The 57,209-nt window shown below is 68.3% G+C and carries 47 protein-coding genes (2 of these 47 running past the window's edge); 19 read left to right on the forward strand and 28 right to left on the reverse strand.

The features are described from left to right. The 4 genes in view from HFK18_RS04455 to HFK18_RS04470 are tightly spaced (each overlapping or abutting the next) and all read left to right on the forward strand, a layout consistent with a single transcriptional unit that may run on beyond the window. On the forward strand, positions 1-85 hold the 3' end of the coding sequence (locus HFK18_RS04455; protein ID WP_180164650.1) for a DUF58 domain-containing protein. It extends 812 nt beyond the left edge of the window; only the last 85 of its 897 coding nucleotides appear in the window; the start codon falls outside the window, past its left edge; it ends in the stop codon at positions 83-85. Then, the gene (locus tag HFK18_RS04460; protein ID WP_180164652.1) at positions 82-1,203 is read left to right on the forward strand and encodes a BatA domain-containing protein; all 1,122 of its coding nucleotides are present in this window, start codon (positions 82-84) and stop codon (positions 1,201-1,203) included. The genes HFK18_RS04455 and HFK18_RS04460 overlap by 4 nt, the downstream gene beginning before the upstream one ends. After that, positions 1,200-3,365: a hypothetical protein gene (locus HFK18_RS04465; RefSeq protein ID WP_180164654.1), complete on the forward strand. Its 2,166-nt coding sequence runs from the start codon at positions 1,200-1,202 to the stop codon at positions 3,363-3,365. Before HFK18_RS04460 ends, HFK18_RS04465 begins: the two co-directional genes overlap by 4 nt. Beyond that, on the forward strand, positions 3,362-5,167 hold the full coding sequence (locus tag HFK18_RS04470; protein WP_180164655.1) for a hypothetical protein: 1,806 nt from the start codon (positions 3,362-3,364) through the stop codon (positions 5,165-5,167). The genes HFK18_RS04465 and HFK18_RS04470 overlap by 4 nt, the downstream gene beginning before the upstream one ends. A 57-nt stretch (positions 5,168-5,224) precedes the next feature. Here HFK18_RS04470 and HFK18_RS04475 read toward each other — a convergent pair whose 3' ends face one another. Next, positions 5,225-5,899 carry a hypothetical protein gene (locus HFK18_RS04475; RefSeq protein WP_180164657.1) on the reverse strand — a complete coding sequence of 225 codons (675 nt, stop codon included), beginning with the start codon at positions 5,897-5,899 and terminating at the stop codon, positions 5,225-5,227. 37 nt (positions 5,900-5,936) lie between these two features. Continuing rightward, positions 5,937-6,458, reverse strand: coding sequence for a hypothetical protein (locus tag HFK18_RS04480; RefSeq protein ID WP_089241765.1), 522 nt, complete (start codon positions 6,456-6,458; stop codon positions 5,937-5,939). 182 nt (positions 6,459-6,640) lie between these two features. On the opposite strand from HFK18_RS04480, the gene HFK18_RS04485 reads away from it, so the two are divergent. Both HFK18_RS04485 and HFK18_RS04490 read left to right on the forward strand, forming a co-directional pair. Next, complete coding sequence (locus tag HFK18_RS04485) at positions 6,641-9,130, forward strand: DEAD/DEAH box helicase (protein WP_180164659.1); 2,490 nt, start codon at positions 6,641-6,643, stop codon at positions 9,128-9,130. Beyond that, the gene (locus tag HFK18_RS04490; RefSeq protein WP_180164662.1) at positions 9,127-10,146 is read left to right on the forward strand and encodes a ribonuclease H-like domain-containing protein; all 1,020 of its coding nucleotides are present in this window, start codon (positions 9,127-9,129) and stop codon (positions 10,144-10,146) included. The genes HFK18_RS04485 and HFK18_RS04490 overlap by 4 nt, the downstream gene beginning before the upstream one ends. 52 nt (positions 10,147-10,198) lie before the next feature. Here the strand turns inward: HFK18_RS04490 and HFK18_RS04495 are convergent, their stop codons facing one another. Beyond that, positions 10,199-10,753 (reverse strand): hypothetical protein, encoded by a 555-nt coding sequence (locus tag HFK18_RS04495; protein WP_180164664.1) that lies wholly within the window; start codon positions 10,751-10,753, stop codon positions 10,199-10,201. 190 nt (positions 10,754-10,943) lie between these two features. Between HFK18_RS04495 and HFK18_RS04500 the strand changes: the two genes are divergently transcribed. Continuing rightward, complete coding sequence (locus HFK18_RS04500) at positions 10,944-11,267, forward strand: I78 family peptidase inhibitor (protein WP_180164665.1); 324 nt, start codon at positions 10,944-10,946, stop codon at positions 11,265-11,267. Between the two features lie 40 nt (positions 11,268-11,307). Here the strand turns inward: HFK18_RS04500 and HFK18_RS04505 are convergent, their stop codons facing one another. The 3 genes from HFK18_RS04505 to HFK18_RS04515 all read right to left on the reverse strand — a co-directional run bounded on the left by HFK18_RS04505 (position 11,308) and on the right by HFK18_RS04515 (position 14,956). Further along, positions 11,308-13,248, reverse strand: coding sequence for a M56 family metallopeptidase (locus tag HFK18_RS04505; protein ID WP_180164667.1), 1,941 nt, complete (start codon positions 13,246-13,248; stop codon positions 11,308-11,310). A gap of 3 nt (positions 13,249-13,251) precedes the next feature. Then, the gene (locus HFK18_RS04510; protein ID WP_025876036.1) at positions 13,252-13,638 is read right to left on the reverse strand and encodes a BlaI/MecI/CopY family transcriptional regulator; all 387 of its coding nucleotides are present in this window, start codon (positions 13,636-13,638) and stop codon (positions 13,252-13,254) included. 190 nt (positions 13,639-13,828) lie between these two features. Beyond that, entirely contained in the window at positions 13,829-14,956 is a 1,128-nt protein-coding gene (locus HFK18_RS04515; RefSeq protein WP_180164669.1) for an SDR family oxidoreductase, read from the reverse strand. Between the two features lie 215 nt (positions 14,957-15,171). Between HFK18_RS04515 and HFK18_RS04520 the strand changes: the two genes are divergently transcribed. Next, positions 15,172-15,480 (forward strand): hypothetical protein, encoded by a 309-nt coding sequence (locus HFK18_RS04520; RefSeq protein ID WP_100461762.1) that lies wholly within the window; start codon positions 15,172-15,174, stop codon positions 15,478-15,480. A gap of 3 nt (positions 15,481-15,483) precedes the next feature. Here HFK18_RS04520 and HFK18_RS04525 read toward each other — a convergent pair whose 3' ends face one another. Next, positions 15,484-16,542 (reverse strand): DNA topoisomerase IB, encoded by a 1,059-nt coding sequence (locus HFK18_RS04525; RefSeq protein ID WP_180164671.1) that lies wholly within the window; start codon positions 16,540-16,542, stop codon positions 15,484-15,486. A 116-nt stretch (positions 16,543-16,658) separates the two neighbouring features. Between HFK18_RS04525 and HFK18_RS04530 the strand changes: the two genes are divergently transcribed. The 3 genes from HFK18_RS04530 to HFK18_RS04540 all read left to right on the forward strand — a co-directional run bounded on the left by HFK18_RS04530 (position 16,659) and on the right by HFK18_RS04540 (position 23,149). Further along, entirely contained in the window at positions 16,659-17,048 is a 390-nt protein-coding gene (locus HFK18_RS04530; RefSeq protein ID WP_100554325.1) for an I78 family peptidase inhibitor, read from the forward strand. 172 nt (positions 17,049-17,220) lie between these two features. Then, entirely contained in the window at positions 17,221-21,675 is a 4,455-nt protein-coding gene (gltB, locus tag HFK18_RS04535) for a glutamate synthase large subunit (RefSeq protein WP_180164673.1), read from the forward strand. A 28-nt stretch (positions 21,676-21,703) separates the two neighbouring features. Next, the gene (locus HFK18_RS04540; RefSeq protein WP_180164675.1) at positions 21,704-23,149 is read left to right on the forward strand and encodes an FAD-dependent oxidoreductase; all 1,446 of its coding nucleotides are present in this window, start codon (positions 21,704-21,706) and stop codon (positions 23,147-23,149) included. Here the strand turns inward: HFK18_RS04540 and HFK18_RS04545 are convergent. Next, positions 23,135-25,567, reverse strand: a complete 2,433-nt coding sequence (locus HFK18_RS04545) for a response regulator (protein WP_257216072.1) — start codon at positions 25,565-25,567, stop codon at positions 23,135-23,137. The two genes, HFK18_RS04540 and HFK18_RS04545, sit on opposite strands and share 15 nt — an antisense overlap. Before the next feature lie 154 nt (positions 25,568-25,721). On the opposite strand from HFK18_RS04545, the gene HFK18_RS04550 reads away from it, so the two are divergent. Continuing rightward, a complete protein-coding gene (locus tag HFK18_RS04550) occupies positions 25,722-26,591 on the forward strand; it encodes a methylglyoxal synthase (RefSeq protein WP_180164679.1) in 870 nt (289 codons plus the stop codon). A 416-nt stretch (positions 26,592-27,007) separates the two neighbouring features. On the opposite strand, the gene HFK18_RS04555 is transcribed toward HFK18_RS04550, so the two are convergent. The 3 genes from HFK18_RS04555 to ttcA are packed head-to-tail and all read right to left on the reverse strand — an operon-like array spanning position 27,008 to position 29,685. Next, positions 27,008-27,787: a SprT family zinc-dependent metalloprotease gene (locus HFK18_RS04555; RefSeq protein WP_180164681.1), complete on the reverse strand. Its 780-nt coding sequence runs from the start codon at positions 27,785-27,787 to the stop codon at positions 27,008-27,010. A gap of 59 nt (positions 27,788-27,846) precedes the next feature. Continuing rightward, complete coding sequence (locus HFK18_RS04560) at positions 27,847-28,752, reverse strand: recombination-associated protein RdgC (protein WP_089241793.1); 906 nt, start codon at positions 28,750-28,752, stop codon at positions 27,847-27,849. 36 nt (positions 28,753-28,788) lie between these two features. Continuing rightward, positions 28,789-29,685 carry a tRNA 2-thiocytidine(32) synthetase TtcA gene (ttcA, locus tag HFK18_RS04565; RefSeq protein ID WP_099819473.1) on the reverse strand — a complete coding sequence of 299 codons (897 nt, stop codon included), beginning with the start codon at positions 29,683-29,685 and terminating at the stop codon, positions 28,789-28,791. A gap of 90 nt (positions 29,686-29,775) precedes the next feature. Between ttcA and HFK18_RS21765 the strand changes: the two genes are divergently transcribed. Continuing rightward, positions 29,776-29,979 (forward strand): DUF465 domain-containing protein, encoded by a 204-nt coding sequence (locus tag HFK18_RS21765; RefSeq protein ID WP_093820272.1) that lies wholly within the window; start codon positions 29,776-29,778, stop codon positions 29,977-29,979. A 140-nt stretch (positions 29,980-30,119) separates the two neighbouring features. Here HFK18_RS21765 and HFK18_RS04575 read toward each other — a convergent pair whose 3' ends face one another. From HFK18_RS04575 to HFK18_RS04600, 6 genes are all read right to left on the reverse strand, one after another. Further along, entirely contained in the window at positions 30,120-30,476 is a 357-nt protein-coding gene (locus HFK18_RS04575; protein WP_180164683.1) for a hypothetical protein, read from the reverse strand. Next, entirely contained in the window at positions 30,473-33,109 is a 2,637-nt protein-coding gene (gene plsB / locus HFK18_RS04580; RefSeq protein ID WP_099819471.1) for a glycerol-3-phosphate 1-O-acyltransferase PlsB, read from the reverse strand. The genes HFK18_RS04575 and plsB overlap by 4 nt, the downstream gene beginning before the upstream one ends. Beyond that, positions 33,109-34,062, reverse strand: coding sequence for a hypothetical protein (locus tag HFK18_RS04585; RefSeq protein WP_180164686.1), 954 nt, complete (start codon positions 34,060-34,062; stop codon positions 33,109-33,111). The genes plsB and HFK18_RS04585 overlap by 1 nt, the downstream gene beginning before the upstream one ends. Before the next feature lie 317 nt (positions 34,063-34,379). After that, positions 34,380-35,204, reverse strand: coding sequence for a serine protease (locus HFK18_RS04590; protein WP_180164688.1), 825 nt, complete (start codon positions 35,202-35,204; stop codon positions 34,380-34,382). A 219-nt stretch (positions 35,205-35,423) separates the two neighbouring features. Beyond that, positions 35,424-36,149 (reverse strand): orotidine-5'-phosphate decarboxylase, encoded by a 726-nt coding sequence (pyrF, locus tag HFK18_RS04595; protein WP_100461750.1) that lies wholly within the window; start codon positions 36,147-36,149, stop codon positions 35,424-35,426. Further along, a complete protein-coding gene (locus tag HFK18_RS04600) occupies positions 36,146-37,066 on the reverse strand; it encodes a 5'-nucleotidase, lipoprotein e(P4) family (RefSeq protein WP_100461749.1) in 921 nt (306 codons plus the stop codon). Before HFK18_RS04600 ends, pyrF begins: the two co-directional genes overlap by 4 nt. Before the next feature lie 100 nt (positions 37,067-37,166). Here HFK18_RS04600 and HFK18_RS04605 point away from each other — a divergent pair, with 100 nt between their 5' ends. After that, complete coding sequence (locus HFK18_RS04605) at positions 37,167-37,820, forward strand: DUF480 domain-containing protein (RefSeq protein WP_100554314.1); 654 nt, start codon at positions 37,167-37,169, stop codon at positions 37,818-37,820. A gap of 73 nt (positions 37,821-37,893) precedes the next feature. Here HFK18_RS04605 and HFK18_RS04610 read toward each other — a convergent pair whose 3' ends face one another. Together HFK18_RS04610 and HFK18_RS04615 are read right to left on the reverse strand one after the other, a co-directional pair. Continuing rightward, positions 37,894-38,418, reverse strand: a complete 525-nt coding sequence (locus tag HFK18_RS04610) for a GNAT family N-acetyltransferase (RefSeq protein WP_180164690.1) — start codon at positions 38,416-38,418, stop codon at positions 37,894-37,896. 262 nt (positions 38,419-38,680) lie between these two features. Further along, on the reverse strand, positions 38,681-40,657 hold the full coding sequence (locus HFK18_RS04615) for a UvrD-helicase domain-containing protein (RefSeq protein ID WP_033832666.1): 1,977 nt from the start codon (positions 40,655-40,657) through the stop codon (positions 38,681-38,683). A 102-nt stretch (positions 40,658-40,759) separates the two neighbouring features. Between HFK18_RS04615 and HFK18_RS04620 the strand changes: the two genes are divergently transcribed. Beyond that, complete coding sequence (locus HFK18_RS04620) at positions 40,760-41,380, forward strand: thymidine kinase (RefSeq protein WP_099819678.1); 621 nt, start codon at positions 40,760-40,762, stop codon at positions 41,378-41,380. 580 nt (positions 41,381-41,960) lie between these two features. Here the strand turns inward: HFK18_RS04620 and HFK18_RS04625 are convergent. The 6 genes from HFK18_RS04625 to HFK18_RS04650 form a co-directional block, all read right to left on the reverse strand. Then, positions 41,961-43,565 carry a glucan biosynthesis protein D gene (locus tag HFK18_RS04625; RefSeq protein WP_100461745.1) on the reverse strand — a complete coding sequence of 535 codons (1,605 nt, stop codon included), beginning with the start codon at positions 43,563-43,565 and terminating at the stop codon, positions 41,961-41,963. 48 nt (positions 43,566-43,613) lie between these two features. Beyond that, a complete protein-coding gene (locus tag HFK18_RS22000) occupies positions 43,614-46,079 on the reverse strand; it encodes a serine/threonine-protein kinase (protein ID WP_180164692.1) in 2,466 nt (821 codons plus the stop codon). A gap of 18 nt (positions 46,080-46,097) precedes the next feature. Then, the gene (locus HFK18_RS04635; RefSeq protein ID WP_025875449.1) at positions 46,098-46,664 is read right to left on the reverse strand and encodes an ECF-type sigma factor; all 567 of its coding nucleotides are present in this window, start codon (positions 46,662-46,664) and stop codon (positions 46,098-46,100) included. Positions 46,665-46,731: 67 nt separating this feature from the next. Then, positions 46,732-47,544 carry a bifunctional DNA-formamidopyrimidine glycosylase/DNA-(apurinic or apyrimidinic site) lyase gene (gene mutM, locus HFK18_RS04640; RefSeq protein ID WP_180164694.1) on the reverse strand — a complete coding sequence of 271 codons (813 nt, stop codon included), beginning with the start codon at positions 47,542-47,544 and terminating at the stop codon, positions 46,732-46,734. A gap of 19 nt (positions 47,545-47,563) precedes the next feature. Beyond that, a complete protein-coding gene (locus HFK18_RS04645; RefSeq protein ID WP_180164696.1) occupies positions 47,564-47,899 on the reverse strand; it encodes an EF-hand domain-containing protein in 336 nt (111 codons plus the stop codon). Continuing rightward, a complete protein-coding gene (locus HFK18_RS04650; RefSeq protein WP_180164698.1) occupies positions 47,896-49,092 on the reverse strand; it encodes a fatty acid desaturase in 1,197 nt (398 codons plus the stop codon). The genes HFK18_RS04645 and HFK18_RS04650 overlap by 4 nt, the downstream gene beginning before the upstream one ends. A gap of 215 nt (positions 49,093-49,307) precedes the next feature. Here HFK18_RS04650 and HFK18_RS04655 point away from each other — a divergent pair, with 215 nt between their 5' ends. Then, positions 49,308-50,066, forward strand: a complete 759-nt coding sequence (locus tag HFK18_RS04655; RefSeq protein ID WP_257216076.1) for an ATP-binding cassette domain-containing protein — start codon at positions 49,308-49,310, stop codon at positions 50,064-50,066. Positions 50,067-50,194: 128 nt separating this feature from the next. Here the strand turns inward: HFK18_RS04655 and HFK18_RS04660 are convergent, their stop codons facing one another. Both HFK18_RS04660 and HFK18_RS04665 read right to left on the reverse strand, forming a co-directional pair. Next, on the reverse strand, positions 50,195-51,394 hold the full coding sequence (locus HFK18_RS04660) for a DUF4785 domain-containing protein (protein ID WP_180164702.1): 1,200 nt from the start codon (positions 51,392-51,394) through the stop codon (positions 50,195-50,197). Positions 51,395-51,405: 11 nt separating this feature from the next. Continuing rightward, positions 51,406-52,284, reverse strand: a complete 879-nt coding sequence (locus HFK18_RS04665) for a hypothetical protein (RefSeq protein WP_180164704.1) — start codon at positions 52,282-52,284, stop codon at positions 51,406-51,408. 233 nt (positions 52,285-52,517) lie between these two features. Here HFK18_RS04665 and HFK18_RS04670 point away from each other — a divergent pair, with 233 nt between their 5' ends. Next, positions 52,518-53,357: a phosphatase PAP2 family protein gene (locus tag HFK18_RS04670; protein ID WP_180164706.1), complete on the forward strand. Its 840-nt coding sequence runs from the start codon at positions 52,518-52,520 to the stop codon at positions 53,355-53,357. A gap of 132 nt (positions 53,358-53,489) precedes the next feature. Here the strand turns inward: HFK18_RS04670 and HFK18_RS04675 are convergent, their stop codons facing one another. After that, positions 53,490-55,760 carry a TonB-dependent receptor gene (locus HFK18_RS04675; RefSeq protein ID WP_180164708.1) on the reverse strand — a complete coding sequence of 757 codons (2,271 nt, stop codon included), beginning with the start codon at positions 55,758-55,760 and terminating at the stop codon, positions 53,490-53,492. A gap of 159 nt (positions 55,761-55,919) precedes the next feature. Between HFK18_RS04675 and HFK18_RS04680 the strand changes: the two genes are divergently transcribed. Next, the gene (locus tag HFK18_RS04680; RefSeq protein WP_180164709.1) at positions 55,920-56,912 is read left to right on the forward strand and encodes a TIGR00266 family protein; all 993 of its coding nucleotides are present in this window, start codon (positions 55,920-55,922) and stop codon (positions 56,910-56,912) included. Positions 56,913-57,123: 211 nt separating this feature from the next. Beyond that, a protein-coding gene (locus tag HFK18_RS04685; protein WP_180164711.1) for a patatin-like phospholipase family protein crosses the window boundary here: on the forward strand, positions 57,124-57,209 show its 5' portion. Its footprint extends 907 nt past the window's final position; 86 of the gene's 993 nt are visible here — the first part of the coding sequence; its start codon is at positions 57,124-57,126; its stop codon lies beyond the right edge, outside the window.

Genomic DNA, 57,209 nt, shown 5'->3' on the forward strand with positions numbered 1-57,209 from the left:
TGGCATCGCCACCGCCACCGGTTGGCTCGACCAGCTGCTGGACCAACCGCTGCAGGCGCTGTTCGGCCGCAGGGGCGGCGCATGAGCCTGCTGTTTCCGCTGGGCCTGGCCGCGCTGGCCGCATGGCTGTTGCCACTGCTGATCCACCTCGCCCGTCGTCATCCCTATACGCCGCTGGATTTCGCCGCGCTGCGCTGGCTGCGCGCCCAGGTACGGCCACGCCAGCGCATCCGCTTCGATGATTGGCCGCTGTTGCTGGTGCGCCTGCTGTTGCTGGCCGCATTGGCCCTGCTGCTGGCGCGTCCGGCGCTGACCGGTCCTGCACCGGTGCCAGCGGCGTGGACGGTGGTGGCACCGGGCCTGGACGCGAACGCACTGCGCGGCAACGCCGATGCACGCAACTGGCATTGGCTGGCGCCGGGCTTTCCGCCCATCGACCAGCCCACACCGGTGGACGCGGCTTCGCTGCCCAGCCTGCTGCGCGAGCTGGATGCGCAGCTGCCGGCCGGCACCGCGCTGACCGTACACGTACCCGATCCCTTGCCAGGCCTTGATGGTGCCCGCCTGCAGTTGTCGCGCGAGGTGCAGTGGCAGCCGCACACGCTGGCCGTCACTGCAGTGCCGCACGCCGCCGTGGCGCCACGCCTGCGTACGCGTAGTGATGCCCCAGCGGCTGCGCAGCACTGGCTGGGCGCGTTGCAGCGCGCATGGAGTACGCAACCACTGGCGGCGCCCTTGGCCGACGATGCGTTGCCGGGTCGCGGCGAGATTGGCGTGTGGACCGGCGCCGATGTACTGCCTGGCACCTGGCAGCGCTGGCTGCAGCGGGGCGGCACGGTGCTGACCGCTGCCAAGCCGCCCGCGGGCGCAGCCGTCCTGCTGCGTGATGCAGACAATGCACCGCTGCTGTGGCAGCAGCGCATCGGCACGGGCCGCCTGCTGCATCTTCCCGGCGAATGGAACGTGGCCCGCAACCGTGCACTGCGCGATGACCGCCTGCCGCGAGACCTGCTGCAGGCCCTGCAACCGCCATCAACGCCACGGCTGGGTGATGCGCAGGACCAGGCACCACGTCGCGCGATGATGCCCGCGGCAGCGCCGCCCCTGCGTGAACCGACCTCCTGGCTGCTGCTGATGATCGTGCTGCTGTTCGCGCTTGAGCGCTGGATGGCGAGCAGCGCGCGACGCAGGGCCGCACCATGAAGACGCTGCAACAGGCATGGCAACACGCACGCCGGCGCCGCGCCGCGATCACCGTGCTGCTGGGCCTGCCATGGGCGTTGGCGGCGGCGGCACTGGCGCTGCGCCTGTCGGGTTTTGATATCGCCTGCGTCGTGGCGACCGTGGCCCTGCTCCTCATTGCGGCCGTGGCAAAGACCCGCGCCCGGCAGCTGGACCGGCGCTGGCTGCAGCGCAGGCTGGATGCCAGTGGTGCCAGCGAGGACAGCGCCGACCTGCTGTTCGCCAACGCCGCCACACTCAATCCACTGCAGCAACGCCAGCGCACGCACGTGCTGGCGGCGCTTGAACGCAACCTCCCCGAGCTGCGACCACGTTGGCCGCGCAGGGCAGTGGCGCTGTGCTGGATCGGCGGCATCGCCGTCGCTGTGCTGGCACTGGGCTGGCCGCACAACGCCGCACCGGGCACCGCCGCCCTTGCGACGCCACAAGGCAGCAGCCAGGCCGGTCCACTGCGCCTGCAGTCCACCCGCCTGCACATCGATGCACCGGCCTACACCGGCCAACCCACGCGTACGCAGAACGCACTCGACGCGAAGGTCGCCGCCGACAGTCGCCTGTCCTGGTCGCTGCGCTTCGACCGTGCACCCAGCAAGGCCTGGCTGCAGTTCCACGATGGCCGTCGCCTGCCATTGCGCGAGCACGACGGCGAGTGGCAGGCGCAGGACGTGGCGCGCACCCCGGTGCTGTATCGCGTGGTCAGCGAACCGGCGCTGGCCGACACCCGCCTGCATCGGCTCGACGTGGTGGCCGACCGTGCGCCCACGGTGCGCGTGATCGACCCTGCTGCCAGCCTGGTGTTGGGCAGCCCCGGGCAGCGGAAATGGACGCTGCGCTTCGAGGCCAGCGACGATCATGGCGTCCTCCCGCAGGCGACGCTGTCGATCACCACCACCCAAGGCAGCGGTGAGAACATCACTTTCGTCCGGCGCAGCGTGACCCTCAACGGCAGCGGCGAGGCGACAGCACGGCGCTTTGCCCACACCCTCGACCTGGCCGCTCTGGGCGCACAGCCCGGCAACGATGTGATCGCCCAACTGGAAGTGCGCGACAACCACGCACCGACAGCACAGGTCGGCCGCAGCAGCAGCGTGATCCTGCGCCTGCCCAGCACCGAAGCGGTGCTCGGTGCCGAACTGGAAGGCCGCATCAAGAAGACCCTGCCTGCGTACTTCCGCAGCCAGCGGCAGATCATCATCGATGCCGAGGCGTTGATCCGCGAACGCCGGGGCGTTGCCGCCGATACCTTCATCAAGCGCAGCGATGCGATCGGCGTCGACCAGCGCATCCTGCGCCTGCGCTACGGCCAGTTCCTGGGCGAGGAAAGCGAGGGCGCGCCGAAGCCACCGCCGACCAGCGACCTGCCCACCAGCGATACCCCCGCGGCCGACGCGCACGATGACGATCATGAGCACGATCACGAGGCGCAGGCAGGCGCACATGACGAGCACGGCCACGACCACGGCGGCGCGGCCAACGGCAGAGACACGCCGCCGGTGTTCGGCAGTGCCACCGACGTGCTGTCCGAGTACGGGCATACCCACGACCACGCCGAGGCAGCGACACTGCTTGACCCGCAGACGCGCGCCACACTGAAGGCAGCACTGGACCAGATGTGGTCGGCCGAAGGCGAGCTGCGCCAGGGGCGCCCCGAGCAGGCCCTGCCGTTTGCCTACAAAGCGCTGGCATTCATCAAGCAGGTGCAGCAGGCCGAGCGCATCTACCTCGCCCGCGTCGGCCCGGAGCTGCCGCCGATCGACGAGGGCCGACGCTTGAGTGGCGACCGTGCCGGGTTGGCCAGCCGCGCACTGCCGCTGGCCGCGCGCACGCCCCTTGACCCAGCCGTCGTCGAGGCCTGGCAGCGATTGGGCGACGAGGGCGGTACGCCCGACCTGAACATGCTGGCCGCTTGGCAGCAGCGCAACAGCGCCTTCCTGCCCGACGCACTGGACCTGGCTGCCGCCATCGAGCAACTGCGCATCGAACCCGGCTGCACCGAGTGCCGACAGCGCCTGCGTGCGCAGCTGTGGCGCGCACTGCAGCGGCCACTGCCGCAGGTGATGCGACGCAGTGCAGCCGATGCCATGGGGCAGCGCTACCTCGACGCGCTGGAGGCCCAGCCATGAGCACATCGGCATTGAATGTGTGGATCGCGCTCGTGCTGGGGCTGATCGTGCTCGTCGCCAGTGCCCGCCAGCTGCGTTCGCCCACGCGGGGTCGCGGCCGTCTGATCGCCGTACTCACGCTGCAGGCCGCCGCCGCTGCGCTGCTGTACGTCTGCCTGCTGCCGCCATCACAACGCGTTGCCCCGACCGGCCTGGTGGTGATCGGCGCTGAGGCCGACAAGGCGGGTGCGCTGCCGGCCGGCGCAACCCGGGTTCTGCTGCCGGAAGCAACGAACGTGGCCGGTGCAGCGCGCGTGCCGGACCTGGCCACCGCATTGCGCCGCTATCCGTCCTCTACGGTGACCCTGGTCGGAGCCGGTCTGGCCGCGCGTGATCGCGATGCCGCACTGCCCACCGATACGCGCTGGCAGGCAGCGCCTGCACTCAACGGTTGGATCACGCTGCAGCCGCCTGCGGACGCAGCTCCCGGTGCCCGCTTCGATGTGCACGCACAGGCACGCGGCGTGGAACGCGCGCAGGCCGAACTGCTGGACCCGGCTGGCGCCGTGGTCGATCGTGCGCCGCTGGCAGCCGATGGCCGTGTGCAGCTCAGCGGCGTCGCCCGCGCCGAAGGCCGTAGCGTGTTCCAGCTGCGCCTGCTGGATGCGCAGGGCCATGTGGCCGACAGCGTGCCGGTGCCGCAGCAGACGCTGGCCGCCGCTCCGCTGCGCCTGCTGGTGCGCTCTGCTGCACCGGGCGCCGAACTGAAGTACCTGCGCCGCTGGGCCACCGATGCCGGCATCCGCGTACAGCTGCAGGCCGAGACCGGCGCAGGTCTCAGCGTGGGCGATGGCAGCGTGGCGTTGGACGCAGCCACGCTGGCGCGCAGCGACCTGCTGCTGCTCGACGAACGCAGCCTGGCCGCACTCGGCGCCGGTCAGATGGCGGCCGTGCGCCAGGCCCTGCGCGACGGCCTGGGCCTGCTGGTGCGCAGTACCGGCGCGCCATCGGCCAGCGCACGGCAACGGCTGCGCGATCTGGGCCTGCCGCTGCAGGGCGATGCCGGCAGCCAGCTCGCGGCAATGGCCGCCGAGGGTGACGCGACGATGCTGCAGGCACGTCGCGGGCCCTTGGCCGCCGGCACCCTGGCCACCGGTGATGGCGAAGAAGCCGACCGCGCGTCGCACGTAGCGGCACTACCGGCGCTGGAGTACCTGGCACTGCAGGCTGCCGACAGCCGCGCCCTGCTGCAGGATCGCGACGGCAAGCCCATCGGCGGTTGGCGCGCCGTCGGCAAGGGTCGCATCGGCATGCTGCCGATCACTGACAGCTGGCGCTGGGTACTGGCCGGTCGCGAGGATCGCCACGGCGAGTTGTGGAGCTCAGTGTTCGCCACCCTGGCACGCGCGCAGGCTGGCACCGAAGGCCCATGGTCGCCACAGGCACTGGCCTGGGTCGGCGAACGCCAGTCGCTGTGTGGCATGCAGGCACCGCTGCAAGCCTTCGACACACACGGCAAAGGCGTACCGCTGATCGTCGACGGCAGCACCGGCGCGGCGCGATGCGCAGGCTGGTGGCCACGCCAGGCCGGTTGGCAGCGCCTGCGGCATGGCGACCGCCTGCACTGGCGCTACGTGTTCGATCCGAAGCAGGCCTCGGCGCTGCACCGGCAGGCGATGATCGATGCCACCGCGCAGCGGCTGGCTACTTCCGCACCGGCTACCGCGCAGGCGGACCAGCGCGTGCCGGGGTCGCGCTGGCCGTGGTGGTTGGCGTTCGTGCTGTGCGCATCGCTGCTGTGGTGGCTTGAGCGGCGACGCTGATTGGAACGCAAGCACCATCCACGCATGGCGTGGATCTACTGACTCGGAATGCGCCGTTCAACGTTTCCCCGCGCGCCGGTACACACCATTGAACCGCACGTTCATGCCGCCGCACTCGCTGTTGTCGGCCACGATCAGCACGTCCCCCAACAGCTGCGCGTGCACCGTGCAGGTGTCCTCCACGAAGTCGACCTGGGCGCCATGCGGCACCGCCTGCGCGCTCACCGCGCCGATGTTCGGGCCGCCCGGGCGCTCGGCCGGCGTCGGGTTGGCCGAGGGCCAGTAGGCATCGCCTTCCACGTGCAGCTGGCCGTCGCGCACGCGGATCCGCAGGCCGTTGTCACTGTCCTTCCAGTCTCCCGACCAGGCCTGCAGCGTAGGGGCTGGAACCGGCAACGCCTGCAGCTTGCTGCGATCCACCCAGCCTGCGCTGCCACCGACCTTGTTCGGGAAGAAGGCGCAGCGGTAACCGCCAAGATCGCGCCCGGTCACCACCGTATCGCCGCTCACCACGTAGCTGCGCTGGCGGCAGGCGGGTTCGCCCTTCGCGGGGCAGCCGTCCATGTCACCCAGCAGATACAGGCGCGGCGTGCCGACCACCTTGGCCAGGGCAAAGCCCGATTGCTCCGAAGGAAACGCGCCATTGCGGCAGGAGCCACCATCGGTCAGCTCGCTGGCGGAGGCGGCAAGCGGGCTCAGCGTCGCAAGCAGGAACAGGGTACGTCGCAGCATCCAGGCAACCTCGAAGGGAAGGTCCGCAGGATACCGCCTACTTCTGAGGCGGTGCCCCGCAACCGTCCTGCTGCGCGCAGAACTGCAGTGCGCGCCGTTGCTGCTCGGCGCTCAGTTCCGGTGGCGGCCGCGCGATGGCCGACTGGATCTGGTCCGGGCCACCGGTGAGCTTGTTCACTCCCTTTGCGGCCGCCATCACGCCCTTGACCACGCCCATCATGATGTAGCCCCCGGCCATGCTGACCTGTTCGGGCGACGGCGGCTCGCTCCAGTTGCGGCTGAAGCGGTTGTTCTCGGCCTTCAGCGGATTCTTGAAGCGGTACAGGTCCAGCGGCTGGTCGTCTTCAGGCTTGAGCGCACGCACTTCACCGAGGGTGGTGACGTTGTCCTGCGGCAGGGTGCTGGAAACCGGCGCGGTGATTGCTGCCGGTGCGTCCGCAGGGGGAGCAGGCGCAGGGTCGGGCACTGTCACCGGCGCGGCCTGCTGCGCCTGCGCGATGCCGGTCAGCAGCAGGCTGGCCAGAAGTGCTCCCTGCGTTCCACGTCGTGCCACAGCCATCCACCCTGTTGGTTGCGTCCAGCGACCAAGGATACGGATGCGGGCTTCAGATTTCGTTGGCGGTGGCACGGGCGTTCAGCGCACAGCGCGCCGCACTGAATGATTCACTCCCTCCCGTCACGGTGTCTCACATGCTGAGACCCATCTGTGGTGCCATGTGACCCCCTGAAAATCCTCTTCCCATGGCCTACGAACTCGCCAAGCGCACCGCCGATGCGGAGCAGCAGCTCGCTACCCGCGATGGCCTGCCCGCCCGCGATGGCGCCCTGCTCAGTGCACGCCTGCAGCGCCGCTACCAGGATCGCATCACCGGCAGTTTCGCCATTCCCGGCCGGGAAGGCCGCTACGCGCCGATTCCCGATTCCGTGCCACCGGCCCTGGCTGCGGCACTGAAGGCACGCGGCATCGAGCAGCTCTATAGCCACCAGGCCGAGGCCTGGGACGCCAGCCAGCGTGGCGAGCACGTGGCCATCGTCACCCCCACTGCCAGCGGCAAGTCGCTGTGCTACACCCTGCCGGTGGTCAGCGCCGCCATGCAGGACAAGGCCAAGGCGCTGTACCTGTTCCCGACCAAGGCACTGGCCCAGGACCAGGTGGCCGAACTGCTGGAGCTCAACCGCGCCGGCGACCTCGGGGTGAAGGCCTTCACCTTCGATGGCGACACCCCCGGCGATGCCCGCCAGGCGATCCGCCTGCATGGCGACATCGTGGTTTCCAACCCGGACATGCTGCACCAGGCGATCCTGCCGCATCACACCAAGTGGGCGCAGTTCTTCGAGAACCTGCGCTACATCGTCATCGACGAAGTGCACACCTATCGCGGCGTGTTCGGCAGCCACGTCACCAACGTGCTGCGCCGGCTCAAGCGCATCTGCGCGTTCTACGGGGTGCAACCGCAGTTCATCCTGTGCTCGGCCACCATCGGCAACCCGCAGGCGCATGCCGAGGCGCTGATCGAAGCGCCGGTCACCGCCATCACCGAATCCGGCGCGCCCAGCGGGCCGAAGCAGGTGCTGCTGTGGAATCCGCCGGTGATCAACCCGGACCTGGGCCTGCGTGCCTCGGCGCGCTCGCAGAGCAACCGCATCGCCCGCATCGCGATCAAGTCCGGGCTGAAGACGCTGGTGTTCGCGCAGACCCGGCTGATGGTGGAGGTGCTGACCAAGTACCTGAAGGACATCTTCGACCACGACCCGCGCAAGCCACCGCGCATCCGCGCGTACCGCGGCGGCTACCTGCCCACCGAGCGCCGCGAGACCGAGCGTGCGATGCGGGCCGGCAACATCGACGGCATCGTCAGCACCTCGGCGCTGGAACTGGGCGTGGACATCGGCAGCCTGGACGTGGTGATCCTCAACGGTTATCCGGGCAGCGTAGCCGCCACCTGGCAGCGCTTCGGCCGTGCCGGCCGCCGCCAGCAGCCTGCCCTCGGGGTGATGGTGGCCAGCTCGCAGCCGCTGGACCAGTACGTGGTGCGCCATCCGGACTTCTTCGCCGAGGCCTCGCCCGAACACGCGCGCATCGCGCCCGACCAGCCGTTGATCCTGTTCGACCACATCCGCTGCGCGGCGTTTGAACTGCCGTTCCGGGTCGGCGATGGCTTCGGCCCGATCGATCCGGAAGTGTTCCTGGAAGCACTGGCCGAAACCGAGGTGATCCACCGCGAAGGCGAGCGCTGGGAATGGATCGCCGACAGCTACCCGGCCAACGCGGTCAGTCTGCGCGCGGTGGCCGATGGCAACTTCGTGGTGGTCGACCGCAGCGATGGCCGCCAGCAGATCATCGCCGAAGTGGATTACTCCGCCGCCGCGCTCACGCTCTACGAAGGTGCCATCCACATGGTGCAGTCCACCCCGTACCAGGTGGAAACGCTGGACTGGGAAGGCCGCAAGGCCTACGTCACCCGCACCCACGTGGACTACTACACCGACAGCATCGACTTCACCAAGCTCAAGGTGCTGGACCGCTTCGACGGTGGCGTGGCCGGCCGCGGCGATTCGCACCATGGCGAAGTGCATGTGGTGCGCCGCGTGGCCGGTTACAAGAAGATCCGCTATTACACCCACGAGAACATCGGCTACGGCCCGGTGAACCTGCCCGACCAGGAACTGCACACCACGGCGGTGTGGTGGCAGTTGCCGCAGGCGCTGCTGCTGCGCGCCTTCGCCAGCAAGCAGGACGCGCTGGATGGTTTCCTCGGCGCGGCCTATGCGCTGCACATCGTCGCCACGGTGGCGGTGATGGCCGATGCACGCGACCTGCAGAAGTCGGTGGGCAACGGCGATGGCACCTGGATCGCGATTGCCGACCAGAGCGGGCGCGGCCAGCTGCGTGGCAGCGATGGCGAGCCGGGCGCGGTGGAACTGCTGCAGGAATTCGTGCCGACCGTGTACCTGTACGACAACTTCCCCGGTGGCGTCGGTCTGAGCGAGCCGTTGTGGCAGCGCCAGGCCGAGCTGGTACAGCGCGCGCGCGAACTGGTACAGCGCTGCGACTGCAGGGCGGGTTGTCCGGCCTGCGTCGGCCCGGTGCTGGCCGCGCAGGAAGAAGATGAAACCTCGCCGCGTGCGTTGGCGCTGCGCGTGCTCGACCTGTTCGATGCCGATGCCTGCCAGCATGTCGCCGACGCAGTGGTGAACACGCGCGACCCGGTGGAGCTGATCGCCCCGTGAGCCTGAGCCTGGACAAGCTGCGCCTGCTGCGGAAGCAGGCCGGTGACCCGAAAGCAGCCACGCCTGCCGCGCCGGCACAGGACACGCCACCGGCCCCCGTGGCCGCCAACGATGCGCGGCAGCCGCCGGCCGAGCGTTCGGTGTTTGCCTGGGTGGAACAGGAGATCCGCCACAAGCCGACCGGCCCGGCCACCTCCGCGCCTGCGCCGGCAACACTGCGACGGCCCGAGGTCGGCAGCCTGCATCGCCTGCTCGGCATGCGCTCGCGTGGCGGCCCGGCGCCGGCACGCGCCAATGCGCAGGACCGCCAGCTGCCCGGCGAAGAAATCGCGCCCGGCCTGTTCCTGATCGAGTCACTGCAGCCGCAGGCCATTCCCACCATGCCGCTGTCGCTGGCGTTCGCCAAGCGCGAAGACCAGCACGTGTCCGCGCGCGACCTGTTGTTCTTCGATACCGAGACCACCGGCCTGGCCGGCGGCACCGGCACCCGCGCCTTCATGATCGGCGCCGCCGACTGGCACGTGTGCCCACAGCGCGGCGAGGGCCTGCGCATCCGCCAGTTGCTGATCTCCACGATGGCCGCTGAAGAAGCCATGCTGGCCACCTTCGCCCGCTGGCTGCAGCCGCATACCGTGTTCTGCAGCTACAACGGCCGCAGCTACGACGCACCACTGCTGAAGACGCGTTACCGGCTGGCCAGGCAGGCCGATCCCATCACTGCGCTGGACCACGTCGACCTGCTGTATCCCACCCGCCGTCGTTATCGCGGTACGTGGGAAAACTGCAAGCTGTCCACCATCGAGCGGCAGCTGCTGCGCGTGGTGCGCGAGGATGATCTGCCCGGTTCGGAAGCCCCTGCTGCGTGGCTGCGTTTCCTGCGCGGCGGCGATGCGGTGAATCTGCGCCGGGTGGCCGACCACAACCACCAGGACGTGGTGACCCTGGCGCTGCTGCTGCAGCGGCTGGTGCGGGAAGAGCAGCGCGAGCGGGAGACGCTGGCGCTGGTTGCCGGGTAGATCGTGTGCAGTGCAACGCACCGCAGCTCCGCTGCGGCTTTTCCCTGGCGCTTCAGCCTGTAAACAGATTCCGCAGGCGTCCAACAAATCCACCTTGCGCAGGCGCGGTGCCTGGGTTGGACGTCTGGCCCGCCGCTGCGGTGATCCGTTCGGCAATGGCGTAGTGGTCCAGAGTCGACGCCAGGTGCGCGGCCAGTTCGTCCACGGCAACCAACAGCCGTTCCATGTCCTGTTCCGGGTCTGCATGGAACCAGTCGATGGTGAACTTCAGCGTTTCGCCGAACTGCTGCTCCAGCGGCGGCAGTGCCAGGCTGCGCAGCTGCATCAGCGAACCACTCCTCGCAGCATCGCGCACCCACCAGGACAAGAACTCAAGCGCTAGCCACCCTTCCGCGCCACCGTTCAGGTCGAACTCGATACCGATCAGCAGCTCATGGGGCAAGCTGCCTTCGCTACGCCGCAGCACGGCCAGCGGCAGGTCTGCATAGGGCAATTGCGACAGTTCGCCTACGGCCATCTCCGACAGATCATGCTTGGTCACCGACGCGCTGCGCACGCCAGGAATAGACGACACCACATCGGCCAATCGCTGGACACGCTCAACCATGGGTTTGCACCTCGGATTTCCTGGGGGGGGAAGACACTAACCGCTGCCCGCACAGGCTTCAATCAGATCGGTCGTGGGCACGGTGGCGTGCGTTGCGGTGCTTGCGCGGTACGGATTCAGGCCGCGTTGACACCACTGACACACGTCCCGGCGACACTGCCGCTACCGAACGTCACCCAGGAGTATTCCCATGCGTCGATCCTCCCTGTTGCTGCTTGCGGCCATCCTGCCGCTGGCGGCCTGCAGCCATGCCGGTGGCAACGCCTCCGCCGAGGTCGGCAGTCTGCCGGCCAAGGTGTCTGACGGCCCCCAGGAGTGCAAGCCTGAAAAGCTGGAAAGCTTTACCGGCAAGGTCGCCGACGAAGCGACGATCAAGAAGCTGGTGGCAGACAGTGGCGCGCGCAACGCACGCGTGGTCAAACCGGGCATGGCGGTCACCATGGACTTCCGCCAGGACCGCGTGACCGTGCAGGTGGACGCGCAGAACCGCATCGAGCGCGCCAGCTGCGGTTGATCAACCGGGGTAGTGCCGGCCGCTGGCCGGCACTACCGGTTCAGAGCCGCTCGGCCTTGCCGCTGGCCAGCGCACGCGCGATTACCTGCTCTGCCTGCTTCGCGGCCTGCGCCTGCAGGCGTGCCTGACGCTCGCCCAGTGCCGCCTGCTTGCTGCCCAGCGCGGCCTGCTGGCTTCCCAGCGCGGCCTGCTGGCTGGCGAGACGGCTCATCTCGCGGCTGCGCTCGGACTGCAGCGCCTGGTTGCGGGCAACCTGTGACGCGCGCTGTGCTTCAGCCGCTGCCTGCCGCGCAATCGCCGCATCATCCACCGCGCCACGGGTGGCCCGTGCCGCTTCGGCTGCCGCTTCACGGTTGATGTCGCGATCGTTGAGCGCACTGCGTGCAGCCCGTGCGGCGGCAAGGGCGATCTCACGCGCCTCTTCACCCTGCAGCCTGCCCAGCTCACCCTGCTCGCGGCCGAGCTGGCCCTGCTGACGACCCAACGCACTCTGCTGGCGCCCCAGTTCACTCTGCTGGCGGCCCAGATCGGCGGCGCCGGCATAGGCACGCTGCAACGACTGGATCAGCATCGGATCGCGCACCACGTAGCGCTTGTCACCCTGACGGAACCACAGCGCCGGGCCGTCACCAATCCGGCTGCGCGCCTGCATCACGTCGTCCATGCCGGCGTTGGCGAACGCCTGGCCATGATCGACCAGCACGAAGGCCTGCTGCGGTGGCGTGCCGAGATCGAGCTGGCCATGGGTGACGATGGTGGTTCCGGTGTGCGAATGGGTGCTCGTGTCCTGCTCCTCGTACTCGTCAGCATCGGCCGGTTCTTCCGGCTCAGCCGGCTCAGCCCAGTCGGCAGGCTCTGCAGGCACGGCGGCCGCTGGCGGTGCCGCGGGGGCCGCGGGGGCGGCAGGCGCGGCTGGCGGCGGCGGCGCTGGCACAGCACGCGGCGGTGCCGGCGGCACGGGCGGGACCGGAGCGGCGACCAGGCGCATCGGCGCCACACCCACGGCCAACACGACCAGGGTCAAGCCAACGGCCAGCAGGCGCGGGCACGCCCGGTGCGACTGCAGCGAGAGCAGGCGGCGCTTGAGGCTGGTGGTGCTGGGCGCTGCGCTGGCCACGCCGAGGTGCGGCTGCGGCGCCACACCCAGCTGCAGCAACAGGCGGCCATAGGCATGGCGGCTGGCGCCATGTTGGCCGACCACGGCCGCATCCACCGCTTCCTCGCGGGCCTGGGCGTATTCGCGCACGGCCAGGCGCAACAGAGGATTGAAGAAGAACAGATGCTGGGCCAGCGCCGGCAGCAGTCCCCACTGCAGGTCACGACGCTGCAGGTGCTGCAGTTCGTGGGTCAGTGCCAGATCCAGCGCATCGCCCTGCAGCGCGTTCATTCCCGCCGGCAGCAGCAGCACCGGACGGAACGGCCCGACCAGCTGCGGTGCGTCAACCTGGTCGCTCATCCACAGGCGTGGCGCGCGACGCAGGCCGTGCGCATCCGCGGCCAGCTGCAGCGCCTGCACCAGTGCCTGGTCCTCGCACGGATACGACGCTGCCAGCAGCGCGCGGCAACGGCGCCACTCACCGAAGGTGCGCAGGGCCATCAGCAGCACGCCGGACGCCCACAGCGCGGCCAGTGCAACGGCCCACCAGGCCACCGGCGTGCTGCCGACATCGCCCATCGGCGTGTTCGCCAGCAGGTGTGCCGATGCCTCCGGCGCCATCGTGTACATGGCGTCCGCGGCAAGATCCACGGTCGTCATTGCCACCGCATCGGGTGCGGGCAGCCAGGCCAGCTGCAGCGGTTGGCTCCACAACAGGCCGACCACGGCCTGCAGCGAAACCAGCCACCATAGGCGGCAACGGGTGGCCGCCGACAGTGTCGGCAGCGCGCGGCACAGCAGGTACACCAGCGCCACCAGCAACACGGTCTGCAGGCTCGTCCAGCCCAGCCGCTCCAGCATCGGAATCAACATCGAGGTATCCATGGCTCAGTCCTCCTGGCGACGCGATTGCAGTTCGGCCACCAGCGCTTCCAGTTCGGCCAGTTCGTTGTCGCTGACCTTCTGCCGCTGCGACAGGTACGCCACGAACGGCGACACCGAGCCCTGCAGGGTGTTGTCGACGAACTGGGCGACGGCACCCTGCAGCACGCTCTCCGGGCCGCGGGTGGGCTGGTAACGGTAGACACCCTGCTGCTGCCGGCGCTGCAGGTAACCCTTGGCGCGCAGGCGTTCCATCATCGTCAACACGGTGGACCGGGCCAGCCCGCGCGGTTCGCCATAGCCGCTGGCGACCTCGCCGACGCTGGCCGGCGCCTGCTCGTCCACATACTGCAGCAGGGCCAGTTCCTGGTCCCCGATGGTCTTGCCACGCATGACAACACTCCCTTGACTACACGTGTCGCTACTGTTGCCATGACGACACCTGTAGTCAACCCCCCGGAAGTCATGGGCCGACGAACGGTAGGGGGCGAAGCAGGGGTCAGATCCCTTTCGCATGCAGAAGGGATCTGACCCCGTCCTGCCCCGGTGCAGCTGCCGGCCAGCGGCCGGCACTACCACAGCGTCAGCCGCGCGGCCCGCCCATCACCGGCAGGATCACCCCGCTGATGTAGCTGGAGCAGGCCGGTGAGGCCAGGAACACATAGGCTGGCGACAGCTCTTCCGGCTGTGCCGGCCGGCCCATGTCGCTGTCCTTGCCGAACTCGGCCACGTCCTTCGCCTGCTTGTCGGCGGGATTCAACGGTGTCCATACCGGGCCCGGCGCCACGCAGTTGACCCGGATACCGCGCGGCAGCAGCTGGCTGGCCAGCGCCTTGGTGAACGCATGGATCGCGCCCTTGGTGGCCGAGTAATCGATCAGCGCCTTGCTGCCGAACAGGCCGGTTTCCGAACCGGTATTGATGATGCTGGCACCCTCGCCCAGATGCGGCAGCACCGCGCGCGCCATCTGGATGTAGCCGCCGATGTTGGTCTGCAGGGTCTCCTGAAGATGCGCGTCTTCCAGGTCCTCCAGACGCTCGCAATGCAGCTGGAACGCCGCGTTGTTGACCAGGATGTCGATGCCGCCGAAGGCCTTGGCCACCTGTTTCACGGCCTTGTTGCAGAAGCGCGGATCGCGCACGTCGCCGGCGATCACCACGCAGCGGCCGCCCTCCTTCTCCACGTGCTGGCGGGTCAGCTCGGCGTCCTTGGCTTCGTCCAGATGCAGCACCGCGACGTCGGCGCCTTCGCGGGCGAACAGTACTGCCACTGCGCGGCCGATGCCGGAATCGCCACCGGTGACGATCGCGCGCATGCCCTGCAGCTTGCCGCTGCCGACGTAGTCCGGTGCCAGGAAGCGCGGTGCCAGTTCCAGCGCATGCTCATGGCCTGGCTTGGCCAGTTGCTGCGCCGGCATCGTCTCCGGCTGACGGCGTGGGCCCGCCTGGGTGGCGGTCTTCTTGGTCGCCTTTTTCGTTGCCTTCTTCGCTGCGCGTACGTCCTTCGCTTTTTCCTGGTCCTGCAGGCGTCGCTGCCGCGCTGCCACACGCGCCGCGCGCGGATCGGAAACGGCGGCCTTGCGGGTGGCGGTCTTCACCACGCGTGGGCGCTCGGATGTGGCGGTCTCGGCGGGGGCTGGCGCCGCCTGGGCGCCCTTGCGCACCTTCGGCGATGCCTTGCGGCGGGCGGGGGTCTTCGTGGTGGTGGCCATGCAGGTCTCCTCGGGGGATGGGGGTTGCCGGCCAGCGGCCGGCACTACCGGGGCGCGTGCGCCGCAGTACCGGGGGCGGCGTGCGCCGCTCGTGCAGTGTCTCCACGCAGGCTGTTGGCGGCAGTGAGCGCACCGTGTCCATCGCGTGCACGGCATTCATTCCGCCACCACGCGCGTCGTCGCACCCTGCAGGCCACAACACGAGGAACGTCCCCATGAAACATGCCATTGCCACCGCCGCCGTCTGCTTCGCTCTCGCCGCCTGCAGCAGCAGCCCCGTCGCCCAGATCCAGCCGATCGACGGGGTGATTTCCGGCCAGTGCCATTCGGACATGGTGCGCGGCGCGGTCGGCCTGGCGGCATCGGATGCCACCGTCGAGCGTGCCCGCGTCGACAGCGACAGCCTGCACGTGCAGGTGCTGCGTCACGACGGTCCGCGCGTGCCGCCGGCCAGTGAAGGCGGTGAGCGCCTGACCATCGAAAAGGGCCGCACCAACAACATTACTGCCATCTACTGCGGCTGATCGTTACGACGCGCCGCCGCGCTTGGCCAGGCGCCGCGCCCGACGCAGCACTTTCAGCGTCGCCTGCTCCCACTGCCGCGGGCCGCGCAGGCCCGCCAGTGCAGTCAGCTCGCCGCGTTCCCAGCCGGCAAACACGCAGGGATCAATGTAGGCCTTGCGACATACTGCTGGCGTATTGCCCAGCCGCGCGGCCACCTGGCAGACCACCTCCCGCTGCGCCTTGGCCAGCGCGCGCTGGCTGGGCGGTTCGGGCAGCTCGGTGGCGGCGAAGGCCTGCACTGCCGCCATCGTGCCGCCCCAGGTGCGGAAATCCTTGGCGGTGAAGTCTTCGCCCATCACCTCGCGCAGGTAGTCGTTCACCGCGCCTGAATCCACCGGCTGCACCTCGTCCGCGTCGTCGCGATACTGGAACAGGGCCTGCCCCGGCAGCTGCTGCACGCTGCGCACCAGCGCGCCCAGCCGACGGTCGCCCACCGTCACCTCATGCAACTGGCCGGACTTGCCGCGGAAGCGCATGCGCACCCGGCCGCCCCGAAGCAGATCCAGGTGACGGTTGCGCAGCGTTGTCAGGCCATACGACTTGTTCTCCTGCGCATAGGTCTCGTTGCCCACGCGCACCAGCGTGTCTGCCAGCAGCGCCACCACCACCGCCAGCACCTTCTCACGGGGGAAGCCACTGCGCTTGAGATCGCGGCCGAGACGCCGTCGCAGCGCCGGCAACGCTTGGCCGAAGGCGATGATGCGGTCGAACTTGCCGGCATCACGCACCGCCGCCCAATCGGCGTGGTAGCGGTACTGCTTGCGCCCGCGCGCGTCGCGGCCGGTGGCCTGCAGATGGCCGTTGGCATGGGCGCAGATCCACACCGCGGTGTAGGCCGGGGGCACGGCCAGCGAGCGGATGCGCTGCAGTGTGGCGGCATCGCGTATGGCATGACCGTCGGCATCGCGATAGGAGAAGCCTTTGCCAGCGCGGACGCGGCTGAAACCGGGCTGTGTGTCATCGACGTAGCGCAGGCCGGCGGCGCGCGCGGCCTGGCGTTCGGGTGTAGGGGTGGCGGGCATGCCGTCAGTCTGCCGAGCGGCGCGGCGTGGCCACGTCAATAACGCAAGACAAACACGTGAGGGTGGGTTCGCCGCTATGCTCGGCCTTTCACCGTCCCATCCCTTCCGGAGTCATGATGTCGTTCCCGATCCGCGCCCGTTCCCTCTCCGCCCTGCTGCTGCCGGCCGTGCTGGCCCTGACCGCCTGCCAGGCGCCGTCGCTGGATGAGCAGGACTCGGCCACCGCCCACGCACAGCAGGCCGCCGAAGCCGCCAAGGCCCCGGCCGATGAAGCCGGCAAGGCCACCGAAGCACCGCCGGTTGGCAACTGCGACGCCAGCCAGGTGCAGAGCCTGGTCGGCCAGGCCTATACCGAAGCACTGGGCAAGCAGGCCCAGGAAGATGCAGCGGCCAAGCAGATCCGCGTCCTGCACCCCAATGACGTCACCACGATGGAGTTCGTGGGCGACCGCCTGAACATCGAGGTGGACGCAAAGGACGTGGTCAGCGGCGTCCGCTGCGGCTGACCCATCCCGCGCCGGCATGCGTTTGCCGGCGCTTTGGTTGCGGCTGCAACCGTGTATTGCGGCGTTGCAGCAACCTGTGATCTAGTCGAGGCATCCGGTGGCCTCATGATGCGCTCCAGGGAGTGAGCGGGCACGAGTGTCCCTGCTCATTTCATTACGCATCGAGGTAGAGATGGCCCCCCGCAACCGCCAAGGGCTTTACGACCCGCGCTCCGAGCGCGATGCCTGTGGATTTGGCATGGTCGCCCAGCTCGACGACCAGCCTTCGCGCCTGCTGGTCGATACCGCCATCGCCGCGCTTTCGCGCATGACCCACCGGGGTGGTGTCGCCGCCGACGGGCTGACCGGTGATGGCTGCGGCCTGCTGCTGCGCCGCCCCGATGTGTTCCTGAAACTGCTGGCCAGCGAAGCGGGCATCGCCGTCGGCGCGCGCTTCACTGCCGGCCTGGTGTTCCTGCCGCACGACGCCGACGCTGCGCAGGCGTGCCGCACACAGCTGCAGCAGCAGATCGAGGCGGTGGGTTGCAAGGTGGCCGGCTGGCGCGAGGTACCGACCGACGACAGCGTCTGCGGGCAACTGGCGCGCGATACCCTGCCGCGCATCGAACAGGTGTTCGTCGATGCCGGCGTGGGCCAGGATGACGCCGGTTTCGGCCTGGCCCTGTTCCTGGCCCGTCGCCGCAGCGAACAGCTGCTGCGTGCGCACGCCGACTACTACGTCACCACGCTCAGCCCCAATGCCATCAGCTACAAGGGCATGGTGCTGCCGGACAAGCTCAGCCGCTTCTTCCCGGACCTGCAGCGTCGCGAACTGGCCTCCAGCGCCATCGTGTTCCATCAGCGCTTCTCCACCAATACGCTGCCGCGCTGGCCACTGGCACACCCCTTCCGGATGCTCGCCCACAACGGCGAGATCAACACCATCGAAGGCAACCGGCGGTGGGCGCAGGCACGCAGCAAGGTGTGGAAGACGCCGCGCTTCGATATCGGCGAATTCGACCCGGTCATCTCCATGCACGGCTCGGATTCGCAGAGCCTGGACAACATGCTGGAACTGATGGTGTCTGCGGGCATGGAACTGATCCAGGCCCTGCGCATCCTGGTGCCACCGGCAACGCAGTCGCTGGAATTCAAGGACCCGGACCTGGCTGCGTTCTACGAATTCCACGGCCTCAACAGTGAACCGTGGGACGGCCCGGCCGGCATCGTTGCCTGCGACAGCCGCTACGCCGTGTGTACCCTCGACCGCAACGGCCTGCGCCCGGCGCGCTGGATGCTGACCGCCGATCGCCACTTCCTGGTCGCCTCCGAAGCAGGTGTGTGGGAAGTACCGACCGAGCGCGTGGTGCGCAAGGGCAAGCTCGGTCCGGGCGAGATGATCGCCATCGACCTCAAGCGCGGTGACCTGCTCGATTCGGAAGCCATCGATCGCATCAACCGCGGCCGTGCACCATACAAGCAGTGGCTGCAGCAGGGCGTCACCTACCTGCAGACCGAACTGATCGATCCCTCGCTGGTGGAGGAACCGTTCGACGAAAGCACCCTGCGCAGTTACCACAAGCTGTATCAGCTCAGCAGCGAGGAAGTGGAGCAGGTGCTGCGGCCGCTGGCCGAGACCGAACAGGAAGCCACCGGCTCGATGGGCGATGACACGCCGATGGCCGTGCTCAGCCAGCGCAGCCGTCCGCTGTACGACTACTTCCGCCAGGCCTTCGCGCAGGTCACCAACCCGCCGATCGACCCGCTGCGCGAAGACTGCGCGATGTCCCTGTCCACCCAGCTCGGCAAGGAGACCAACATCTTCCATGCCGGCCCGGAGACGGTGAACCACGTCATCCTCAATTCGCCGGTGCTGAGCCAGCGCAAGCTGCGCCAGCTGCTGAAGATGGACCAGTACGTGCAGGCCAACCGCCTGCTCGACCTGTCCTACAGCGAAGAGGAAGGCCTGCGTGCAGGCATCGAACGCATCTGCGCCGAAGCCGAACAGGCCGCGCGCGATGGCATGGTGATGCTGCTGCTGTCCGACCGCTACCCGGTGGCCGGGCGGCCGATGGTGCATGCGTTGCTGGCCACCAGTGCGGTCCACCACCACCTGTCGCGCCTGGGCCTGCGCTGCGACGTCAACCTGATCGTCGAGACCGGCAGCGCGCGCGATGCGCACCACATGGCCTGCCTGCTCGGCTTCGGTGCCACGGCGGTATACCCGTACCTGGCCTACCAGACCCTGTTCGACCTGGGTCGTCGCGGCATCCTCAAGCTCAGCAAGGGCGGCGAGCAGTCGCAGATCGGCCGCCGCTACCGCAAGGGCATCTACAAGGGCCTGTCGAAGATCATCTCGAAGATGGGCATCTGCACCGTGGCCAGCTATCGCGGTGCGCAGCTGTTCGAGATCATCGGGCTGGAACCGGAGGTCGTGGACCTGTGCTTCCCCGATACCGCCTCGCGCATCGGTGGCGCCGGTTTCGCACGCCTGGATGCCGATGCACGTGAACTGTGCGCGCAGGCCTGGGATGCACAGCAGGGCGTGGATGTCGGCGGCCTGCTGAAGTATGTGCACGGCGGCGAATACCACATGTACAACCCGGACGTGGTGACCACCCTGCAGCGCGCGGCGCGCAGCGGAGACCCGCGTGCGTGGCAGCAGTACTGCGATGCCGTGCATGCGCGCCCGCCCTCGGCGTTGCGCGACCTGCTGCAGCTGGTGCCGGCGGCGACGCCGACGCCACTGGACGAGGTGGCCCCGGCCAGCGAGCTGTTCCCGCGCTTCGATACCGCAGCGATCAGCCTCGGTGCGCTCTCACCGGAGGCACATGAAGCGCTGGCGATTGCGATGAACCGCCTCGGCGGCCGCAGCAATTCTGGCGAAGGTGGCGAAGACCCGGCGCGCTATGGCACCGACAAGCGCAGCAAGATCAAGCAGGTGGCCTCGGGCCGCTTCGGCGTCACTGCCGAATACCTGGTCAATGCCGAAGTGCTGCAGATCAAGGTCGCCCAGGGCGCCAAGCCCGGCGAAGGCGGTCAGCTGCCCGGGCACAAGGTCAATGAACTGATTGCGCGCCTGCGCTATGCCAAGCCCGGCATCGGCCTGATCTCGCCGCCGCCACACCACGACATCTACTCCATCGAAGATCTGGCGCAGCTGATCTACGACCTCAAGCAGGTCAACCCGACCGCGCTGGTGTCGGTGAAGCTGGTCAGCCATGCCGGTGTAGGCACGATCGCTGCCGGCGTGGTCAAGGCCGGTGCCGACCTCATCACCATTTCCGGCCACGACGGCGGCACCGGTGCTTCACCGGTCAGCTCGATCCGCTATGCCGGCGTGCCGTGGGAACTGGGCATCGCCGAGGCGCACCAGGCGCTGGTGGCCAACGACCTGCGCGGGCGCACCCTGCTGCAGACCGACGGCGGCCTGAAGACCGGCCTGGATGTGGTCAAAGCCGCGCTGCTGGGTGCGGACAGCTTCGGTTTCGGCACCGCGCCGATGATCGTGCTGGGCTGCAAGTACCTGCGCATCTGCCACCTCAACAACTGCGCCACCGGCGTGGCCACCCAGGACGAGCGCCTGCGCGAGAACCACTTCACCGGCCAACCCGAGCGCGTGGAGAACTTCTTCCGCCTGCTGGCCGAGGAAGTGCGCGGCTGGCTGTCGGTGCTGGGCGCACGCTCGCTGCAGGAGATCGTCGGCCGTACCGACCTGCTGCGCCAGCTTGAGGTCTCGCCACGCGAAGACGTGCGCGTGGATCTGTCGCGGCTGCTGGCCGACGCCAGTTACCCGGGCAGCCACTGCGCCGCACAGCGCCTGTACGAATCACCGGACAGCCTGGCCACGCAGATGGACGGCCTGCTGGCCGAGGCCATCGAGCACAAGCGCGGCGGCGAACACCGCTTCCTGATCCACAACACCGACCGCAGCATCGGCACCCGCCTGGCCGGGGCGGTGGCACGCGCGCACGGCAACCAGGGCATGGCCGAATCGCCGCTGGAACTGCGCTTCCGTGGCAGCGCCGGGCAGAGCTTCGGTGCCTTCAACGTCGGCGGTCTGCATCTGGAAGTGGAAGGTGAAGCCAATGACTACGTCGGCAAGGGCATGGCCGGTGGCCGCCTGGTGGTGCGACCGCCGCGTGGCGCACGCTTCGAGGCACGCAGCACCGCGATCATCGGCAACACCTGCCTGTACGGCGCCACCGGTGGCGAGCTGTTCGCCGCCGGCCGCGCCGGTGAACGTTTCGCCGTGCGCAACTCCGGCGCACTGGCGGTGGTGGAAGGCGCAGGCGATCACTGCTGCGAGTACATGACCGACGGCGTGGTGCTGGTGCTGGGCAAGGTCGGCCTCAACTTCGGCGCCGGCTTCACCGGCGGCCTGGCCTACGTGCTGGACGTGGACCGCGATTTCGTCGACCGCTACAACCACGAGCTGATCGACATCCATCGCGTGTCCGCCGAAGGTTTCGAGAACTACCGCCAGCACCTGCACCGCCTGATCGGTCGTCATCGCGAGCTGACCGGCAGCATCTGGGCGCAGCAGATCATGGACGAATTCCGCGATTACATCGGCAAGTTCTGGCTGGTCAAACCCAAGGCCGCCAGCATCGAGTCGCTGACCGAAACCCTGCGACGCGCCGCGTGAGCGCGCGCACCGCACTGCCGAGACGATCATGAGCCGCAAGCACGCCTTCCAGTTCCTCGACCTGCCCCGGACCATGCCGCAGCGCATCCCGGTTGAGCTGCGCACCTCCGGCGACTGGGGTGAGCTGTACGGAAAGTTCGGCAAGGAAGACGCGCAGTACCAGGCCGGACGTTGCCTGGACTGCGGCAACCCGTACTGCAGCTGGAAGTGCCCGGTGCACAACGCCATTCCGCAATGGCTGCAGCTGGTGCAGGAAAACCGCATCCACGAAGCGGCCACGCTGTGCCACAGCACCAACCCGTTGCCGGAAGTGTGCGGCCGGGTGTGCCCGCAGGATCGCCTGTGCGAAGGCAGCTGCACGCTGGAGGAGTTTGGCGCAGTCACCATCGGCGCGGTGGAGAAGTACATCGTCGACACGGCACTGGCCACCGGCTGGCGGCCGGATATGACCGCGGTGCAGCCCACCGGCCACACGGTGGCCGTGATCGGTGCCGGCCCCGCAGGCCTGGCCTGTGCCGACCGCCTGGCGCATGCCGGCATCACCGCGGTGGTCTACGACCGCTACGAGCAGGTCGGTGGCCTGCTGCAGTTCGGCATCCCCAGCTTCAAGCTGGACAAGGACGTGATCCGCCGCCGCCGCGACGTGCTCGAAGGCATGGGCGTGCAGTTCCGCCTCGGTGTGGAGATCGGCCGCGACATCAGCCTGCAGCAGTTGCTGGACAGCCATGATGCGGTATTCGTCGGTACCGGCGCCTACCGCTACACCGATGGTGGCCTCGACGGCCAGGACCTGAAGGGCGTGCTGCCGGCACTGCCGTTCCTGGTGCAGAACAGCCGCATCGTCGGCGGCGATGATCCGCAGGGCCGGCCGATCGCCGGCTGGGAAGACCAGATCGCCCTGCCCGACCTCAATGGGAAGCGCGTGGTGGTCCTCGGCGGTGGCGACACCGGCATGGACTGCGTCCGCAGTGCGGTGCGACTGGGTGCCGCCAAGGTCACCTGCGCCTACCGCCGCGACGAAGCCAACATGCCGGGCAGCGCGCGCGAAGTGGCCAATGCACGCGAGGAAGGCGTGCGCTTCCTGTTCAACCGCCAGCCGCTGTCGATCGAAGCCGGCGCCGATGACGAGGTGATCGGGGTGACGGTCATCGAGACGCGTCTGGGCGAACCCGATGCCAACGGCCGCCAGAACGCGGTGCAGATCGAGGGCAGCGAGTCGCTGCTGGAAGCGGACGTGGTGATCATCGCGTTCGGCTTCTCGCCCAGCGTGCCGTCGTGGCTGGCCGAGCACGGCGTGGAAGGCCAGGCCAATGGCCGCATCCTTGCTGGTGGCAAGGGCAAGCTGCCCTTCCAGACTGCCCATCCGCGCCTGTTCGCCGGTGGCGACGCGGTGCGTGGTGCCGACCTGGTGGTGACCGCGGTGGCCGAAGGTCGCGACGCCGCCGCCAGCATCGTCCGGCTACTGGCGCACTGACAGACCGGCCAGCGGTGTCAGCACCGCGGCGAGCGTGGCGTGCAGTGCGTCGCGCTCGACCGGCTTGGCGATGAAACGATCGATGCCAGCGTCGAGGCAGGCCTGACGGGTACTGTCGAGCACGCTGGCGGTCAACGCGATGATCGGCACCTGCGCCGCGTCGGCCCGTGGATCGGCGCGGATCGCGCGGGCCAGCGCAAAGCCGTCCATGCCCGGCATGTGGCAATCGGTGATGACCAGCGCGAACGGTTGCGTCTGCCACGCCTGCCAGGCCTGCTCGCCACTGGCGGTGGCGTGCACCTGCAGGCCCAGCTCCCGCAGGCGCTGGACCAGCAGCTGCAGATTGGTGGGATGGTCTTCGGCAACCAGTACCCGCACCGGCGGCAACGCTGGCAGGCCAGCCGCATCATCACGATGCTCCACCGACGGCGCCTCACAGGCCGGCAGGTACAGGTCCAGCCACACCGTGGTGCCCGCGCCCGGCGTGCTGCACAGGTGCAGTTGCCCGCCCATCGACGCCGCAAGGTCCCGGCAGATCGCCAGGCCCAGGCCGCTGCCGCCGAAGCGCCGGGTGGTGGAGGCATCGGCCTGGGTAAACGCTGCGAACACCGCCCGCTGGCGCTCGCGGCTGATGCCCACGCCGGTGTCGGTCACCTGCAGCCGCAGCTGCTGGCCATGCTCACGCTGCTGCAGCACCCGCACCTGCAGGTCCACCCCGCCCTGCAGGGTGAATTTCAGCGCATTGCCCGCCAGGTTGAACAGGATCTGGCGCAGGCGCAGCGCATCGGCCAACGACCCACGCTGCAGCGCGGGATCCACCTCGCAGCGCAGATGCAGACCTTTGCTTGCCGCCACCGGAGCCAGCAGGCGCTGCACCGCCCGCAGCAGTCCGGCCAGATCGGTGGGCAGGCACTGCGGTGACCGTGGCCCCGACTGCAGGCGTTGGCTGTGCAGCACGTCATCGAGGATCTGTCGCAGCATCTGCGCGGCATCATCGATGGTCGCCAGTACCTGGCGCTGGCGCGCATCCAGTGCGCCGCTGCCCAGGCACTCCAGCATCCCCAGCAGCGTGCTCATCGGCGTGCGGATCTCGTGGCTCATGGTGGCCAGGAAATGGGTCTTCGCGGCGGCATCCTGCTCCGCGTCACGCCGGGCATCGTTCAACGCCTGCGTACGTGCGCGCGCCTCGGTGACATCCATCCAGTATCCGCTCCATTCCACGCCGCTGTCGCTGCAGGCAATCGGTCGCCCGTGCGAACGTACCCAGCGCCAGCCGTTGGGGCCGCGCGTGCGGAAAGTGATGTCGATGGGCCCGCGCACCAGTGCGGCGGCGTCGACGCAGGCCAGCACCGAGCGGCGGTCCTGCGGATGGACTGCGGCCAGCAGACTGCCATGGTCGACCCGCGCGGTATCCACGCTGATCCCGAACAGCGCGTGCACGTCGCCGGCAATATGGGGAACGCTGTACTCGCCGGTGCTGCTGCGCCGCGCCCGGTACACCACCGCCGGCAGGTTGGCGGTGACGTCCTGCAGGCGCTGTTCCAGGGCCTGCCTGCGCAGGCCTTCGCGGTGCAGCCGCCAGTAGCCGAACGCATACACCAGGCCCATCGTCAGCAGCACCAGCAGCACAGCGATCGACCCGCGCAGGGGCGACACCGGCGCGTGGCCGCGACGAGGGGACGTCACGATCCAGCGTGCCCGCAATGCCTCGCGCTGCTCCTGTGTCATGCCTGCCTGCAGCTGGTTGAAGCGGGCCACCAGATGCGCGCACGCCGGCAGTGCGGCCAATACCAGTGCATCGCTGAAGCCGGCCGGCGCTGCCACGTCCAGCGCGTCGCCCGGCTGATTGCGCAGCGTGGCTTCCACGTCCACCAGGTTGCCCACCACCGCATCGACCTGGCCGCTGCTCAGCAGCCGCAGTGCCGTGTCCAATGTCGCCACCTGCAGCAGCGGCACGGCCGCACCCGACTCCTCCAGCATCCGGGCAAGTGGCACGATGTCGGGGCTGGCCACGCCGCGGCCGTGCAGTCCGTCGAGGCCGATGATCGGCAGCGCGTCGGGGCGTCGCACGATCACCTGCGGCACCTGCAGGTAGGGCACGCTGGCCATCCAGCCTTTCGGCTTCTGCGCACGCGGCCAGCCAAGCACGGCCTGGGTCCCGGCAGGCAGCGCGCCGGCGGCCAGCGCCGTCGCCGCGACCGGTGTGGCGCGCAGCGTGGGGTACTGCTCCTGCAGCAGCGCCAGGTAGGCGGCCACCAGGCCCTGTGGCGTGTCGTCCAGACTGGATGACAACGGTGCGCGGTCAGCGGGGTAGGCAAGCAGGATGGGGCCTTCGCACTGTCCGGCCCAGGCCTGTGCTGACAACAGCGACAGGGCGACGATGCGGGCCAACGGGCCAGCGACATTCACGGTGGACATCCTCATGTCGCAGGCAGGGGCATGGCCGCATCGCGGTACGACCTCCCGTCACGCTAGCGACGCGCTTCCCAGCAACAATGAGGAAATTTGTAAAACCCTCCGAAACCGTCAATAGCGACATACACTGCCGCTTCTACCGATCCCGGAGCTTTCGATGCGCATCGGCCTGGCCGCCAACCGTCTCCATCACAACGACGCGCGCGCGGCACTGTTCCGCTGGCTGCGCGCCAGCGAACCCGGGCTGCGCGAACTGGGCGTGACGCTGTGTGCGGTCGGACGTACCCACGATGCGATCCAGCGCAACGGTTTCCTTGCCGGTTACGACGGCCTGCAGCGCTATCCGTACGGTCGCGAAGGCGGGTTGATGAAGCTGGTGGCCGAAGTGGTGGGCATGGGCGCCGAGCGTACGCTGGACGGTGCGGTCTATCTGATGGATCCGGTGGATCCTTCCTCGGTGTTCCCCGAGGCGACCGCGCTCAAGCGCCAGTGCGTGATCCACGGCAAGCCGTTCATTTCCACCGTGGCCACCGCCCGCGACTGGATCGAGGTGGAGCGCGTCCATGCTGGCCTGGCCGCCGATGCCGGCGCCGACGACCTGCATGCGTTCGAAGGGCAGACGCTGGCGTTGATCGCGCACGATGCGATGAAGCCGGCGATGCTGGCGTTCGCCGACGAACACTTCGACGTACTGGCGCGCTTCGGCGAACGCGTAGCCACCGGCACCACCGGCCAGCGCTTGAATGAGCTGGCCTGGAGCCGCGGCTGGCCCGCGGATACGGCGTGGGTGACGCGTTACCAGAGCGGCCCGATGGGCGGCGATGCGCAGATTGCCGACCGTGTGCTGGAAGGTCGTTGCCAGCGCGCGATCTTCTTCGAGGATCCGCATGTGGCGCGCCAGCATGAAGCGGACATCCAGCTGCTGGAGCGGGCGGTGACCACGGTGACCGATCAGGCGGTGTGCATCACTGCTCCGCGGGTGGCGGCGCGATGGGCGGAGGCGGCGGCATTGCGCGTGGGTCGATGAGGTTTTCGGCCAACGGCTGAGCCCCTCGTGGTGGGGGCGTAGAGCTGGATTGCCAGGGTTTGGCCGGGCGAGGTGGATTGCGCAGGGGTCGCTGCAAGTACGTCCATGTAAGCTCGGTCGCCGCATCCATGCGGCTCACGCCCCTGCGCAATCCACCCCGCCCGGCCACGGACAGTTTCCGTGCTCACCACGGAAGAGAAAAAGAAGAGCAGGAGCCAAGCGGGTCGCGCGCTGCGCGCGCTTTTGTAGTGCCGAAGGTAGCGGCAGGAGCCGCTGCCAACGTCGCTTGCGACGGCCCGGAGGGTGCCGGTCAGGACGACCGGCATAGCCATGCTCGGCTGCTCTTGGTCGCGGTGGCTGAACATCCGCGCCGCGCGCGATAGCCGAGCATGGCTCGGCTCTACAAAATCACAGCGCTACAGCAGTTGCCGGAGCATGGCCTTGAGGCGTCGCCCTTCCAGCTGGAAATAGTCGCGCTGCGCGCGCCAGTCGGGGAAGCGTTGTTCCACTTCGTGCCAGAACGCCGGCGAGTGGTTGGCCTGGATCAGGTGGCAGAGTTCGTGCACCAGCACGTACTCGAACGCGGCGGGGCTGCCCAGTACCAGTGCCAGATCCAACGCCATGCTGCCGTCGGGGGCCAGCGAGCCCCATTGCGAGGACATCACCTTCAAGCGCAGGCGGCTGGGCGCGCGCGGCAGGCCGGGCAGGTACTTCGGCAGCCAGCGGCCGACATCGGCGCGGGTCTGTGCTTCGTAGAACTCGCGCAGCAGGCGGCGCAGGGTCGCGTCGCCGCCACGGCTCGGCCATTGCACGCAGGCGCCGTGTTCGTCGATTTCCAGTCGTGCGTAGCGGCCTTCCTGCCAGCGCAGCGGCAACAGTTCGCCGCGCAGCGGCAGCACACCGTCGACACCTGGCTGCAACGCGGCGGGCAGTCCATGCCCCTGGTAAAGGCGCAGCTGCAGGCCCAGCCAGTCACGATGCTGTTCGAGGAAGCGCTCGCCCATCACCAGGCTGGCGCGCGGTGGCAATGTCAGTCGTGCACCGCGCTCATCGACGCTGAGCTTGATCCGGCGCGCGCGCGGATCGCGCACGCGCAGTACCTCGATCTCGACATCCTCCAGCCGCAGGCGAACGGTGTCGCGCTGTACGGTGGCGGGAGGGACCGGCGAGATCAGGCGGCGCAGCAGACGGCTCATGGTCCCAGCATAGCGCCGTGCGGGGCCGCCGGATGACCGGCGGCCGACGGCCTGCCTGTTCAGTCAGCCTTGCTGAGCTTGAAGGCTTCTTCAAGCAGCAGGAACAGGCGACGGATCTCCGCGCTCTGCAGGGCGAAGCGGGCGTCGAACTCGGCACGGCGGCCGTCTTCGTCCGCGTGCTCCAGCTGGTCCAGCGCGCCGTCCAGGAACTTCAGCTTGCGCACGATCAGGTCGTCGCCCAGCACGAAGGACAGGTTGTCCTCGAACACCAGGGCCAGCTTGGTCACCTGCTTGCCGGCGTCCAGGTGCTTGTCGATCTCGTCGCAGCGCAGTTCCTGGTGCTGGCACTTGACCACCGCGCCGCCCTCCACCGGATCCTTCATCTCGCACTCTTCGCCCAGGCTGAAGCCGGTGGGCAGGGGCTCGCCGGCGATCCAGCCGGTCAGGATCGAACGCGGCGCGACTTCGGCGTTCAGCGGCATTGCCGGGAAGCTGCCGAGCAGGCCACGGATATCGGACATGAAGTATTCGCCGGTCTTGCGGCTGGAGGTATCCACCACCACGTAGCCGTGCAGCTGGTCGATGAAGGCGTCGTTGCGCGAGGACTTCACGAAGGCGCGCGGCAGCAGTTCATGCAGCAGGTCGTCCTTCATGCGCTTGCGCTCGCGGCCACCGGGGCGGCGGCCTTCCTTCTCTTCGATCTCTTCCAGCTTGCGCTCGAGCAGGTCGTTGACCACCGCGCCGGGCAGGATCTTGTCCTCGCCACCGACGGTCAGCCACAGGTGTTCGGCAATGCGGTGCGAGAGGGCTTCCTTCTCTTCGCGGCCGAACGGCGAGATGAAACCACGCGAGTTCATTTCCAGCGCGCCGACCGGCTTGAGCAGGGCGTGCGGCAGCAGGGTATCGACTTCGGAAAAATCAGTGGAGGTCGGGAAGCGGAAGAACGTCAGGTTGCGAAAGAACATGGAATTCCGGTGTCTGAAGAAGAAGGGCGCCCGACCTTAAACGGCAGGCGTCTCGGGAACTGCGTCGGCCAGCCAGGCATCGGCATGCGCCGCATCACCACGGCGGCCCAGGGCCATGAAATCGAACAGGGCCGCATCGGCCAGCTGCGCAGGTCGCACGTCGGCCATCGCACGTGCGATCTGTTCGATGCGCCCGGGATGATCCTGGTCCCACTGCTTGAGCATCAGGCCGACCTGCCGACGCTGCAGGTTTTCCTGGCTGCCGCACAGGGTGCAGGGAATGATCGGGAAGCGGCGGGCCTGCGCGTACTGCGCGATGTCGTGCTCGCGCACGTACGCCAGCGGGCGGATCACCACGTGCTGTCCATCGTCGCTGAGCAGCTTCGGTGGCATGGCGGCCAGCTTGGCATGGTGGAACAGGTTCAGGAAGAACGTAGCCACCACGTCATCGCAATGATGACCCAGGGCGATCTTGCTGAAGCCATGCACCTTGGCGTGGTTGTACAGCGCGCCACGGCGCAGGCGCGAGCACAGCGAACACATCGTCCGGCCTTCCGGGATGACCCGGCTGACCACCGAATACGTGTCCTGCTCGATGATCTGGTACGGCACGCCCAGCCCGGCCAGGTACTCCGGCAGGACGTGCTCGGGGAAACCGGGCTGTTTCTGGTCCAGGTTCACCGCTACCAGCTCGAACGGCACCGGCGCCTTTTTCTGCAGCTGCAGCAGCAGGTCCAGCAGGGTGTAGCTGTCCTTGCCGCCGGACAGGCAGACCATGACCTTGTCGCCCGCTTCGATCATGCCGAAGTCGGCGATGGCCTGGCCGACCTGGCGGCGCAGGTGCTTGCCCAGCTTATCCGCCCGGTGCCCGGCCACGCGCGGATCGCGCGAAGCGCGCTGCGGGGGATCGGGCAGGGAGATCACGGCGGACATGGCTCCATTCTACCGGCTTGCGGCAGCCTGGACCCGGGGTCGGGATTCCCCTCTCCCGGCAGTCATCGTCGCTGTGTATGCTCGGAGACCGTGGACACCTACAACCCCGCCGAAATCGTCGAACGCCTCGTCGCCCTGCGTGCCGAGCACCGGTCGCTGGATGAACAGATCGCGCGCATGGCCGCCAACGGCGAAGATGAGCTGGAGTTCAAACGCCTGAAGCGGCGCAAGCTGCAGTTGAAGGACTGCATCACCAAGCTGGAAAGCCTGCAGATTCCGGACGAGCCGGCGTAACGGTGGCCCATCCACGCATGGCGTGGATCTACTGCAGCCCCACGTCCGCCCCGAAGTCCGGTAGCGACCCGCAAACCTATGGATCCACGCCATGCCGGGATGTCCCAGTAGATCCACGCCATGCGTGGATGCGGCCTGCTTCAACGCGGCAGCACCAGCTCCGCATTCCAGGCCGCCTCGCCGTCCACGGTCAGATCGCAGTGGCGCAGGTTGCCGGCACCGGTGCAGCGCAGCCACAGCGGATGGCCGTACCAGTCACCGCCAAGACCCTGCCGAGCGGCGGGTTCATCACCGCTGATACGCACCTCGCCAGCCAGCCACAGACGGTAGTGCGCCGGTTGCCCGGTCTTTGCCTCGATACACAGGCGCACCGGCGCATCGGCCAGTCGCCCCGGCAGGGTATCGTCCACACAGGCCTCTGCAGCCTGCACTGAAGCAACCGCGAGGCCTGCGGCCGCGATCAACGCGGCCAGGCCCGACAGGCGCCGCAGGTTCAATCCTGCGGTGCCGGTTCGTCCGGGCGCGCTGCTTCCGGGCTGACCCGTTCGATGGTGTGGCGCAGTTCGCGGCCGAGGATGAACTTGGCATCCTTGGCCCAGGCGTCCAGGCGCTCGTCGAACAGCAGCTTGCTGTTCTCGTCCGGCCACACCAGGCGCAGCTCGCGCAGCTTCTGGATGAAGCCGCGGAACAGCGACTTGTCGAAGAATTCCGGCGCGGCCGGCGCATAGAGCAGGCTCAGGCGCTGCGCGGCCTGCTGGCACAGGCTTTCCAGTTCGGCGGCGCCGAGCGTGCCCGGGCCGTTCTTCACCAGCACCGAAATGGCGATGTAATAGCGCTCGAACGCCTGCTGCAGCGAATGGCCGATCGCACGCAGGCGGAACACTTCGTCGGTCTGCCCGGTGTTGCGCGCAAGGATGCCGCCGTCGTCTTCGTTGACGTTCTGCAGCAGGCCCTCACGCACGAACACGTCGATGGTCTGGTCGATGCGCTGGGCGAACTCGTCCTCGGTCCAGGGCAGGAACAGTTCGGCCTGCAGGAACGGGTACACCGTGCGGCCCAGCTGGACCAGGCCGGTGCGGCTCATGCGGCGGTTGTTCTGGAAGCAGCAGGCCACCCACGACGACGCGGTGAACAGGTGCACCACGTTGTTGCGGAAGTAGCTCAGCAGCACCGCGGTATCGCCGCTGACGCTGAGCACGTCGCCCAGCGGGTGCTTGATGCGGGTAAGGACGTTGATCTCTTCGGCGTGGGCGATGATCCGCTCCGGCGAATGCGGGGTCACCGTCACCCGGCCCGAATACGGCATCTCCACCAGCAGGGTCTTGCACAGCTCGATCTGCGCGATCAGGTCGGCCTCGCCCATCGCATGCTTGGGCGTGGACAGCAGGGCCAGCGCCAGCAGGTTGATCGGATTGACGTCGGCCGCGCCGTTGATGCGCACCTGGATGCGCTCGGCCAGGGTGTCGACGGTGGTCGACAGCCACGAGGGCTTCTCGTCCTCGGACACCGCCTCGCCACCCCACTCCGGGGCCTTCTCGGCCAATACATCGTTCAGCGCGATCGGTTCGCCGAAGTTCACCACCACCTGGCCGTAGTTCTGCTTGAGCACCTTGGGGATGCCCCACAGCAGCTGCCAGATCGATTCCTTTTCCTTCGGCCGCCCCGACAGTTCATCCAGGTAGCTGCCGCCCTCCATCAGCTTCTCGTAGCCGATGTAGATGGGCTGGAACAGCACCGGCTTGCGCGGCTGGCGCAGGAACGCGCGCAGGGTCATCGAGATCATGCCGCCCTTGGGCTGCAGCAGGCGACCGGTACGCGAGCGCCCGCCCTCGACGAAGTACTCGATGGAGTAGCCGCCTGCGACCAGCTGCGCGACGTATTCGCTGAGCACCGCCGAGTACAGCGCGTTGCCACGGATCGAACGGCGGATGAAGAACGCACCGCCCTTGCGCAGCAGGGTGCCGACCACCGGCAGGTTCAGGTTGATGCCGGCCACGATGTGCGGCGGCACGATACCGCGGTCGTACAGCAGGTAGGACAGCAGCAGGTAGTCCATGTGGCTGCGGTGGCTGGGCACGTAGACCACTTCGTGGCCCGGTGCAGCAGCCTTGAACTTGTCCAGGTGGTGCACCAGCACGCCGGCGTAGATGCGGTTCCACACGTGGCTGAGCATGAAGCTTGCCGAGCGCACCACCGGGCTGGAATAGTCCGCGGCGATTTCCCAGGCGTAGGCGTGCGCCTTCTTCCAGGCATCACTGGTTTTGCTGTTGTCGCGCTTGGCCTGGGAGGCGATCGCTTCGCGCACCGTCTCGGCGGCCAGCACCTGGTCCACCAGCAGGCGCCGGGTCGACAGGTCAGGACCAATCACCGACTCGCGGATGCGGCGGAAATGGGTACGCAGCACGCGCTGCAGCTTGCGCACCGTACGCTCGGGCTCCAGGCCCTCGTCGATGGTCGAGCGCAGCGAGATCGGCGGTGCGAAGCGGACGATGGTGTTGCGGCCGTTCAGCAGCAGGCCGAGCAGGCGGCGGAAACGGCCGACCAGCGCCCAGTTTTCCGAGAACAGCACGGCGAACCAGCCGCTCTGCTTGTCCGGGGCGCGGCCGACGAAGATCGATACCGGCACCAGGTGCACATCCAGGTCGTCGCGCACGCGATGGGCCTGCAGGACCTTGGCCAGCGAATCGGAATGGGTCTTGGCGCCGCGCTGCTCGGGAATCAGCGAGTTGCTGGAGCTGCGGCGCGACAGGGCCAGGTAGGCGCGCTTGCGGCCAGTGGGGTCACCGGCCAGCGGCACCAGCGGCGACGGCAGGCCGGCCTGGCGGCAGGCCTTGTCCAGGATCAGCGCGTTGGACAGGCCGTAGTCTTCCAGCACGTACATGACCGGGCGGCCATCGTTGTACTGGCCCGGGTCTTCCGGCTCGATCTTCAGCGACAGCCAGGGCTCCACCAGGCGCCCGAGCAGGCGCGCCCACAGCGGGCGGCGGCCGGCAGGACGCGCGTGCACGGGCGTCGCCGCTGGCGGCGTGCCGGCGTCGGTCGAGGGGGACGCCGGCGCCGTGTCGGCGGGCGTCGGCTGGGATTCTTCGCCGGGGAACGGCAGCGGGTTCTGTTTCGACATCGACGTCATTATGGCTTAGCCGATGGCGTTGCCGCTTCCCCATCGGTTGCGGGGGCGGGTACAGGCTCTGGCGCGGCGGCGGCGCGGGCGGCATCGGCCTGGCGCAACAGGGCGTCGGTATCGGCCAGGGTGCGGGTCAGGTACCAATGGCCCTCGCGCCGGCTCAGCGGCACCTGCACGGTCATCGCGCGGCCGGCAAGCTCGTACTGCAGGCGTACCAGGGCGTTGTCGCCCTCCACCGACAGCAGCTCACCACGCACGCTGCGCAGCGCCTCGTCCACGCCCAGGCCATAGCTGGCCAGCACGGCCTTGACGGTGTGGATGAACGGCGCCAGCTGCTGCAGGCTGCCTTCCATGCCCGCGGCCTGAAGGCCGGCATCGTCCTGGAAACCGACCTTGGCGGCGGCACCGACGAGGGCCGCGATGCTGCTGCGGGCCCTGGCGCGGTCGCTGATGGGCGCGTCCTGGGCCCAGGCCGCCAGGGTCTGCACCAGCTGGATGTAATGCGCCTGCTGGCCAGGCGTGTAGCCCTTCTGGTGCCGCAGGTACTGCACGCCGAAGTTGCCCATCGACTGCGCGGCCTGGCGTACGGCGCGGGCCTGTCCGGCCAGCTGGCGGTCGAAACTGCGCTGCAGCTGCGCGCTGGCGCCGGGCTCACGCAGCGCCGCCAGCATCGGCAGCAACTGGTCGCCGAGCGGCAGCCCCGTCAGCGGCCACTGGCTGTGGCCATCGGCCCAGGCCTGCTGCAGGCGCTGATACTGGCTGGACGGCACCGACAGTTTTGCGTAGCCGATCAGATCGTCCTCGGCCAGCCGTTGCGCCATCGCCTGTACCGCGGCGACAGGCTCGGCCGGCGCGGCGGCCGGATCGCTGCCGGATTCACGACACGCGGCGATGGCCAGCAGCAGCATGGCCACCAGCCCCCATCCCCGCGCAGACCTTCCTCGCACTACAACGCTCATGCAATCGGACTCCCCGGACCGGTCCGCATCTTGCGGCCTGCGACGTGACAGCGGCAAGCCGGGGCGTCACGGTTTCCGCCATGGCCTGCGCTGCGTGGTGGATTCACGACATGCGCCGACGGGTCCTGCCCGCACCGGACGGACAAAAAAAAGAGCCCGGATCACAGGGATCGCAGACTCTTCAAACCGGCGCAAGGCCGGTGGACAGTGTTGTGGCGCATGTCCGGCCCGAAGACCGGATGGCGGCGATCCTACGCTGCCCGCAAAGTTAACGCAACACATGACAAAACATCATTCAACCCATTGATTTTATTGAATCAATCGCGTTGCCAGACCGCTTCTATGAAATCTACGGCATGTTTTTCGGCGATTCGGGCATAAACGCCGGGGTAGCCGGCCAGCGCGCAGCCTTCGCCCCAGCTGACGACACCGAACTGGGTCCAGCCCTCGCGCAGGCGCAGCAGCAGCGGACCGCCGGAATCACCCTGGCAGCTGTCGACCCCCTCGCGGCCGGCGCAGATGACCTTGCCGCGTGCCAGCTCGCCCGCATACGCCTGCTGGCATTTGGCGAAGGGCACGAACGGGGTCTGCACCGTCTGCAGCTGGGTGGGATAGACCCGCCCGTCAGTGATATCGGTGTCGCCCCAGCCGATCACCGTGAACTCCCGGCCCGGTTTGAGATAGCTGGCATCGGGTCGCAACCGCAGCGCCACCGGCTGCGCATCGGCCAACGGCGCACTCAGGTGGATCAGGGCGACGTCATGCTCCAGCAAATTGCCGCTGTTGAACGCCGGATGGACATGGATGGCCTTGACGTTGGATGCGCGTGCCGATGGCTCGGTGGACAACGCGGTGACGCCGCCCAGCACGGCCAGATCACCGGGACGATCACCCTCCACGCAGTGCGAGGCCGTCAGCACCCATGAGGGGGAAATCAGTGTGGCACCACACCAGTGGCGACCATGGTCACTGTCGCCGTACGACAGGCGCTGGATGCTGACCATGAACGGGTAGTCACCGGGCCTGGCGGCCTCGCCGCCGATGATGCGCGGCGCTTCGCGGGGCTGGGGTGCCGCCGCAGCGGGAAAGGTGATTGCGGCGGCCAACAGGCTGCCGAACAGCAAAGAGGTGCTGCGATACATATCCGTGTATTCCTCTATCGATGGTTGGAACCGGCACGGCCGCGGTCCGTGCTGGTGCATCGATTGATAGAGGTCGCTCCACCCGCGCAGCGCGATGTGGCGCACAGTTTCCCGGGCTGGGGTCGGGTGCGTCAGGGCAACAGACACAAATGCGAACGCCACCCCGCATTCGGCGGGATGGCGTTCGTGGTGCCGGCGTGACCGCCGTCGGAGCGGGGCTCAGCGCGCGGCCAGAGCCGTCGCGATTTCCTGCTGGATCGCCCGTGCTGCGGCCTGCGGATCAGATGCCAGGCGGATCGGACGGCCGACCACGATGGCATCGGCGCCATCGGCAAAGGCCTGCGCCACGCCCACGGTGCGCTTCTGGTCATCGCCGACCGGGCCACCGGGGCGGATGCCCGGGCAGACGATCGAGAAACCGGCCCCGGTCGCGGCACGGATCGGACCCGCTTCCTGGCCGGAGGCGATCACGCCGTCGATGCCAGCGGCCTGTGCGGCCAGCGCGCGTTCGACCACGACTTCCACCGGCTCGCGGTCGATGCCCATCTGCGCCAGGTCCGGGCGGCCCATCGAGGTCAGCACGGTCACTGCCAGCAGGCGCATGTCGCCGCTGTTGGCGGCCGCACAGGCCTCCATCATCGCCGGGTGCCAGCCGTGGATGGTGGCGTAGCTGACCGGCCACTGCGCCAGGCGCTTGATCACCGCGGCGGCGGTGGCCGGGATATCGAAGAACTTCAGATCGACGAACACCCGCTTGTCGCGACGTGCCAGTTCGTCCAGCACCTGGAAGTACTCGCCGGAGGCGAGCAGTTCCATGCCGATCTTGTAGAACGCCACGCTGTCGCCAAGGCGGTCGACCCACTCCAGCGCCTGCACGCGGTCAGGCACGTCCAGCGCGAAGATCAGACGCTCGTCGTCGCGCAGCGGCAGCGGGGCGCGGCTCACGGCGCGTAGTCCAGGGCGGCACGCTTGGCGTCATGGCGGGCCTGGCGCGGCTGCGAGTAATCGTTGTTGAACTGCGCCGGCTCGAAGCCGCCGTAGGTCGGGTTCGGCAGCATCCACCAGCGCTCGCCGAACCAGTCGTGGTACTGCTGCAGCAGCGCGTCGCGGCCGTCATTGGTGTTGGCGGTCACTTCCACGAAGTCACCCAGCTGGTCGCCGAACTGCATCAGCACGCGGTACTTCTGGCCGGCCAGGCGGCGGCGGCAGTTCTTCTCGCTGCCGGCCTGCTCGCAGCCTTCAACCACGGTGCCCAGACCGAGGAACACACTGTCATCGGCCACCGGCAGGCCCTGCTCGCGCAGGTTGGCCAGGGTCGCGTCCTTCAGGTGCACGGCGCGGTTGGAAATGTACAGCAGGGTCACGCCCTTGGCGTTGGCCGCCTTGGCGAAATCGACCACGCCGGGAATGGCCTTGGCCTTCTTTTCGGCAACCCACTGGTCCCAGCTGAGTTCGTCGTACTCCTTGCCGTCACGCACCAGACGCGCCTGGTAGGGCGAGTTGTCCAGCACGGTCTCATCCACGTCCAGCACCACGGCCGGCTTCAGGCCCTTGGCCTCGTTGCCGCGCTCTTCCGGCACCAGCGCATCCCAGTGGGCTTCCTTCAGCGCGACGTCCAGGTGGTCGGCGGCGGCACGGTAGGTCTGCTCGGTGATCGCCTTGTATTCCTGCGCGCGCTGCATCCACAGCACGGCGTTGAGGTTGTCGTTGGCAGTCGCGTCAAGGGCGCCGTCGGCCTTGGCGGCCGCGGCCGGCGCTTGCGGGGTGGCGGCTTCGGCAGGCGCTTCCACGCGCTTGCAGGCGGACAGGCCCAGCGCCGCAGTGGCGAGCAGGGTCAGGGACAAGGAAACGGGACGACGCATGGATTCACCGGCAATCAGATACACCGGCCCATTTTACCGGCAAAGGCGCCGCCGGGACGGCTATGCTTGGTGGTTGACCTGTTGTCTTCCGGAAGCCGCCATGACCGATCCTGCCCAGACCCCCGACGTTCCGCTGCTGGATGCCGTACAGGCCCGCCTGCTGGGCTGCCTGGTGGAGAAGGAAGCCACCACCCCGGACACCTACCCACTGACGGTCAACGCCGCGCAATCGGCCGCCAACCAGAAGACCGCCCGCGAGCCGGTGATGAACGTGAGCGCCGGCAGCGTGGAGCATGCGCTGCGCCAGCTGGAGACCCTGGGCCTGGCCCGCCAGCACTTCTCCTCGCGCGCCGACCGCTACGAGCACCGCCTGCAGAGCGCGCTGGACCTGACCCGGCAGCAGACCGTGCTGCTGGCCCTGCTGCTGCTGCGGGGGCCGCAGACGCTTGGCGAACTGGTTACCCGTGCCGAGCGCCTGCACCGCTTCGCCGATGCCGACGAAGCCCGCCACGCCATCGAGCGCCTGCAACAGCGTGCCCTGCTGGTGGTGCTGCCGCGCGCCAGCGGCCAGCGCGAAGACCGCTACATGCACCTGCTGTGCGGTGAAGTGGACGGCGCGGCGTTGGCAGCGAAGTACGCCAGCAGTGGCGGCGGTGCCGAGTCGGCCGACCCCGGCCTGGCTGAGCGCGTGGCCCAGCTGGAAGCGGCCGTGGCCGAGTTGCAGGCACAGCTGGCGGAGCTGCGCGGCGGCTGAGGCGGTGGGTGCCGACCGTTGTTCGGCACGGTGGCACTCTGTCGTGCCGACCAACGGTCGGCACCCACCACGATCAAACCTCGGCCGCGCCGAGCGTGGCGTATAGGCGGCTGGGGCTGTCGATACCCGGCAGCTGGATGACCCCGCGCTCGTGCATGCCCAGACCCAGCAGCACCTTCGCCGAGACGTCGTTGTCCAGATCGGTGATGCCATACAGATCCTGCAGGCCCAGCACCGTGCGCGCGTGATTGAACACCGCCCGCGCCGCCTCGCTGGCATAGCCCTGCCCGGCGAATTCCGACAGCACCGCGTAGCCGATATCCGGCGCCGGCAACCCCTCACGGCGCACCAGCCCGGCGTTGCCCAGCCACGCGCCATCGGACAGCCGCTCGATCGCATACATGCCGAAGCCATTCAACGCATAGCTGTGCAGCACCCGCAGGGCGATGTACTCGCGCGCCTGTTCCTCATCGCGCACGTTGCGATCACCGATGAACCGCACGAAGCCCGGATCATTGAGCAGGGCCAGCATCGGTGCCGCATCACGGTCCGGTTCAATGGCCCGCAGCCGCAGGCGCTCGCTTTCAATCGGGTGCACGGACAAACCTCCAGACGGAAGCCCCGATTGTGCCTCAGCCCCCGGCTGTTGATTTTGATTTTCTTTGCATTGCCGTGACAGGACGCGCCCGGAATCTGTCAGAGGCCGGTCGGGGTGGGTTCGCGGGGGTATCCGCGCCATGGATGGCGCGGCTAAGCCCCCAGGGACGGGTTCACGGCGTCCCCCGCGGACCCACCCCGACCGGCCACACCGCGGAGCCAGCGCGCGCTCCACCACGGAGGGGCGGCGCCGTTGGAGCGCCTTAGTCGAACAACGCCTCGATCGCCGCCAACCCCGCCGTCGCCCGCTCCTTCTTCCGCGCCGCATCCGCCACCGGATCCGCGCCATCGCGCTGGATCTCCTCGGCCGGAATCTCCTCGAAGAAACGGCTCGGCTTCAACCGCACGTGCTCGCCGAACTTGCGGGTCAGCTTGCTGTAGCTCATCCACAGCTGGATCTTGGCGCGGGTGATGCCCACGTACAGCAGGCGCCGCTCTTCCTGCAGATTGCCCTCGTCCAGGCTGACCTGGTGTGGCAGCACGCCATCCTCGCAGCCGACGATGAACACGTACGGGAATTCAAGGCCCTTGGAGGCGTGCATGGTCATCATCCGTACCTGGTTGCCGCCCTCGTCCTTGTCGCTGCGCGACAACAGCGCCAGCTGGCCGGCCAGATCGGCAGCGGTGGCGCCACGCGGGCCACCCTCGAACCACTGCGCCAGCTCTTCGATGTTATTGGCGCGACGCTGGTAGCTGGCTTCTTCCTTGGCCTGCTGGCGCAGCTCGCTGAGCAGGCCCGATTCCTTGGCGACCTTGCGGATCATGTCGCCGGAGCTGATCTGCCGCGTCTGCGCGCGCAGGTCACGCAGGATGTCGGTGAAGCGCGCCAGGCTGTTGGCCGCGCGCGGTGGCAGCTGCTGCAGCGCGCCGATCGCTTCGGCGGCCTGCGCCATCGGCATGTCCTTTTCCGAGGCCAGTTCGGCCAGCTTGGCCAGGGTGCCCGCACCGACCTCGCGCTTGGGCGACTGCACCGCACGCAGGAACGCGGTGTCATCGTCCGGGTTGACCAGCAGCCGCAGCCAGGCCAGCGTGTCCTTCACTTCCTGGCGCTCCAGGAACATCGTGCCGCCGGTCAGGTGGTAGGGGATACGCAGCAGCTGCATCGCCTTTTCCAGCGGACGCGACTGGAAATTGCCACGGAACAGGATGCAGAAATCGCTCCACGGCACGTTGCGCGTCTGCGCCACGAACGCAATCTCGGCGGCGACTTTCTCGGCCTCGTGTTCGCTGTTGCGGCACTCCCACACGCGGATGCGCTCGCCATCGGCCTGGTCGCTCCACAGCTTCTTCAGGTGTTCGTGCGGATTGTTGGCGATCAGCGCATTGGCCGCGCGCAGGACGCGGTTGGAACACCGGTAGTTCTGCTCCAGCTTGATGATTTCCAGGGCCGGGTAATCGCGCCCCATCTGCTGCAGGTTTTCCGGGTTGGCGCCACGCCAGGCGTAGATCGACTGGTCGTCATCGCCCACGCAGGTGAAGTTGCCCTTGTCACCGGCCAGCTGCTTGAGCAGGCGGTACTGGGCATCGTTGGTGTCCTGGCATTCGTCGACCAGCAGATAGCCGATGCGCTCGCGCCAGGCCAGCGCGATGTCCGGGTTCTCTTCCAGGATCTGCACCGGCAGCCGGATCAGGTCGTCGAAGTCCACTGCGTTGAACGCGCTCAGGCGCAGCTGGTAACGCTCGTAGATGCCGGCCGCTTCCTTTTCACGGTTGCTGCGCGCAGCGGCCATCGCCTGCTCCGGCGACAGGCCGGCGTTCTTGGCGCGAGACACCAGGTTCTTCATGTCCTCGATGTCGTCCGGCTTGGCGCCGTACATCAGGTCCTTGATCTGCGCGGCCGCGTCATCGGCATCGAAGATCGAGAAACCGCGCTTGAGCCCGACCGCGGCATGCTCGATCTGCAGGAACTTCAGGCCCAGCGCATGGAAGGTGCAGATGGTCACTTCATCGGCATCCTGCTCGCGCAGGCGTTTGGCCACGCGCTCGCGCATTTCCTTGGCCGACTTGTTGGTGAAGGTGATCGCGGCGATGCGCTTGGCCGGGTAGCGGCCACAGCCGATCAGGTGGGCGATCTTCTCCACGATCACGCGCGTCTTGCCACTGCCGGCGCCGGCGAGCACCAGCAGCGGTCCTTCGATGTGGAGGACGGCGGCAGCTTGGGGGGGATTGAGACCGTGCATTGGGGTTGGATTGTAGCGGGCGTTGGTGGCGGCCACAGCCGCCGGCCGGTGGGCTTGCTGAACAGCTTCGGCCGGTGCCGGGTGGCGTCGTACAATCGGCCGATGGCCAAGCTCTATTTCTACTATTCGGCGATGAACGCCGGCAAGACCACCACCCTGCTGCAGAGCGCGCACAACTACCGCGAGCGCGGCATGCGCGTGGCGATCCTGACCCCGCGCCTGGACGACCGTGCCGGCGCGGGCGTGGTCGCCTCGCGGATCGGCCTGCGCGCCGACGGCATGGCCTTCGAACGCGACACCGACCTGCAGCAGTGGGTCACGCAGGATCTGCAGGCCAACGGGCCGCTGGGCTGCGTGCTGGTGGACGAGGCGCAGTTCCTCAGCCGCAGCCAGGTCTGGCAGCTCAGCGAGGTGGTCGACCAGTTGCGCATCCCGGTGCTGTGCTATGGCCTGCGCACCGATTTCCGCGGCGAGTTGTTCGAGGGCAGCCAATACCTGCTGGCCTGGGCCGACGAGATGCAGGAGATCAAGACGATCTGCCACAGCGGCAAGAAGGCGACCATGACCGTGCGCGTGGACGAGCACGGCCATGCCGTGCAGGACGGCCCGCAGGTGGAGATCGGCGGCAACGAGCGCTACGTCTCGGTCAGCCGCGCCGAGTTCAAGAAGATCACCCGGGGCGAGGGTCGGATCGATCCGGCGCAGGCACCGCTGCCGCTGTAAGGGTTTTTCGGCAGGGCTGCGCCCTGCACCTGCCGACGTGGTAGTGCCGGCCGCTGGCCGGCAACCTCAGCAGCAACAGCCGGCTCTGGGTTGTCTGTTGGTTGGGCGGGGAGGTGTGGGGGTGCGGGACACGCCGTAAACCCATCCCTGGGGGCTCGATGGCGCCATCCATGGCGCCAACGGTCCTGCACCCCCACACCGCCCCACCCCCGACAGATTTCCAGGAACGGATGGTCCATCCACGCCATGCGTGGTGAATCTCCATCGAAATCGAATATTTCGAATTGGGATCGAAGAGCATCCACGCATGGCGTGGATCTACGTGTCGACCAAGGTCGTCACCCACCAAGAGCAGGCCATGCCATCCCGACAGATCGCGGAAATCTGTCGAAGGCGGGGTGGGTCCGGTTGCGGGGGTGTCCGCGGCATGGATGCCGCGGCCAAGCCCCCAGGGATGGGTTTACGGCGTCCCCCGCAACCGGACCCACCCCGCCATCCCACCGAATGCCAGCTTTTGACGTTGCCGTTGCCGTTGCTCCGGCCTCTGCGGGTGCAGGGCGCAGCCCTGCCGATAAACCCGTCAGTACAGCGTGCGCTCCGGCGCACCGGCCGGCGGCGGGGTGTACTGGTACAACCAGGTTTCGGTGAGGGTCTTGCCGCCACTGCGCAGGTACAGGCGGATGTCGATCTGCTCGGTGCTGCCCTCCGGCGGCACCAGGTCGAACATCGCGCGGTAGCCCTTGATCTCGCGCAACGGCCGCGCCGAGACGATCTCCACCCGGCCACGGCTGGTTTCGACAACCGCTTCGACGTCGGCCTTGTCGATCAGGCTGGCCAGTTCGCCGCCTTCGAAGTCCACCGCGAAACGCCACGAGAAATACTCCCGCTTCTTGCCGATCACCCCGCCCAGGCCGGTGCGGCTGGCCACGCAGTGGGCCAGCGGCGTATGCGCCGGCGGCTGTGCGCCCCAGTACAGCCGGTAGCCGACCAGCAGTTCCTGGCCCGGCTGCGGCTTTTCCTTCGGGTTCCAGAAGGCCACGATGTTGTCGAAGGTTTCATCGACGGTGGGAATCTCCACCAGCTGCACCGAGCCCTCGCCCCAGTCACCCTTCGGCTCCACCCACAGGCACGGGCGCTTCTCGTAGAACACGCCGTCGTCCTGGTAGTGATCGAAGTTGCGGTCACGCTGCAGCAGGCCGAAGCCACGCGGATTGCGGTCGACGAACATGTTGAAGCGCAGGTTGCGCGGGTTCAGCAGCGGCCGCCAGATCCATTCGCCAGCGCCGGTCCACAGCGACAGGCCATCGGTATCGTGGATCTCCGGGCGCCAGTCCCAGCCCATGCGGCGGTCGTTCTCGCCCACCTGGTACATGCTGGTGCAGGGGGCGATGCCCAGCCGCTCGATGGTCTTGCGCGGGTACAGCGCGCTGTCGATGTCCATCAGCAGCACATCGCCGTTGGTGACGGCGAAACGGTAGGCACCGGCCACGCTGGGCGAATCCAGCAGCGCGTAGACGATGATCGTGTCCGAGTCGGCCGCCGGCTGTTCCAGGTAATAGGCGATGAAGTCCGGGAATTCCTCGGGCTTGCCCATGCCGGTGTCGATGGCCAGGCCACGCGCGGACTGGCCGTACTGGCCTTCCTTGCCCACGGCGCGGAAGTAGCTGGCCCCCAGGAACGCGGCGAAATCGCGGTCGGTGTCCTTGCGCGTGTTCAACCGGAACCCGGCAAAGCCGAGGTCGGCCGGCAGCTCACCGTTCTTCAACCCGCTCTTGCCGTAGTTGAACGCGGCGCCGTCATAGGCCAGTTCCTGCGCCTTGCCGTCGACCACGTCGTACATGCGCACGGGCGAATGGAAGTACAGGCCCAGATGGAAGAACTTGGCCTGGAATTTTCCCGGCTGGTCGGCCCACAGGGCATGGTCCTGGCGGTAGCCGATCGACTGGTACTGATCCCAGTCCAGCGCTTCCAGCTTGCCCGGCAGTACCCGCTTGTGACTCTGGTACGGCGCCTGTGCCAGCGCGCGCGCCTGGCCCTTCAGAGTGGCGAAATCGAACGGCTGCGGCTGGCCAAGCCGGCGCAGCCCGAGCTGGCCACTCTTGCTGGCCGCGCAGGCCGGCAGTGACGGCAGGCCGAAGGCGGCCAGGGCCAGGGAGGCATTGCGGATGAAGTCGCGTCGTTGCATGCAGGCGCGGGAGCAAAGGGAAGGTCGGCCATCATAGGCAGACAAACGTTAACGGGCAGCGGTGGAATCGATGCGCTGTTCAGCCTGCGCCAATGCCGCGATGCGTGCGTCGAGCTCCTGCAGGGCCGGCGCCTGTGGCCCGCGCTGGGCCAGCAGCAGCTGTCGTGCCTCGGCCAGCACGCTGCGGGCCTGCGCGGTCTGGCCGGCCTCCTGCAGGGCCTGCCCCTGTGCCAGCAGTGCCTGCGGCAGCAAGGCGACGTGGTCCGGCTGGCGCCAGATCGCCACTGCACGGGCATAGTGCGCCGCCGCTGCCGAGGGGTCGTTGCTGGCGCTGGCCCATTTCCCCAGGGCGAACTCGCCGTAGCCGATCTCACGATGATCCGGGCCCAGCGCGCCGAGCAGCTGTGCCTGCACCTGCCGCAGTTCCTGGCCGGCCAATGCGTACTGGCCACGCTGCAGGGCCAGCAGCGCGCGTGCGCGGCGTACCACCAGCGCCTCCGGGTGGCGCGGGCCCCATGCATCCTGCGCTGCCTGCCAGGCCTGCTCCAGCTCGGCCGCTGCCGCCTTCGTGTCGCCCTGGCGGGCCAGCACATCGCCCAGTTGCCGGTGCAGGCTGATCACCTGCGGGCTGCTGGCATCGGCGCGCTGGCCGAGCAGGGCCAGCGCCTGCCGGTAGCCGGCCAGCGCAGCCGGCAGGCGTCCGGCGGTGGCGTCCAGCGCGGCCAGATCGGCCAGTGATTCAGCACGCCCGAAGCGCTCGACGAGCCCTTGGTGGCGCAGCGCCAGCGCCTGCTGGAACGACCGGCGCGCCGCATCGGCATCACCCAGCTGGGCCTGGCACCGCCCCAGCTGGCTGTGGAATTCGGCTACAGCCGCCGGCAGGGCCGCCGCCTCGCTGGCCGCCAGCGGTTGCAGCGGCTGCAGGTGCGCCAGGCACTCGCGCCCGCGGCCGAGCATGCGCAACGCGCGCCCGCGCTGGGTCACTGCCTCGATCTGCAGCGCCGGCGGCACCTCGCCCACCTCCTGCAGCAGCCGGCGCTGCTGGTCCAGGGTCTGCAGCGCCAACTGGTAGTCGCCCAGGCCGATGCGCAGGCGGCCGATCACCCCTTGCAGCTCGGCCAGCGCCAGCGGCTGGTCAGCCAGTTCGGCTTCTCCCCGTTGCTGGCCGGTGGCCAGCAGCTGCGGCACGTCGAAATGGCCGTGGCGCTGGCTGGCCGCCTTGTCGAACAGGCCGACGGTGAAATCCTGCATGGCCTGCGCACGCGCCATTTCCACCCGCGCCTGGCGCGCCTGCCACAGGGCGATGGACGTGGTCAGCAGCAGCGCCAACACCGACAGCGTCGCCAAGGCCACGCCCCAGCGATGGCGGCCAATGTACTTGCGTACCCGGTACCCCACGCCCGGCGGTCGCGCCTGGATCGGCTGCCCCTGCAGGTAGCGGCGCAGGTCGCCGGCCAGCGCTTCGGCCGAGCTGTAGCGCTGCTGCGGGTCCTTCTGCAGGGCCTTTTCCAACAGCACGTCCAGATCACCCCGCAATCGCTTCGCCTGCCGCTGCAGGGCGCGTTTCGGCGCTCCGGGCTCGGCGGCCAGCCGTTGCAGCAGCGCCGAGGCACGTGGCGCCTGCACATCCAGGATCGAGCGCTCCCATTCCGCGTCGCTGTGCCGGCGCAGACGATAGGGCTTGTGCCCGGTGACCACCTCGAACAGCACCACGCCCAGCGAATAGACGTCGGTCAGGGTCGTCACCGCCTCGCCCCGCACCTGTTCCGGCGCGGCGTAGTGCAGGGTGAAAGCGCGGATTTCGGTGGCCGGATGGGCCGCGTTCGGATCGTCGTGGTCGAGCAGCTTGGCGATGCCGAAGTCGAGCAGTTTCACCGTGCCATCGGCGCGTACCAGGATGTTGGAAGGCTTCAGATCCCGGTGCACCACCAGGTTCGCATGCGCATGGCTGACCACCGCGCAGACCTGCAGCATCAGCTGCAGACGCGCTTCCAGCGGCGGTTGCAGGCGCCGGCAGTAGTCACTGATCGGCTCGCCTTCCACGTAATCCAGCGCCAGGTAGGGCTGCCCGTGCTGGTCCACCCCGGCGTCCAGCAGTTGTGCCAGATGCGGGTGCTGCAGGCGGGCCAGGATCTGCCGCTCGCGGCCGAAGCGTTGACGCAGGCCGGGATCGGCGACGCCACTGCGCAGCAGCTTCAGTGCGACCTGGCGCTGGTACAGGCCATCGCAGCGCTCGGCCAGCCAGACCTCGCCCATGCCACCTTCACCGAGCGGGTGCAGCAGCCGATAGGGACCGACCTCGCTGCCGGCGCGCCCCGGCGGTGTGGCGGTCCACAGCGGCTGGGCCATGAACTCGTGGCTGTCGGCTTCCTGCTGCAGCAGGTGTTCCAGCTCGCGTCCCAGCGTCGGGTCCTGCGCGCTCAAGCGCTGCAGGCGCAGCTGTCGGGCCTCCGGCGCCAGCTCCAGCAGCTGATCCAGCCAGGACGACAACTGCTGCCAGCGGGCGGTGTCCATGACGTGGGCGGCGGCGGCTCAGTCGCTGCGCATCGCGGCCAGCAGGAACAGTCGCGCCTTCTGCCAGTCGCGGCGGATGCTGCGCTCCGAGCGCTGGCTCAACTCGGCGATCTCCAGCTCGGACAAGCCCGCGAAATAGCGCAGTTCCACTACCTTGGCCAGGTGCGCATCGACGGCCTGCAGGCGTTCCAACGCAACGTCGAGGGCCAGCAGATCCTCGTCCAGGCGCACGCCGCTGCTGCTGTTCTCGGGAATCTCGGCCACCCGCTTGAGGTCGCCACCGCGCTTGCGCGCCAAGCGGTTGCGCGCGTAATCGACGACCACGCTGCGCATCGCCGACGCGGCATAGGCGAAGAAGTGCGCACGGTCTTCGAAGCGCGCCGCACCGCGGCTGCCCAGCAGCTTCAGGTAGGACTCGTGGACCAGCGAGGTGGCATCCAGGGTCCGCCCCTGCTGCCCGGCCAGCTGCCGCCGGGCCATGCTGTGCAGCTCCTGGTACAGGGTGGTCAGCACGCGGTCGAGCGCGGCGCGATCGCCGCCGCGCGCAGCATCCAGCCAGACGGTGATATCCGGTCCTTCATCCATCGCCAACGCCCCCGCAGCGGATGTCGGCTGGACTATAGCGCTGCGCGTGTGCAGCGCATGAAGACGTTCAGCGCTGGCAGCGGCTGCACCACACGCTTGCGCGCTGGCCGATCATCGCGTGCTTGAGCGGGCGGCCGCAGCTGGGGCACGGCAGGCCATCGCGGCCGTACACCAGCAGCTCCTGCTCGAAGTAGCCCGGCGCGCCGTCGGGGCTGATGAAATCACGCAGGGTGGTGCCACCACGGGTGATCGCGTAGTCCAGCGTTTCCTTCACTGCCGTGGCCAGCCGCCGGTAGCGCTCGCGGGTGACCTTGCCAGCTTCGCGCAGCGGGCTGATGCCGGCCTTGAACAGGCTTTCGGCCGCGTAGATGTTGCCCACGCCGACCACCACCGCCTGGTCCATCAGGAAGGTCTTCACCGGCGCGCTGCGGCCCCGGCTGCGGGCGAACAGGTAGTCGCCGTCGAAGGCTTCATCCAGCGGTTCCGGGCCCAGCCCCCGCAGCAACGGATGGATCTCGCCGGCCGGCTGCCAGAGCAGGCTGCCGAAACGGCGCGGGTCGTTGAAACGCAGCAGGCGGCCGTTGTCCAGGCTGATATCCACATGGTCGTGGGCGCGCAGCGGGGTGTCGCCGGGCAGCACGCGCAGGCTGCCGGACATGCCCAGGTGCAGCACGGCGCTGCCGATGGCGGTGTCCAGCAGCAGGTACTTGGCGCGGCGGCGCACGTCTTCGATGCGCTGGCCGGGCAGCAGCTCGGCCACTTCCGGCGGGATCGGCCAGCGCAGGTCGGCGCGGCGCAGGATCACCCCATGCACGCGGCGGCCCTGCAGGTGCGGCGCCAGGCCGCGGCGGGTGGTTTCTACTTCGGGCAGTTCGGGCATGGGAGGATTCTATGCCCGCTCAGCGTGGTGGTGCAGCCAGTTCCCGCGCATCCAGGAACCCATCGCCGTTGGCGTCCTGCTTGTGGAAGCGCTGCACGATCGTCTGCCGCTGCTGTTCGCGGCTGATGGCCCTGCCCTTGCCGCCCGGCAGTTCATCGGCGCTCAGCACGCCATCGCCGTTGCGGTCCATGCGATCGAAGGCGTACAGCATCCACTGCAGGTACTCGGCTTCACTGACCTTGCCGTCGCCGTCGCTGTCCATGCGCTGCAGGTAGCTGGCGGTATCGCTGACCTGGGCCTGCACGGCAGGCGCCCACACTGCGACCAGCAACAACACCGTCAGCGCAGCCTTCATCCGCCCACCAGGGTGTAACCCTTCAGTCGCGCGGCATAGGCCTGCAGCGCGGCAATGCCGCTTTCCTCGGCCTCGCGGCACCAGGCCTGCAGTTGACGCAGGCGCTCGGCGGCATCGTGACCACGCGCTTCCAGCAGCGTTGCCAGGCGCGCGCGGTATTCCACCAGGGTACGGATGCGCGGGCGCTGGGCGACCCATTCGCTGAGCTGCGCGCGGCTGTCCGGCTTCAACCAGCGGCCGTCGTTGACCAGGCCACGGCGCAGCCGGCGCGGCAGCAACCGGCGCAGCTTGGCACCGGCGTGTCGTGCTTCCTCGCGCAATGCCGGCATGAACACGTTGCGCTGGTAGTCGGTCATCGCCTGGAAGCGATGCGACAACAGGGCTTTCAGGGTGTCGGCGTCGGGCACGGCGATGTTCGGGCGTACGTCCATGGCCGGCGCCACCCGCAGTACCTTGGCCAGGCGCAAAGCCTGCAGCAGGCGGATCGCGCTCCAGCCGATGTCGAACTCCCAGCGCCGCATCGCAAAGCGCGCCGAGCTGGGGAACGCATGGTGGTTGTTGTGCAGTTCCTCGCCGCCAATCCAGAACGCCCACGGCGTCAGGTTGGTGGAGGTGTCGGCCGACTCGTAGTTGCGGTAGCCCCACCAGTGGCCCAGGCCATTGACCACGCCAGCGGCCCAGAACGGAATCCACGCCATCTGGATCGCCCACAGGGCGATGCCCGGCAGGCCGAACAGCACCGTGTTGATCGCAAACAGCAGCACCGGGCCGAAGGTGGCATAGGGGGTGTACAGGCGGCGCTCGATGGCGTCGTCCGGCGTGCCGCGACCGTACTGCTCGATGTCCTCGCGCATGCCGCGTGCTTCGCGGTAGAGCTCCACGCCGCGCCAGAACACCTGGCCGATGCCACGGGTGACCGGGCTGTGCGGGTCGTCCTCGGTTTCCACCTTGGCGTGGTGCTTGCGATGGATCGCCACCCATTCCTTGGTGATCATCGAGGTGGTCAGCCAGGTCCAGAAGCGGAAGAAGTGCGCGACCACCGGGTGGAAGTCCACGCCCCGATGCGCCTGGCTGCGGTGCAGGTAGAGGGTGACCGAGAAGATCGTGAGCTGGGTGAAGACCAGCAGCACCAGGGCCAGCTGCCACCAGCCCAGCACGCCACCGGTCAGCAGGGACATCAGGGCATCAGGCATGGCGGCTCTCCAGAGCGACACAGGTATGGAAGACATCATGGGCGCTTGCGTTGCAAACTGCACCTTGCACCGCTGGATTGGCAGCGCCATTCCGTGGCTTCGTTCACAGTTGGGGACCCGTGTTGTCGAGCCTTGATCCGCGCATCCGCGCCGTAGACCCTGCCCCATCCGCCGGGGACCTGCCGCCCTTGATCGAACTGGACCGCGCCAGCGTGATGCGCGGCCAGGTGAAGGTCCTGCACGGGCTGAGCCTGCGCATCGCGCAGGGCCAGCACACCGCCCTGCTCGGCCCCAATGGCTGTGGCAAGTCCACCTTCATCAAGCTGATCACCCGCGAGCTGTACCCGCTGGCGCAGGCCGACGGTACGGTGGCGGTGAAGGTGCTGGGGCAGAACCGCTGGCAGGTCGACCGGCTGCGTTCGCAGCTGGGCATCGTCACTGGCGACCTCAGCAGCAACCTGGCCGACATGCCGGGTCTGACGGTGGAACAGGCAGTGCTGTCGGGATTCTTCGCCAGTTACATGGTGCCGGCCTTCCGCGAGGTCACTGCCGACATGCACGTGCGGGTAGGAGAGACCCTGGCGATGACCGGTGCGTCGGGCCTGCGTGAGCGTGCCTACGCCGAACTGTCAGCCGGCGAGACCCGCCGCGTGCTGATCGCCCGTGCGCTGGTCAACCGGCCGCAGGCGCTGCTGCTGGATGAACCCTCCACCGGGCTGGACCTGGTGGCCCGCCAGCAGTTGATCGCCACCATGCGCGTGCTTGCGCAGCAGGGCATCACCCTGGTGCTGGTCACCCATCACATAGAAGAAGTGATTCCCGAGATCGAGCGGGTGGTGCTGCTGCGCGACGGCCGCGTGGTGGCCGATGGCGCGCGCGCCGAGCTGCTGCGCGACGAACCGCTGTCGGCCGTGTTCGGCGGTGCGATCACGGTGGTGGAACAGGAAGGACGGCTGACCGCGTACGCGGGGTGATCGACATGCCACTGTAGAGCCGAGCCTATGCTCGGCTGCTCGTGGCCGCGGGAACGGCAGCCGAGCATAGGCTCGGCTCTACAGAAGACGGTGCAGCGGGCCGGACATCCGGCCCGCCACGCCCTGCTTCAGAACCGCAACGCCAGCGCGCGCGACTCGATCGGTGCCATCCGGCTCTGGTCCTGCAGCTGCAGGTCGCGCAGTTCATACGGCGCACCGAAGCCGGCAGGCAACGCAGCCTGGTCGAACGGCAGCACCAGCGCGCCGCGGCCCGGGCCATCGAACCACGCTGCGGCATGGGCCTGCGCCACCGGCTGCAACTGGCCGTTGGCTGCGGTGGCATACAGCGTGCCGCGCGCCTCGTAGCGGCCAGCGGCGGCCACCTGCAACGGCAGGCTGACCTGGCGGCTGGCCGGATCGGGCATGGCCTGGCCGACGAAGCGGGCGGTCGGCCTGGCCACCGCGAAAGCGACCTTGCCATCGCGCAGCACGCCGTCGGCCTGGGCGAACACCTGCAGCTCCCACAGGCCCTGGGTGTTGCTGGCCTCGGCCGGAATCCTTACCTGTGCGCGCAGGCTGCCATCGGTGGTGCGCAGCAGCCGCTGCGGCCAGCTGCGGCCATCGGGTGCGACCAGCAGCGCTTCACCGCCGAGGCTGCCCCGTCGTGTGCGCAGCGTCGCTGCGCTGGCCCCGTCTTCCAGCAGACGCGCCTGCAGCTGCACGTTGCCACCGGCCAGCACCTGCGCCTGGCTGGCCTGCACTTCCAACCGCAGCGGGCTGTTGGGCTCCAGCACCTGCACCACGTAGCGGCCCTGCGCCTGCGCGCTCTGCAACCGGTAAGCGCCAGCTGCGCTGGTGGTACCGGTGCGCAGCATGCTGCTGCCATCGCCGACCGGCATGCCCGCATCCTGCAGCTGGCGTGCATCAACACTGCGCGCAACGCTGCTGCGCCCCGCCGGATCACGCACCTGCAGCGCGCTGGCCGGCAGCGCGCGGGCACCCGGCGCCGGGCTGAGCTGGATCACCGCATCGGGCGCGCTCAGCGGCAGTTCCAGGCCGCGCTGCAGCTCGGCACCGTCGACCTGCTGCCAGTAGCTGCGGCTGATCGCAGCCTGGGGGCCGGGGGCCTGCAGTGGCTGCGCCGGGTCCAGCGCCCAGGCGAAGGCCAGCGGCGCGTGCTCGCTTTCGTCGGCCGGCAGCGGCGCGGCAACCAGGCCGGCGGGAATCTGGTCGCCAGCGGCGACGCGCAGCGGTTGCGCGGCCTGCGCCGATGCGGTGGAAAGGACCGCAAACACGGCGGTAGCCAGCAAGGTGGAATGGATCGTCATGGTCATCTCCCTCACTGGGTCAGGTCGTTGCGCAGGATGCTGCCGAGGCCGAAGCACTCACGGCGGCTCTGGTTGTGGCTGAGCGGCTCGGCGCCCTGGGTGCGCGCCTTGTCGGTGAACCACAGGGTGCCGGCCGCCTTCTGGCTGCTGCATTCCAGGAAACCGTCCGAGCACGACGACAGCCAGTTCTGGGTGAACTCCAGGCCGACGTTGGCGGCATAGCCACCGCAGTAGCTGTTGCTGTCCCACACCGCCGATTCGACATCGCTGCCGACCACGGCGCGGAATGGCTTGGGCAGGGCCGGGCGGCCGGCGGTGCCGTACAGGTTCTGCGCGTTGTAGGTGGCCATGTGTCCCACCTGCTGCATGCGCACGGCATCGCTCTTGTAGCCCAGCAGCCAACCCAGCGAGGTCTCGAAGGTATTGCCGTTGAGCACGGCGTCGGCCAGCGGCGTACCTGCCGACGAGGGCGCCAGCGCAGTGACCTTGCGCAGCCGGTTGATGATCTTCGGGTAGCGGCTGTCGTAGGTGGGGTTGGACAGGATCCAGCGCATCACGTTGCCGCCGTTGGAATGGGTGATCACCACCAGCTGGGTGATGCCACGGCTGTCGATGAAGCCGGTGAGCTGGTTGGCCAGGCAGCCGGCCGCTTCCGGCTTCCACATGTACTGGGTGAAGTCGCAGTTGATGACCACGTAGTTGCTGCTGTTCGGCAGGCCCTGGCGGACGGTGTCGATGATCGCCGGCTGCCAGTAGTCCTGCGTGGCATTGGTCTGCGCGCCGGTGCCATGCACGAAGGCCACGCCGTAGACATCGGCGGCCTGCGCCGGGGCGGTCGCCAGCCCCAGGACCAGGGCCAGGACGGTACTTCCTGTTGCGGTGCTGCGCATCGCTTCTCTCCCTTTCAGCGGATCCCCCCGGCCCGGCTGTGACCTGATGCTCATGGCGGCAGCGCGTGAAAGTCCGTGCGCTGCGCCCGGATTCAGGAGATTGCCGACACTTGATGACTGTTTTCATCGCCCAGCGGCTGACCATGCCGGGTCTGGCCGTATGACCGATGGACGCTGCGGCCGACAATCGAGGCTGCGATCATGGCCGGCGAGTTCCCAGCCCGAGTCTGCCCATGTCGTCGATCCTCCCCCCTGCCCGTCCGTTGCTCGGCCTGGCCATCGCGCTGTCGCTGGCCGGTTGTGCCGCCACCGCCAGCAAGCCGACCGCGGTCGAAGCCAACATCACCACCAAGGCCGTGGGCTACCTGGACAAGACCGCAGTGCCGGCCAGCATCGATCTGGTACCGGCACCACCGGCCGCCGGCTCGGCCGCCTTCGCGCTGGATGAGCAGGTCAGCCGCGAGGCACGTGCGCTGCGCGGCAGCCCGCGTTTCGCCCAGGCAAGTGTCGATGCCGAACTGGGCTTCCCGGAAGGCGCCAACCACTTTTCCTGCGCCGCCGACATCGACGTCGATGCAGTGAAGACCCCTGCCCTGTACCGCCTGCTGGAGCGCAGCCGCATCGATGCCAGTGCTGCCACCAAGGCCGCCAAGAACAAGTACCAGCGCCCGCGTCCGTTCATGGTCAACGGCGAGCCGACCTGCTCGCCGAAGGATGAGGAGGGGCTGCGCAGCAACGGTTCCTATCCGTCCGGCCACACCTCGATCGGCTGGGCATGGGCATTGATCCTGTCGGAGATCGCACCGGACCGCGCCGATGCCATCCAGGCACGCGGCCGCAACTACGGCGAGAGCCGCCTGGTGTGCAACGTGCACTGGCAGAGTGACATCCTCGAAGGCCGCTTCATGGGCGCAACCGCCGTTGCCCGCCTGCATGACAACGCCGCGTTCAACAAGGATCTGCTGGCGGCGCGCAAGGAAATCGCTGCCGCGCGCAAGGCCGGCCTGCATTCCAGCCGTGACTGCGCCACCGAGAACGCGGTGCTGAAGGTGCGCCCGCAGAGCGCGCTGTAAGCCATGCCTCTGTAGAGCCGAGCCATGCTCGGCTCAGAGCAGCCGAGCGCAGGCTCGGCTCTACAGGAAGCAAAAAACAGAAGGGCCGGCATTGCGCCGGCCCTTCTTCTTTGCATTACCGCAGCAACCGCATCAGAACTTCGCGGTGAACTCCACGCCCCAGGTGCGCGGCTCGTTGAGGAAGCCGGTCAGGTTGTTGAAGTCGATCGCGCCGACCACGCGGGTCTGGTTGGTCAGGTTGCGGCCGAACACGGCCACGTCGTACTGGCCGTAATCCCAGTTGTAGCCCAGGCGCAGGCCACCTTCCAGCGAGCTGCGGCCACGGAACTCCGGCGACTCGTAGATGAAGAAGTTGACCGCACTGCGGTAGGCCCAGTCGGTGTAGGCATACAGCTCGCTGCCATCGCTGAGCTGGAAGCCCACGCGCAGGGTCGCGTTGTGGATCCACTTCGGCGCCTGCGGCAGCGGATTGCCGTTGACCAGGGCGTAGGTGCCGCCATTGATGATCGTGGTCGGGTCGGTGATGGTGCAGCCGCCACCGCAGACCGCCACCGCCAGGTTCTTGTCCTTGATCTCGGTGTCGTTGTAGCTGCTGCCGAAGGTCAGCAGGACGTTGTCGGCCAGGTAGGCTTCCAGGTCCAGCTCCACGCCCTGGCCGATGGTCTTGTCGGCGTTGAGCAGGGTGGCGGTGTTGTTGGTGCCGCCGACGGCGATCAGCTGCTGGCCGTCCACGTCGTAGCGGAACACGCTGAAGCCCAGGCGCGCGCGACGCTCGAACAGGTCGGCCTTGATGCCGGCTTCGTACGAAATCACCTTCTCCGAATCGGCCTGCGACAGACCCGGCGCGAACGCCAGTCGACCCTGGATCGACGGTGCGCGGAAGCCCTTGGCCACGCGTGCATAGGCATTGACGTTGTCGGTCAGCTTGTACACGCCGCTGACATCCCAGCTGACGTCGTTGACGTCGGTGTTGGCCAGGTACGGGCCACTGACCGGGGTACCGAACGGCACGGCCTGCAGCACGCTGGCGCTGAAGTCCTTCTTGTCCTGCGTGTAGCGCACGCCGGCACGCAGCTTGAAGCGCTCGGTGACATCGAAGTCGCCCGAAGCGAACACCGCCCACGCCTTGTTGCGCTGCTGCTGCACGACGTGGCCGGTCTGCGGATTGCCCGGCGTCAGCGAGTCGTAGTTGAAGTTGTTGATGGTGACGTCTTCATCGAAGTAGAAGACGCCGGCCTGCCAGTCGAAGCGGCCCCATTCGTTGGATTCCACGCGGAATTCCTGGGTCCACTGGCGGTGGTGCGGCAGGCCGTCGGCCGACTCGGACGAGAACGGAATCAGGCCCGGGCCGGAGTTGCCCGCGCCGAGGAACGCTGCGCCGTAGCCACCGTCGATGTCGCCACGGTTGAGTGATTCGGCGGTCTCATAGCCGGTGATCGAATGCAGGGTCACCGAACCGAGGTTCCACTGCAGGCGCGCGCTGCCGCCCCAGGTTTCCAGGTCGGAGAAATTGACGCCGTCGTTGGCGACCTTGTCGCGGTCGAAGTTCTCGACCAGCGCGTTGCCGCCCTTCTCGATGATGTTGGCGCGGAACAGGCGGGCGGTGCCGTTGAGCTTGCGCTTGTGCAGGTTGAACAGCGCTTCGAAATCCTCGCCTTCGTACAGGAACTGCACGCGGCCGGCGGCTTCGTCATAGCCTTCGAAGCCGCTGTTGGGCGCACCGGCACGGGTGTTGTCGACCCAGTCGTCGCGACGCTGGTAGATGGCCGACACGCGTGCGGACCAGCGGTCGGTCAGCGGGCCGCCGTAGGCGCCCTGCACGTTCCAGCTGTTGTAGGTGCCATAGCCCACGCGCACGTAGCCATCGGCATCCTGCGACGGACGCGCCGAATCGAACTTGACCACGCCGGCCGGGGTGTTGCGCCCGAACAGGGTGCCCTGCGGACCGCGCAGCACTTCCACACCGGCCAGGTCGAACAGCGGGAAGCCCTTCAGCAGCGGGCTTTCCTGCACCACATCGTCGTACACCAGCGAGACCGGCTGCGATGCATTGAGGTCGAAATCGGTGTTGCCCAGGCCGCGGATGTAGAAGCGCGGGAAGGCACGGCCGTAGGAAGACTCGATGTTGAGGCTCGGCACGCGCGCAGCAAGGAAGCGGATGTCATCGCCCGCCGAACCGAGCACGTCGAGCTTTTCGCCCTGGATCGCGCTGATCGCAACCGGTACGTCCTTGGCGTTCTCGACGCGACGCTGTGCAGTCACCTGCAGCGCATCGAGGGCGACCGGATCCTTGGCGGCGGGGGTTTCCTGGGCGGCTGCTACCAGCGGCAGCAGGGCGGAAAGAGCGACAACGAGCGGGCGCGCGACCGGAGAGCGGCCACGGGAAGTACGGGTCGGAGACATGGCGGTAGGCTGTGTTTGGAGGGGTGGTAAAACGGCGCTACCAGATAATTGTTGCAATACAGCACCTCCCCCGCAAATGCCGATCGTTCATGGCCGCCTCCCGCGCCGCCGGAAGCTGCCGCTAGACTCGGGGTTTTCCCCCGCAACGGACCTGCTGCGATGACCCAGTGGTACTTCCATGCTCCCGGCCAGGCCGACCGTGTCGGTCCGTTCGACGAGGAGGCCGCGCGCCGCTTCGCACAGGCCAATCCACGCGCGTTGGCCTGGTGCCAGGGCATGACAGGGTGGACACCGGTGTCCGAAATCGTCGGCCTGCAGCAGGCCGGCGCCGTCACGGCAGTTCCGCCGCCGATGCCCGCAGCCGCAACAGCATCAACCGGCAGCCGTGCCGACCGCATCGACTTCCGCATCGTCGGCCATGAAATGCAGTTCGTGGAAATCGAACTGGACCCTGGCGAAGGTGCGGTGGCCGAGGCCGGCGCGCTGATGTTCAAGGACGCTTCGGTGCAGATGGATACCGTCTTCGGCGGCGGCGCACGCGGTGGCCAGGGCAGCGGTTTCATGGACAAGGTGATGGCCGCCGGCAAGCGCGTGCTGACCGGTGAGAGCCTGTTTGCCACCGTCTACACGCAGACCGGCCAGGGCCGCGGCAAGGTCGCCTTCGCTGCGCCCTATCCCGGTACCGTGCTGGCGATGAAGCTGGACCAGCACGGCGGGCGCCTGATCTGCCAGAAGGACAGCTTCCTGGCCGGCGCGCGCGGCGTGCAGATCGGTGTGCAGTTCCAGCGCAAGATCATGACCGGCCTGTTCGGCGGCGAAGGTTTCATCATGCAGAAGCTGGAAGGCGACGGCTGGGTGTTCATCCATGCCGGCGGCTGCGTGGTCGAGCGTGAGCTGGCCGCCGGCGAACGCCTGGATGTCGATACCGGCTGCATCGTCGCCTATCACCCGACGGTGGACATGGACGTGCGCCGGGTCAAAGGCATCCGAAGCGTGCTGTTCGGTGGCGAGGGCGTGTTCCTGGCCACCCTGACCGGGCCGGGCAAGGTCTGGCTGCAGTCGCTGCCGTTCTCGCGTCTGGCCGGCCGCATGTGGATGGCCGCGCCGCAGGGCGGCGGCAAGAGCCGTGGCGAGAGTTCGCTGCTGGGCTGAGCGGGACGGAGGCTGGACGGCGCGCCGGTTCTGACCGCGGGATATCGGTAGGTGCCGACCTTGGTCGGCACTGGATTGTGCAAGCGCCGGCCAAGGTCGGCATCTACCGCCCGCATTTCATGAATGGGGAGTCGCCCCACCCTGCCCGCTCCGCCACGCCTTCGGTATGCTGGCGCCCTTTCCTGAATCCGGCGCCGCGAGCGCACTGCCGATGAGCCTGTTCCGCCCCCGTGTGCTGCTGTCCGTCGCCCTGCTCGGCCTGCTGGCCGGCTGCGGTGGTGAAGAGGTCCGCCCCAC

The sequence above is a fragment of the Stenotrophomonas sp. SbOxS2 genome, from assembly GCF_013416715.1.
Classification (GTDB): domain Bacteria; phylum Pseudomonadota; class Gammaproteobacteria; order Xanthomonadales; family Xanthomonadaceae; genus Stenotrophomonas; species Stenotrophomonas lactitubi.

Excerpts from the sequence above, each read along its gene's own strand:
- HFK18_RS04460 (WP_180164652.1), top strand. The coding sequence starts at position 82 with ATGAGCCTGCTGTTTCCGCTGGGCCTGGCCGCGCTGGCCGCATGGCTG.
- HFK18_RS04465 (WP_180164654.1), top strand. The coding sequence starts at position 1,200 with ATGAAGACGCTGCAACAGGCATGGCAACACGCACGCCGGCGCCGCGCC.
- HFK18_RS04470 (WP_180164655.1), top strand. The coding sequence starts at position 3,362 with ATGAGCACATCGGCATTGAATGTGTGGATCGCGCTCGTGCTGGGGCTG.
- HFK18_RS04475 (WP_180164657.1), bottom strand. The coding sequence starts at position 5,899 with ATGCTGCGACGTACCCTGTTCCTGCTTGCGACGCTGAGCCCGCTTGCC.
- HFK18_RS04480 (WP_089241765.1), bottom strand. The coding sequence starts at position 6,458 with ATGGCTGTGGCACGACGTGGAACGCAGGGAGCACTTCTGGCCAGCCTG.
- HFK18_RS04485 (WP_180164659.1), top strand. The coding sequence starts at position 6,641 with ATGGCCTACGAACTCGCCAAGCGCACCGCCGATGCGGAGCAGCAGCTC.
- HFK18_RS04495 (WP_180164664.1), bottom strand. The coding sequence starts at position 10,753 with ATGGTTGAGCGTGTCCAGCGATTGGCCGATGTGGTGTCGTCTATTCCT.
- HFK18_RS04500 (WP_180164665.1), top strand. The coding sequence starts at position 10,944 with ATGCGTCGATCCTCCCTGTTGCTGCTTGCGGCCATCCTGCCGCTGGCG.
- HFK18_RS04505 (WP_180164667.1), bottom strand. The coding sequence starts at position 13,248 with ATGGATACCTCGATGTTGATTCCGATGCTGGAGCGGCTGGGCTGGACG.
- HFK18_RS04510 (WP_025876036.1), bottom strand. The coding sequence starts at position 13,638 with ATGCGTGGCAAGACCATCGGGGACCAGGAACTGGCCCTGCTGCAGTAT.
- HFK18_RS04515 (WP_180164669.1), bottom strand. The coding sequence starts at position 14,956 with ATGGCCACCACCACGAAGACCCCCGCCCGCCGCAAGGCATCGCCGAAG.
- HFK18_RS04520 (WP_100461762.1), top strand. The coding sequence starts at position 15,172 with ATGAAACATGCCATTGCCACCGCCGCCGTCTGCTTCGCTCTCGCCGCC.
- HFK18_RS04525 (WP_180164671.1), bottom strand. The coding sequence starts at position 16,542 with ATGCCCGCCACCCCTACACCCGAACGCCAGGCCGCGCGCGCCGCCGGC.
- HFK18_RS04530 (WP_100554325.1), top strand. The coding sequence starts at position 16,659 with ATGTCGTTCCCGATCCGCGCCCGTTCCCTCTCCGCCCTGCTGCTGCCG.
- gltB (WP_180164673.1), top strand. The coding sequence starts at position 17,221 with ATGGCCCCCCGCAACCGCCAAGGGCTTTACGACCCGCGCTCCGAGCGC.
- HFK18_RS04540 (WP_180164675.1), top strand. The coding sequence starts at position 21,704 with ATGAGCCGCAAGCACGCCTTCCAGTTCCTCGACCTGCCCCGGACCATG.
- HFK18_RS04545 (WP_257216072.1), bottom strand. The coding sequence starts at position 25,567 with ATGTCCACCGTGAATGTCGCTGGCCCGTTGGCCCGCATCGTCGCCCTG.
- HFK18_RS04550 (WP_180164679.1), top strand. The coding sequence starts at position 25,722 with ATGCGCATCGGCCTGGCCGCCAACCGTCTCCATCACAACGACGCGCGC.
- HFK18_RS04555 (WP_180164681.1), bottom strand. The coding sequence starts at position 27,787 with ATGAGCCGTCTGCTGCGCCGCCTGATCTCGCCGGTCCCTCCCGCCACC.
- HFK18_RS04560 (WP_089241793.1), bottom strand. The coding sequence starts at position 28,752 with ATGTTCTTTCGCAACCTGACGTTCTTCCGCTTCCCGACCTCCACTGAT.
- ttcA (WP_099819473.1), bottom strand. The coding sequence starts at position 29,685 with ATGTCCGCCGTGATCTCCCTGCCCGATCCCCCGCAGCGCGCTTCGCGC.
- plsB (WP_099819471.1), bottom strand. The coding sequence starts at position 33,109 with ATGACGTCGATGTCGAAACAGAACCCGCTGCCGTTCCCCGGCGAAGAA.
- HFK18_RS04585 (WP_180164686.1), bottom strand. The coding sequence starts at position 34,062 with ATGAGCGTTGTAGTGCGAGGAAGGTCTGCGCGGGGATGGGGGCTGGTG.
- HFK18_RS04590 (WP_180164688.1), bottom strand. The coding sequence starts at position 35,204 with ATGTATCGCAGCACCTCTTTGCTGTTCGGCAGCCTGTTGGCCGCCGCA.
- HFK18_RS04600 (WP_100461749.1), bottom strand. The coding sequence starts at position 37,066 with ATGCGTCGTCCCGTTTCCTTGTCCCTGACCCTGCTCGCCACTGCGGCG.
- HFK18_RS04605 (WP_100554314.1), top strand. The coding sequence starts at position 37,167 with ATGACCGATCCTGCCCAGACCCCCGACGTTCCGCTGCTGGATGCCGTA.
- HFK18_RS04615 (WP_033832666.1), bottom strand. The coding sequence starts at position 40,657 with ATGCACGGTCTCAATCCCCCCCAAGCTGCCGCCGTCCTCCACATCGAA.
- HFK18_RS04620 (WP_099819678.1), top strand. The coding sequence starts at position 40,760 with ATGGCCAAGCTCTATTTCTACTATTCGGCGATGAACGCCGGCAAGACC.
- HFK18_RS04625 (WP_100461745.1), bottom strand. The coding sequence starts at position 43,565 with ATGCAACGACGCGACTTCATCCGCAATGCCTCCCTGGCCCTGGCCGCC.
- HFK18_RS22000 (WP_180164692.1), bottom strand. The coding sequence starts at position 46,079 with ATGGACACCGCCCGCTGGCAGCAGTTGTCGTCCTGGCTGGATCAGCTG.
- HFK18_RS04635 (WP_025875449.1), bottom strand. The coding sequence starts at position 46,664 with ATGGATGAAGGACCGGATATCACCGTCTGGCTGGATGCTGCGCGCGGC.
- mutM (WP_180164694.1), bottom strand. The coding sequence starts at position 47,544 with ATGCCCGAACTGCCCGAAGTAGAAACCACCCGCCGCGGCCTGGCGCCG.
- HFK18_RS04645 (WP_180164696.1), bottom strand. The coding sequence starts at position 47,899 with ATGAAGGCTGCGCTGACGGTGTTGTTGCTGGTCGCAGTGTGGGCGCCT.
- HFK18_RS04650 (WP_180164698.1), bottom strand. The coding sequence starts at position 49,092 with ATGCCTGATGCCCTGATGTCCCTGCTGACCGGTGGCGTGCTGGGCTGG.
- HFK18_RS04655 (WP_257216076.1), top strand. The coding sequence starts at position 49,308 with ATGCGCGGCCAGGTGAAGGTCCTGCACGGGCTGAGCCTGCGCATCGCG.
- HFK18_RS04660 (WP_180164702.1), bottom strand. The coding sequence starts at position 51,394 with ATGACGATCCATTCCACCTTGCTGGCTACCGCCGTGTTTGCGGTCCTT.
- HFK18_RS04665 (WP_180164704.1), bottom strand. The coding sequence starts at position 52,284 with ATGCGCAGCACCGCAACAGGAAGTACCGTCCTGGCCCTGGTCCTGGGG.
- HFK18_RS04670 (WP_180164706.1), top strand. The coding sequence starts at position 52,518 with ATGTCGTCGATCCTCCCCCCTGCCCGTCCGTTGCTCGGCCTGGCCATC.
- HFK18_RS04675 (WP_180164708.1), bottom strand. The coding sequence starts at position 55,760 with ATGTCTCCGACCCGTACTTCCCGTGGCCGCTCTCCGGTCGCGCGCCCG.
- HFK18_RS04680 (WP_180164709.1), top strand. The coding sequence starts at position 55,920 with ATGACCCAGTGGTACTTCCATGCTCCCGGCCAGGCCGACCGTGTCGGT.